This is a genomic window from Clostridium sp. AM54-37XD (assembly GCF_003478225.1).
GTDB lineage: Bacteria > Bacillota > Clostridia > Lachnospirales > Lachnospiraceae > Coprococcus > Coprococcus ammoniilyticus.
In genome coordinates this window covers 57,672-115,342 of the sequence record NZ_QUEV01000007.1, presented here as the reverse complement: position 1 = coordinate 115,342, position 57,671 = coordinate 57,672, and the positions used below count along the sequence as shown (strand labels likewise).

Here is a 57,671-nt window from a genome sequence, read left to right as displayed (position 1 = left end):
TTCCGAGGTAATTCTCCACAGTACCATTGCTGAGCGTACCTGTTTTTAATTCCTCCTCTGCCCACACATCCAGAAGTTGTCCGACTGTGAGATTTTCCGCTTTGGCAACAAATTTCTTTTTCTCATAATCATCCATTGCCTGACGGAGCAGCTTTTCAGTTTCACTTTTGCTTTCTGTTCCAACGCATTCTTTCTGAACAAGATTGCCGCTTGCGTCCTCTACATAGAAGCGGTAGTACCATTTCTTTCCTTTTTTTCTTACAGATCCTTTTGCCATAATCGTATGTCTCCTTTCGATATTAGACAATCGGAACTGATGAAATGCTTCGTGCGTGTAAGTATATCATAACTCCGGTTGTCTTACTATACCGATTCGGAATCTTCGTATAAGACTTCTGATAAAAGATTTGCAAGCCTTTGTTCTGCTGTTTTTGGTTTCTTGGAATAGAGCCTTACAACGTCTGCCATCTCATTAAAAGCATTGATGGTAGGAGTGATTTCCCTTAAGAACATAATCTCATTATATTCATCATTCGATTCAAACCCTATTGTTTTGGCAATATCCGTCTGACCAGCATTCCCCTTGAAGTTTTTGCAGGCGAACTGAAAGGAATCCAAAAACAGACCATATTGTTTTAACATCAGCAGTAATAAATCTTTTGAAAAAGCATCTTCTTCTTTGGTAAGGGCAAGCGGTAACTGTTCCAGAATATCTCCCATCGCATCACGAATCTGTAACTCTCTCTTATCCGTAATGTCGGTTTCATATTCATCTGTTTCCCCTTTGAGCCATTCCACAGATACATGGAGTGCTTCCGAAAGACCTTCCAGCACCATTTTTTTCGTATTGTCAATCGAACCATTCTCATAACGCAGGATTGTAGAAGCGGTAACCCCCATCTTTTCTGCAACATAAGGCTGTGTCAGATTCAATTCCAGACGGCGCTGTTTTACTCTGCTGCCTATCAGCTTGCGTAGTTCTTTATCTTTCATGCTGACTGCCTCCTTTTTCGGTATGTATGAATTATAGCATTGTTTTTCCAAAATTGCAATATGCAATATAATATTTACTTTTAATATTTCGTAACGCTTGACAAAAAGATATGAAAAGGATATACTTACATCACAAGAATTGCATAATGCAATTTATAAGGAGGTGATTATATGACGCAAAGAAAAATTGCATTATCCATCGAAGAAGCTGCTGACTATACGGGAATCGGCAGAAACACCTTAAGACAGCTTGTAGAATGGAAGAAACTTCCAGTATTAAAGGTTGGTCGCAAAGTCCTGATTAAAACCGATATTCTGGAAATGTTTATGGAAGCGAATGAAGGTCGTGATTTGAGGGATAGAGGAAATGTAAAAGCCGTAACAAGAACTGCGGCAAATTAAAAAGGCGGCTTCCAAAGAAACCGCCAAAGGTTCTATCAGACCGAAGCCATGATATACCTACACGCAAGAAGATTATACCATGTGCTTCTTCTGATACGCAACCAAGAACTTATGTTTGCAAGAGAAAGGAGAATGTAATAATGGCAAAATCAACAAAAAGTTATGAAGAACGAATGCTTGAAATGGAAAAGAAAGAGCAGGAAAGCCTTGAAAAGGCGAAAAGATATGCAGCACAGAAGAAAGAACTTCTGAAGCGAAAGAAAGCCGAAGAAAGTAAAAAACGAACCCATAGGCTCTGTCAGGTTGGCGGTGCGGTGGAATCCGTTCTTGGTTCGCCTATTGAGGAAGAAGACATCCCAAAGCTGATTGGTTTTCTGAAAAAGCAGGAAGCCAACGGGAAATTTTTCTCAAAGGCAATGCAGAAAGAAACAAATACCGATATGGAGGAAGTGTAATGGCGGAGGGGATGAGGTTTTCATTCCCTTCATTGCTTTTTTATGAAGGGCGCACTTATGGACAACCAGAGGTCGTCCCAATAAGTTTGCCACAAGTGGCAACCGGTCTGCGCTCACGCTTGCCGGGCTCGTTCCGTCGGCGGGGCTTTCAGCCAGACCTGCTCATGCCGCAGGAGGCACTCTTCGCCAGAGGGGCGCATTCCATGCAGGCTGCTATGCGCAGGGCACTCTTACGCAGAGGGCGTTCCGGCAATGCTGCTTTTCCTAAAACCGAAAGCAATGTTGCCGGAAATCTATGCCGGATGTGCAGAAAGGAGGAATCCAGACATGGCGATTTTTCATTACACAGTCAAAATAGTCGGACGAAGTAAAGGGAAATCTGTTATCTCCGCTTCCGCATATCTCAATGGGGATGTGATGAAAAACGAGGAAACCGGGAGAATCAGTTATTACACTTCTAAAAAAGAAGTGGTCTACACTCGGCTGATGATGTGTGAAAACGCACCTCCTGAATGGCAGATAGTACCAGAAGAAAATATAAAACGCTTTCAAAAATCTGTCCGATACAAAAGATCAGAAGATAAAGAAGCTGCTTTAGAAAAATTTAAAATCACATTTCAGAAACAAAGGTTATGGAATGAGGTATTGAAGATTGAAAAAAATGCAGATGCCCAACTTGGCAGGTTATTTGAATTTGCCCTTCCCAAAGAATGGAACAGACAGGAACAAATTCAATATACAACTGACTATATTCAAAAAACTTTTGTAGATAGAGGAATGTGTGCTGATTGGAGTATCCACGATAAAGGGGATGGCAACCCCCATGTCCATCTGCTTCTGACTATGCGTCCTTTTAACCCGGATCATTCTTGGGGAAAGAAAGAAGTCAAGGATTGGGATTTTCTCAGAGATAAAAACGGAAATATCGTGATTGATGAATCCCATCCGAACTGGTGGCAGGATAAGAAAAACCCTGACCGTCATGGAATCCGTATCCCTGTATTAGACGAAAACGGAATTCAGAAGATGGGTGCAAGAAACCGCCTGCAATGGAAACGGGTGCTGACCGATGCTACCGGATGGAACAATCCAAAAAATTGTGAACTGTGGCGGAGTGAATGGGCAAAGGTGTGTAATGAACATCTTCCTTTGCATAATCAGGTCGATCACCGTTCTTATGAAAAACAGGGAAAACTCCAGATTCCTACCATCCATGAAGGCGCTGACGCAAGAAAGATTGAACAAAAGTTTCTTGCCGGGCAGGAAATAAAAGGTTCGTGGAAAGTAGCGGAAAATCAAATCATAAAACAACAAAACACGTTATTGCAAAAGATACTGGACACCTTTGGAAAAGTATCGGGTGCATTATCATTATGGAAGGAGCGATTAAATGACATTAGAAGAAAGCCGGGAAATTATACCCTTAATGGAATCCATGATTGGGCAAATCGAAGAACAGCAGACCTTAATGGCAGAAATGATTCTGGAAATGCAGAACCGGGACACCCAACTCTCTCTTATGCAGGAACAGAATCAGAAATTGCAAAAATTAAACAGCGAGTTATCCGAGCTGCTCAACATTTTGCCAAATACCGAGGAACTGCTTTCCAAGATGGAAGAACAGAAAACGAAGATAGAACTTTTGGAAAACGAAAATCAGCAATGGCAGAAATTGGTACAGAAACTGAACAGCGAAAACAGTTTATTACTGAAACAGAACACCGAATTGCTGAACTGGAACAGCAGATAGAGAAAGGACGTGATATAGATGAACGAATCCAGAGAATCAAAGAACGCCGAACAGTTGGAAGAACTTCTCCTCTTGACCGAGGAGATACAAGAAGAACTGGAACAGAAAGACCAGCTTATCGTGGAACTAAAGACGCAGCTCAACGAATCTCTGACCTTGAACGAGAAATTAAACAAAGAGAACAGAGCCGGGAATATTCAAGCATTAAAGAACGACTTGAAGCTAGCAGACAGAGCATTGCGGAACGAGAAAGAGAAGCTGCGAAGCGCAAACGTCACGATAGGGGAATGTCAAGATAAAATACGATGCTTAACACAACAACGGGATTATGCCCGGATACATCAGAAAATCGTAGAGATACCGGTAGAAAAGCCGGTGCTCTATGAAAAATGTGAAGCCTGTGACCGGACAGCCTATCAGAATGAAAAAGCGAAATACGAAACACAAAAAGAGCGACTTGCAGGACAGTATAAAGCAAAAACGGTAATATTCCAAACAACCTTGTTCCTTCTTGCATGGTATTCGCTGACAACCACTCTTTTTCAGGCAGTACAGTCAGATGTGTTCCTTTCCGATTGTAAATCATTCTTCCATGATGCAGCGTCATTCATACAAACTTTTATCGGATGGACGATTGCTGCCGGACATTCTGCGGCACAGATTAGTACCAAAATTCCAAATGCGTTTATAGCCGGAATCATATATTGGTTATTGCTGATATTGGTTGTCGGAATATGCGTAGCAGGAACAGGGATACTGGTGATACTGATAGAAATAAAGGTTATAGAATTATATAAGAAAAACTGTTGGGATTTTATTACTCTACTGATGATACTGACAAGTGCTGCTGTCATCATTTATTTTGGAGAAGCAATCAAAAAAGCACTGTCAGTAAATCTTCTATTGCTTTTTGTACTTTTGCAGGGCGCATATGTTGGACTTAGGTGTTATTTAGAATCGTACCTTGAGAAAAGAAACTATTAAGCATTTTTTACAAAGCTATGTACAAAATCATTCTAAAATTCCCATTCAATAATACGATTGAGAAAACCTCTCTGATACAGTATAATAAAGTGTCAGGGAGGTATCTCTATGAAGGAAAAAATACTAATCATTGAAGATGATTTTACGATACAAACACAGCTTAAAACTCTTTTGTCTGGGAATGGATATGAAGTATTTGCAGTTACGGATTTTTCCAAAACAATAGAGCAGTTAAAAGAAGCTGCGCCACATCTGGTTATTCTGGATATAAAACTTCCGGGGAATAACGGTTTTGAAATATGCTCGGGGATTCGCACCTTTTCAGATATTCCGATTGTATTTGTAACAAGCAGCAATACAGATATGGACGAACTGAACAGCATTATGCTGGGTGGAGATGCGTTTATCACAAAGCCTTATAATCCCGCTATTCTTCTTGCTAAAATTGCTGCATTGTTAAAGAAAGCCTACCGTTCCCCTCAAACAGAAATTTATATGTGGAGAGAAGCTACCCTGCATTTGGAGAGTAGCATGATAGAGTACAAAGGACAGAAAGCAGAATTGACAAAGAATGAATTGAAAATCCTCTACTACCTTTTTAAGAACTCCGGAAAAATCTGTTCCAGAAATGATATTGTGGATTTTCTTTGGGACAATCAGCTTTATGTTGATGATAACGCCCTAAGTGTCAATATTACCCGTATTCGCGACAAACTGGCAGCAATCGGACTTGTAGATTTCATTAAAACAAAACACAGGCAAGGATATACATTATGAGTGGAAAACAATATTTGAAAAATCAACTCCCCGTTATTTTAATCAATCTGCTGGGTATGCTTGTCCTTGCTTTGTTCCTGATTGCAAGCGATAATCCTATCCAAACAGTCCTGTTTATTTTTGCAGTCTGGTCGATTGTCCTTGTTTTATCTTTGCTGGCATTTTATTTCTCACGAAAAAAATATCTGAATAAATTGCTCAATATGACGGAGCAATTAGAAGAACGATATTTATTGCCGGAAATCATGCAAGTGCCGGAAAGGGCTGATGAACAGGTTTTTTACCAGATTATGAAAATGGCTGAAAAATCTATGTTGGAACGGATTGGCGAAGTACAGAGGGAACGCAGGGAATATAAAGAATACATTGAACAATGGATACACGAAGTAAAAACACCAATTACAGCGATGAAGCTGCTGTGTGAGAATAACCGTTCTCCCTTTTCCAGAGAGGTATTGGCAGAGTTAGAGAATATCAACCAATATACAGAACAGGCACTTTACTATGCCCGGAGTGAACACGCTGAAAAAGACTATTCTGTCCGTGAAGTCAATTTATGCGATGTTGTGCATAGTGCAATCGCAGATAATAAGTATCTTTTGCGTCAAAGCATATGTCAATTCAGATAGACGATATAGAAACAAAAGTTTATACCGATGAAAAATGGGTGCGGTTCATCTTAAATCAGATTATCGGTAATGCAATCAAATACCATGCAGAGCAGCCTATTTTGCACTTTGGGGCAACAAAAACGAATGACAAGATTGTGCTATCTATCAGCGATAATGGGATAGGTATTCCTAAAAGTGATTTACCCCGTATTTTTGAAAAAGGATTTACAGGTCAGAATGGGCGAACCGGGAAAAATTCTACTGGAATTGGCTTATATCTTTGCAAGCGTCTATGTGATAAACTGGGAATAGGGCTTACTGCTTATTCCGAAAACAGAGGAACAACGATTTCACTTATCTTTCAAATGAATGATTTTATTATCGGAGTGCAGGGCTGACAGGTTCTGCACTTCTTACATTTTTGTAAGAACTGTGTAAGAAAACTTGATACAAAAAATGAGATACTCCATTTACAATAAAGATATGGAACAGTTAAGGAGGTTTATCAGATGAATACGATTTTGAAACTGGAACATATCCAGAAATATTATGGCAATGAAGGGAATATTACCAAAGCCATTAAAGACATTAGCTTTTCTGTGGAAGCTGGGGAATTTCTCGGAATTATGGGTGCGTCCGGTTCTGGAAAGACAACGCTGCTCAACTGTATTTCTACGATTGATACCGTAAGTGCAGGGCATATTTTTTTAGATGGAACAGATATAACGGAAATCAAACCAAAATCCCTTGCCCGTTTTCGCAGGGAGAATTTAGGGTTTATATTTCAAGACTTCAATTTGCTGGACACATTGACGATTTCAGAAAATATTGCACTGGCATTAGCAATCAACAAAGTCCCTGCCGGGAGCGTAGAATCCCGCATTTTGGATATAGCCGGAAAGCTGAATATCAGCGATATTCTAAACAAATATCCTTATCAGGTATCCGGCGGACAAAAACAGCGTTGTGCTTGTGCAAGAGCAATTATCAACAACCCGAAGCTCTTACTGGCAGATGAGCCGACAGGGGCATTAGACAGCCATTCCTCACAAATGTTGCTGTCTACCATTCAAAGTATCAATGAACAGCTTAGGGCGACAATTCTTATGGTAACTCATGACGCTTTTACCGCCAGCTATGCCAACCGTATTCTTTTTTTGAAAGACGGAGAAATCTTTATGGAACTGCGCAAGGGCAACGACAGCAGAAGTGCTTTTTTTGATAAAATTCTGAATGTCCTTACCATGATCGGAGGGGGACAAAGCCATGTATGCTAAACTTGTTTTCAGAAATGCAAAACGGTCTGTAAAAGACTATCTGGTCTACATTGTCACAATGACAATCTGTGTTACCTTGTTTTATGCGTTCTTGTCTATTTCCAGTAGTTATTATAGCCCGGATATAGGCAGCGAGTATGATTTTACTCTGTTAAGTGACGGAATGAAAATTGCAATCTGCATGATAACATTGCTGTTGTTATTTTTGATACGGTTCGTCAATCATTATATGCTAAGACGGAAGCAAAAAGAGTTTGCTGTCCAGTCCATTATGGGAATGGAACAAAAAACTATTGGCAGGATTTTCTTTGCAGAAACACTGATTATGGGTATGTTTTCCATTTTGATTGGTATTTTTTGCGGTGTATTTTGCTCTCAATTCATTACCGCAATGCTCCTTACTGCTTATGGAGAGCCTTATGAAATCTCATGGACATTGTTCCCGGACACCGTTTTGCTGACAGTGATATTTTTTGTGGTAAGTTTTTTTGTGGTAGGAGTTTTCAATACACGCACAATCAAAAAAACAAAAATTATTGATATGCTTTCCGCAGAGAAAGAAAATGAGCCAGAATTGAAAAAGAGCCGATTCATTCCTGTCGTAGTAATTCTGTTTTTAATGTTTACTTTATGGGAATTGTTTTCAGGAATACAAAATGTCCGATTTTATTATGACTCCCGCTTTGTTTTCCCGGTGAAAATCATGTATTGGGGAAATATTTTGCTCCCTGTTGTTACATTAGGCTGGGCGGCATTATGGATGTTGAAAAAGAAAAAAATTGCTTTTCAAAAGTTGATTGATGGGCTGCTTATTTGTTCTGTATTGCACGCCTTTTTAGCAGCAAGCGTACCTGCTCTTACCAATCAATACTATTTGCCTTTACATGGTGGAATACTGAATCAATATCTGGTATTTGTATTGATTGATTTGCTCTTCTTTATTTGTGCATTGATTTATCTTGCCAGCAGCTTGATTGTAGCATGGAAAGTAAAATCGCCGGAACATAGATACAAGGGAGAAAACCTGTTCTTTTTCGGGCAAATTATATCAAAACTAAATACAACCAGCAAAACAATGACGCTGATTTGTATAACCCTTGTCCTTGCAATCTTCATGTTTATTGCCGCCCCTATTTTGACGGGCTGGGCTTCAGGTTATTTGGATATGCGCTCTATGTATGATGTGCAGGTATATTCAAGATATAATGACGTATATGAAGAAGAAAATCTGCCGCAAGACAGTTATGAAATCATTACTGAGTTTCTGACAGAACACAAAATAGATACAGTTTATGATTGCACGTTCAATCTATATCTGCCAGAGAAAGACGATTTTCACAACAGACAGAAATATGATTTTCCGATTGTAGCAATTTCTTTGAGTGATTATAACACTATACGGGAAATGCTGGGTTACGAACAGATTTCTCTGGAGGAAGATGAATTTACAACACAATGGAAAGCAATCGCCACCGAGGAAGAACGGGATAGCTTTTTGAAAGAACACACCAGCATTATGACAGACGCAGGAGAATTGACTCTTTCCGGGCAGTCCTATTATGAGGATCCGATTGGAGAAACAGCGTACAATTCCTATACAAATGTATTGTATGTACTTCCAGACAATATTTGTGAAAAGCTGTTGCCAGTAATAAAAAACCGATATATTACAACAACGGAAAATATCTCCTATGAAAATGCAAGGAAACTGGAAAAACTTTTTACAGAGAAATATCCCGAGCAGGCAGAAACCGGGGCTATTTATGGCGTGCGTTTTAGCACACTGCAAATCAATAGTTCCATAGCAAATAACTTTATTTTACAGACTGCAATGATTTATGGTGCTGTCGTACTGATGGTTATATGTCTTACCGTACTTTCTTTGCAACAACTCTTAGACGCAGGACAATATAAATATCGCTTCTCTGTACTCCGAAAATTGGGGGCGGAAGAAAAGCATATCGGAAAACTTATCTTGCAACAATTAAGTGTTTGGTTTGGGCTTCCAATTATCACAGCAATCATTGTAGCTGCTGTTGTAATAGCTTACTTTATCCAAACCATATCAGCAGAAATTTCAGCCTATATTGGGTTTAGTACATTGATGTTACAAATAGGGGCAACAATGGGGATTTTGGTAATTTTATTGATTTGTTACTTCATAAGTACATGGATTATTTTTAGGCGCTCTGTTAATCCATAGAAAATATGTAATTATTGCATTTCGCACATTCTTTAAAGAGGGATAGCACTCTTAATGAACACTATCCCTCTTTCACTTAATAAAGTTCTAATGAATCTTCTGCATCCACCCACATCTGTAAATTGCCCTCAAGATATAATCTTGCATATTCCAAAGGCTCATCCACAGCTAATGAAGTAAGTGCACATTCTGATCCATATGTGGTTTTTAAATCTTTTTCAGCTTCCCAGCAGTCAATGCGAAGCATATATCCAGCACTTGTGTAAACATCAATACTATCGTGATTTATGTTGTATTCTGCATAAATTGTTCTCATCGTATCTTATCTCCATTTTCTTTTGATAATCAGTTATAGAGTTAAATATCGAAAACATTTCAATCAGTTCACCATGTCGTTATTGTTATATGTTATACTGTGTTATGAAATTTTCTTTCCCTTAATTTTTCCCATATTAAGGTTCATGAAAGCTAATGGGAGAATGTAACACAAGGGAAAGAGTAAGGGGAAGTACACTTGCTACAAACTTAGTATTTTCAAGGGTTTGCGAAGAATTTGATAATCAAATATAACAGTTATTAAATTTCCTAAAATATGTGAAATATCAACTGGAATTTGTCTGTCTATACATAATCTGATATTTCAAATACACATTCAGAAGCTCCATTGACAATTGTATCAACAATAGTAACTGTTACACTCTTTTCAAAAACCTCAGAGAACAATCGCATATACCAACCAGCAGAACATTCACAATACTTTTTATTCATATTCTCAACTTTTTTAGGTATATTACAATAACATTTTTTGTATACAGCAATAATCTTTCCTTCAAAAATATGTAAGTTCCTTCCGCCAATATCTGCTTCATTCAGAAGATTCAAAAATTCTGCTATATCGTTAGATTTAGCGTATAATTTTTTTGCTATTTTTATAGCATTGGTTGACAAGCAGCACCCACCACATTTTCGCATAGTATCAGTCATATATATCTTCATACTCTCAGTAGTATTTAAAAGCTCATTAATATATCTTGCCTGCTTAAGCGGTGTTGCATTTTCATCAATAATTCCAATCTCCGAACAAACCGCAAATGCATTTTCAGAATCCATATTATCTACTATTCTTTTGGCCTTATTCATATCATATCCTCGCAAGAATTTAACTAATTATTCTAAAATCTACTGTTCTTTTGATTTCACCGGCATCCAAATTTCGCAATAATAATTCTCATCCTGATTTCCTTTCGGATAATCACAAGGTGCGGTGTAGTATTCTATATTATACATTCCTGCAATTTCATAATCACTATTCCCAGGAAGCCATTCCTTAAAAATCTCTGTATTCACTTTTTGTAACGCTTCCGGCATAGATCCTTTACATGGAAATACTGCCCATGTATTTTCAGGAATAACTACCGTTTCAAATTCTTCCGGTATGTCTTTTGAAGGAATATAATCATCAGCAATCATGTACTTGAAGAATCCTTCCGGTGCTCCATCATCTAAACAGATTCCATACATACCACAAATATACTTACCGTTTCCCTTTTCATAATGCTCTGTCCAAAATTGTGGGCATTCTTTATACCCTTCTTCATTTTTAATAATTTTGGCACTTCCGACAACAGTAAATGCCGGTTTTTTAACAATTTTACATTCCATTTCAAATCCACCTTTCATAGATACATGTATTTTTAGAGGAAGGTAGTTTTTGAGTTCACCGTCTCCGGACTTCGCCTGTGCAGGCGTAATACCGTGAAATCTGGTGAAGGCTTTCGTAAAGCTGTCTGGAGAATCATAGCCATATTTCATTGCTACATCTATAACCTTAACACCATCTGTTTGCAAATCTCTGCCGGCAAGTGATAATCTTCTATTTCTTATATATTCGGATACCGTAATTCCACAAAGAATCGAAAACCCTTTTTGAAAATAAAATGGCGAAAGATTAATCTTTGCAGCAATTTTTTCCAGAGTAAGTTCATCTGTAAGATGTCCTTCAATATATTTGATTGATGAAGTGATATCTTCCAACCAGCTCATGCTATTTACTCCTTCCTACAAAACACATCTTATCTCCAAAGCATATTTTTGTCCCGACATATTTTGCTCTCTTTTGTCCAATTACACAACTATCGCAGATATAATCACAAGGCATTCCTTTACATAAACAATTAGTAAAAATCAAATTCGTCTCTCGGTTAAACACACCAGCTTACTGGAATTTGTCACTCCATCAAACTGGAATTTAGCGATTTCTTTTTCCTGTATTCTCTGTCCCTCGGATTTCCTCATGATAGAAATAATCTACAATCACCGGATGTCCCTGCGGGACTCTGCCATAAGGCATTTCATTATCCACAAAGGGACAATCATACTTCTTAGCCATTTCCTCAGCTTTTACTTCAAGTGCTTCAAAGTAGCTGCGGTTATGCTTGTTATAGATCTCGTCGTAAAGTGGTACAAGATCAAGATATTTTCCGGCGATATAATCCATAATTGTCTTTTTGAAACCGCCTCGAAGATTTAGATTTTCGAGCCAGAACAGATCGCACTGATCCTTTACCCGCTCAAAGATTGCTTCAAAATTCGTGATACCGGGGAATACCGGAGATACGAAACAGACTGTACGGATACCTGCTTCATATACCTGCTTCATAGCAGCGATACGGCGCTCAATGCTAGAAGCAGAGTCCATATCGTTCTTGAAATTTTCATCTAGTGTGTTGATCGACCATGAAACGGTTACACGTCCAAGCTTCTTCAACAGATCAATATCCCGTACCACAAGATCCGACTTTGTGCAGATCAGAATATCTGCGTCACTGCCGATCAGCTGCTCCAGAAGTTTTCTGGTATTCCCGAATTGCTCCTCTTGTGGATTGTAGCCATCTGTCACAGAACCGATGACCACCCGCTGTCCGGCATATTTCTTCGGATTTTTAATTTCCGGCCAATGCTTCACATCAAGGAAAGTGCCCCATTCCTCCTTGTGCCCGGTAAAGCGCTTCATAAAAGAAGCATAGCAATACTTGCAGGCATGTGTACAGCCTGCATAGGGATTGACCGAGTAACCGCCTACCGGCAGACTAGACTTAGTCATGATGTTCTTTGTTTCCACCTCACGAATGAGGATTCCATTTATTACTTCTTCCATGATTTCTGTTCCTCTAACACTTTATTAAATTCTTCCGGCATTTCCTGAATCATATTTTCATCCCCTATGATAGGGACAAGGTCTTCCTTCATAAACACCGGAATGCCGAGCTTATGTGCTTGGTCCGCCAGAGACCATGCCCATTCCGGTTCCGTATGAATCTTCCTGCTCTGAGCTCCGGTCATGGTGCCGACAACGATCCAATTGATTCCGGAAAGGTCAACTGTGCCGGGATCATCGAATAACGGCTCAAAGGTAACATGGTAATGTTTTGCTCTGACGTTTTTCCGAAGAGCGTCGATACGCCACAGTTCTGCTTTCCTCGTCACCGTAACGCCAAACCACGCATTTTCCAGATCGGTATCAAAATCCAGCAAATCAGGTCGCTTGGTAAGGAACAGGAACTGATGCTGTGGATTTTCACGGATCTTTGCAAATACCTCGTCTCTCCATTCCGGCTTCCATCCGGAGAGATCGCTCATGCCGGTAAGAAGAAAGTTCTGCGGACGTTTCTTTTCCATCATCTTGAGCTTACCTGGAAAGAATTCAGGGTCAGCGAAGTCATCAATCATATGCCAGCGTTTCACGTTGTTGCGGGCATAGCAATATGTACACCCCACTATGCAGCCAATGACGATATTCATGTTCTGAATCTGATCTTTGATACAAATACTCATGACTTCTGCCACTCCTCAAGATTCTTTCTGATGCGGTCGAGGCATTCCTCAAACCGGATAATTTCTTCCTCTGAAAAACCTTTGTAGTAAATACTGCCCATCTCATCAGATACAGAATCGTACTCGCCCTTCAAGGCATGTGCTTTCTCAGTCAGAAACAGGAGTGTTTTCCTTTTGTCCGTTTCAGACTGAACACGGCTTATCAGCCCTTGATTTTCCATTCTTTCCAGCATCGTAGTAAGAGATGTTATCGCTAATCCGCATTTAGTCGAGAGTGACCTGATTGAGATACCATCCTCCTGCCACAGTACATAAAGAATACGCCCCTGGGCTCCATTAAACGCATCAATATTCTTTTCACTGAGAATCTTCTCGAAAATCCGGTCTCCAAGCTGTTTTATTTTGGTGACAAGAAATCCTCCATTCATTTCCATACAAAAGCTCCTATATAGTAGTTTATTAAAATAACATACTATATAGGAGCTTTATTGTCAACAGTTTATATGTCTTAATAGGTAAATTCCATTTTTTTCAATTCTCCAAACTGAAATTTGTGGGTGAGATTGAATATCTCTTTAATACTCAATTCCTTTTCGTCTTTACGCAAATGATGACTGCTACAATAATCATTGGAATCATACTGATAATACCAATATATGCTGGACCTAGAATTGCCATATTGGAATATTCAGGTTTTACCAGATATGCAAAGATGGTAAATGCATTGATAGCACCATGCATAAGGGATGGCAACCAAATGGTTTCTGTCTTTTCATATACATAATCAAGTAAAATACCCATCATAATAGTAGAGATACAGAATACGATTGGCCCAAGTACCGGTGCGCCGATATATTCTTTTCCATACTCATAACCGGCAAAAATCATGATCGGCCAGTGCCAAGCACCCCAGATTGCACCACCCACAATACGGCCTTTGGTGTCACCAACTTTTTCTTCAAATACGGATACAGTGCACCTCGCCAACCAACCTCTTCGCCTAATGCGACAAACATATTCAGAAATGGTGCAATTGTCACAGCTTGAACAGACGTAATCAGCAGATACATTGGTATCGTGATACCCTGTGCCTCGAACTGTTCCAACGCTCCCGCTTCCTCTAAAAGACCTCTTAACGTCATAAATTCAGAGTCAAATGTATCCGGGAAAATCACAAAAAACAAGACCCCTCCAAGGATACTTAATAACGCCGGCATCCAAAGGGCAAAGAATACATAACGAAGTTTCCCTTTTAAATGTGGTACCCATCCCATACCTTTTAGCGGGATTCTGGCTACCAGTACACCAAGGAACGGCATAAACATGGTAATCATCACTATAACAGTAAACACTATCTGATTTCCATTATTACTAAAAACACTTGCTATCATTTCTAAAATCCAAGCTAGTCCAAATGCGACTGCCATGTATATCACAAATTGTTTCTTACTCAAATTAATTGTTTCCATTATGCATCCACCTCTTTTCTATATACTTCCAAACTCCAAATTTTCCTCCTACAACTAGGACAAGTTAACTTTCTCATCTTTGGATTATGATTTGCCAACAGAGTTTCCATTTTCCTTGGTTGAAATCTGGTATGGCATTCCGGACAAATATACTCTATCCGTTTGTACCAATAGTTTGCTAAAAAGACAGCACAAATAGTATACACTGCCGTAGTTACAAAAAATGGTATCCAAATTCCTTGTAATATACCAATAACAAAAGTTACAATTCCTGTGATTTCTACAGGAATTCCTACGATCAGCATTTTTTTGTACATTTTCTTTCGCTTTTCTTTTTCCTCCATAATCGATGATATGTCATGAATTGTTTTTTGCGACCCATCCTTGAAAGAAGCCAAAGAACTTCTTATGCCTTTAATATTTTCTAATTGTTTCGTTTTTTTCTTGACATCCGCCTGAATATTTTTTTCTTGCTCATCAAGCAAAAGTTCGATTACCTTTTTTGACTCATCAGATTCCAATATTTCAGCAATATCTTTTATAGAGATATCCAAATCTCTTAAAAAGCAAATCGTTTCCAATGTGGCAACATCCTCTTCGGAGAACAGTCTTCGTCCCCCTTCCGTCAAATCTGTTGGCACCAAAATACCTCTTTCATCATAGTATTGAATCGTTCTTACTGAAACGTTGCACTTCTTTGCAAGCTCTCCTGTTGTGTATAATGACATATCCTGCCTCCTTTCAAGGTCCATATTAGTACATAACGTAGCGTGACAAGCAATATATCACGCTACGTTATTTTTTATTTTTTACGCAAATAATTAATTTCTCATATCAACCAGACAGTGAGAGAAATTCAAATTTGTCTATCTTTTATCCTTATATGCATATTCAAAGTTTATTGGTGGTGCAGTCACTGATACATACACAAATTTCTCATTACCATCATTCAATAAACCATGAACATCTTTATCTGCAAATCTTACAACATCCCCAGCAGTAAACACTTTTTCTTGTTCATCTGCAAGTAATAGTTTACCCGTTCCTTTTGTTGCATACCAAATTTGTTCTGACGCATCATGTGTATGTCTTGGTTGGCAAGCACCTATTTCAAGATGAACCTCTGTAATTGTCACCCTTTCACTTGATGAATTTTCAGGATTTAATAGTTGTCTTGAAACAACTCCTGGATTTGATAATTCAACTATCTTCTCTTTACTTATGAATTCCATACTATACCTCCACAACTCCCGATTTGATAAAATAAGATTATATCCACCATTCTGGTGTTAAATCGCCAAGCGTTACTATTCGCTCATTTTCATAATCCATCATTATCTCAATTTTTCGATATTCTTCTGGCATTAGCTGTGTCATAAATTCCCTGCAAGCTCCGCAAGGTGGAATGGCTTTTCCATCTCCATCAATAGCAATTACTCGTTTAATAGCATCCTCACCATTTGTAATCATATTGAAGATAGCATTTCTTTCGGCACATACGCCCAAAGTACACGCTGTATCTACGCACACCCCAACATAAATTTTACCCGATATAGATTCTACCGCAGCAGCAACTCCTCCTGCTTCAATAATTTTCGAAACATCTCGTGGTTTTAATACCTGTTTTGCTGCATCGTATAACTCTTCCCATTTATTATCCATAAATTTCAGTTCTCCCTTATAACTTTCGCTTTATCTTTCTACTCAACTACACGCCAACTTCTTTAAAATATTAACATAATATTTAAGCTCATTCAAGGAACTCAAATAAACACACAAGTGGAATACCTCAAATTAAGTTTGTTTATTTGAAATTGCAATATAACTGCATATAGAAATCAGGAAACTTATACAGTACAAAACAACCGCTCCAAAACTAAACAATACTTCTCCCAAATAAGTTAGTCCTGGCATAAATCCATATCCAGGAAGATTATTATAGTAAATCATCAGTCCTATGGATATAAGCAGCGGAATTAGTTCTGCCGAAAACAATATTCGCCAAAGTTTTTTTTTTCTTGCGAATGGTTATCACAAATAATATTATAGGAAATCACAATAATAACAATTTTTTCAAAGAGTATTTTCATCAATTCCGGAAATACTAATACCGAAAATATATCGGAAAATGTATTGGAGGTTTTTATCATGAGACATTTTATCTTATCGTGTGAATCGACAACGGATCTGCCATATTCTTATCTGAATGAACGGGAAATTGCGGTCATTCCTTATACTTACGTTATTCATGAACATGTATACGAGGATAACATGGAACGAAATCCGGATCTGATGCCGAAGTATTATAAGATGTTGGAAAAAGGGCTGCTGCCTACAACCTCCCAGATCAACGAAGCTTCCTATTATGATTTCTTTGAAGAACTGATACAGAAGGGGGATGTGCTTCATATCACATTCAGCTCCGCCTTAAGCGGATCGGCAAATAATGCCTATCGTGCGGCGGCAGCAATAAAAAAGAACTATCCGGAAAAACAGATACAGATCATTGATTCTCTCTGCGGTGCAGGGGGATATGGATTATTAACAGACTACGTTGCCGATATGCGGGATGAAGGTCTTTCATTGGCAGCAGCTGCCGACTGGATCATGAAGCATCGTACCTGTATCCATCACCAGTTTTTTACAACCGATCTCACCTTTCTGCACCATAGCGGGCGGATCAGCGGCACTGCTTCCCATATCGCATCGATCCTGAACATTCATCCTCTGATCCGGCTGGATCAGAACGGAATGGCAGATGCCTATACAAAAGTCCGTGGCAAGAAGCGCGCCGTAAGAGAGGTGATCTCTGAGATGGAATACTACGCAGAAAACGGGACAGACTACAATGGAAAATGCTTCATCTCCCATGCTGCCTGCCCCGAGCTTGCCTATCTGTTAAAGAACTCCGTCCTACAGACATTTCCGAATGTCACTCATCCGGTACGCATCTTAAATGCCGGTACAATTACCGCATCCCACTGCGGTCCCGGCGCTGCCGGACTGTTCTTTCTCGGACGCGAACGCCCGTATTAATTTAATATTCATCCGGTACAAGTACCTTTTCAATCTCTGCGATATAGTATCTGTGATAATCCTTATCCGGATATACCTTTGCTCCTTCCTCAGGATCAGCAAAGGTAGCAGGATCAATATCTCCTTCGCACATTTTTCTGCAAATGAGTGTAATGCCTGCCTCCTTGATAACCGGAACATCACCACAGAAATCAAGGGTGATCCCTGCTCCTGCAAATTTATCCGCTACATCCTTACCGGATGTTCTTCCGCAATAAGTCAGTGCCTTTCTGTACTCTTCCGGAAGCACACAAACGGAAAATTCCTTCTGTTCATCGATAAACTGCTTTGTATATCTCTGTGGGCGGATATAAATCGTTATAACAGGCTTTGACCAGAATTCACCAAAGGAACCCCAGCTTACTGTCATCGTATTTGCCTTCTCATGATCTCCTGCAGTTACAAGGGCCCACTTTTTGTTGATCATTTCGATCAGATTTCCTTTTAATTCCTCTGCATTGATTTCTTTCATCTTGATAATACCTCACTTTTCTGATTACTCAGTTCCTGAAGTGTTTACTGTAACAGAAATACATCCTGATACAATAATGAGGCACTGATCATTCTCAATGCCTCATTGCAAAATCGTATGGTACACTGGTATTACCAGCTGGTTTTTGGCTCATTATACCATCCGCTTTTGTTTTGTCAACCAACAGCTTTTCAGAAACAAATCGTTTTTTATTACTTTTTAACACAGGTTTTATAATATATGAAATTATTTTCAACCTTATGCTTTTCTTTTTTTATTTTTTTTATTTTATTCAGATATCAAATACTATAACTTTATTTTTATTTTTTTATAGTGATCGGTCTGTTTTATCCTGTGATCGATCTGTTTTCAGATCAAACACACCCTGTCCATATCGTTTAAACTGCATCATCATCTCATGTGTCAGACTCAGATGTTCTCCATAGTCCGGGATCTGCTCGCGCTCTACCCATTCGCCGCTTGCAAGTTCTTCATGATCGATGGTCAGTTCCGGTTCATGCTCATCTGACTTTTTTCTGTCTGCCTGACAGAAGAATCCCATCAGCAGATTGCTGTCAAATCCCCACGGCTGTGATTTGTAATACCGGATATTCTTAACCGGTATTCCGACTTCCTCCATCACTTCACGCCGAACCGTTTCCTCTACCGTCTCACCTATTTCCGTAAAGCCGGCGATCAGGCGTATCGTTTATACTCTCTTGCAGCGTAAGTTGTAAGAATGATACGATTACCATCTGTCACTCCGACAATTACTGCCGGTGCGATCGTTGGGAAGATCAGATGTCCGCAGGACGGACAACGGAGCATCCGTTCTTTCTCATCCGGGAGCACAGGCGTTCCGCAGGCTCCACAATAGCGGTTCATCGAATACCACAGATGCAGATGCCATCCGGTTGCCGCCGCAAGCACTTCTTCCTTTGGCTTGCAGCTTCTGGTCTTATACATGCTCCGGTATTCATAACCCAGAATCTCCAGACGCTCTCCCCAATTTACATCAGTTGCTCCATTCGCTGATCTTTCAACATAATAAGGCTCTGTTGTCCGGACAAGATCCTGCGGCCGATACAGAAAATACTGTCTGTCATCGATCACAAACAGGTAGGTCAGATTATCCTGCCATGATGCATCCTGCGTGACCGTATCATTTATTCCTATATAGCTTTTATATTCCGAGACAGTGAGCCAGACCAGCTCATGCTCATCCTCTACCTTTTTGGCAAGGATCAGTTTCTCGGAAAATGCAAGGATCACATCATCATTCTTCGGCGGTTTTCGATATGCATATTCATTATGAAACCGTTTTGGTTCTATATCCTGTATCATCTTCCTATACCAGACAGGCTGTCTGATACGATATGAAAACATCTGTATTATCAGTGCTTTTATATGCGGATCAGCCAGCCTGTTTCTTTCTTTTTGAATTTATACCATGAATCATTTCTGTCGACACTGTCGTTTCGATTCATATATGGACACAGCTTTGCGTCTCTGTTATTACTTCTTTAACTGAGCCAGACGTTCTTCAACCTGGGCTTTCATTTCTGTATATTTTGCAAGCTTGGCTTTTTCTTCTTCTACCTTGGCAACCGGTGCTTTATCTACAAATTTAGGATTTGCAAGCATACCGGATGCACGCTTGATCTCACCGGCCAGACGACCGGATTCTTTCTCCAGACGCTCGATCTCTTTGTCGATATCAACCAGCTCTGCAAGCGGAATATAGAGTGCGGCATCATGTATCAGGTAGATACTGCATTCTCATCAATACCATTCTTGCTATCCTGAATGAATACCTCACTTGCATATCCAAGTGTTGCAAAGAAATTCTTTGATGCTTCAAATATATCACGGATCTCACTCTTAGCAGATACAACATATACAGTTGCTTTCTTGCTTGGCGGTACATTCATACCGGTACGCAGATTACGAATCGCACGAACCGCAGCCTTGATCGTATCAACTGCATTTTCATCCTGCTTGAAGTTCCACTCCTCTTTATATACAGGCCAGTCAGAGATCATGATAGATTCTTCCTCATCCTGAATATTACAGAAAATCTCCTCCGTGATAAACGGCATATATGGATGTAATAATTTCAATGCCCGGATCAGAACGGTCTTTAATGTCCAGAGGGCTGCTGCCTTTGTCTCGTCTGCATCATTGTAAAGTCTTGGCTTAACCATTTCGATATACCAGTCACAGAATTCTTCCCATATGAAGTCATATACCTTGGAAACTGCGATACCCAACTCGTATTTCTCCATGTTATCTGTCATCTCAACTGCCAGATCATTGACCTTGGATAAGATCCAACGGTCAGCGATCGTAAGATCAGATAATTTTACATTTGAGAAATCAGCCTTTTCCATATTCATCATAATGAATCTGGATGCATTCCAGATCTTATTTGCAAAGTTTCTGGAATTCTCTACACGCTCCCAATAGAAACGCATATCATTTCCCGGTGCATTACCTGTGATCAGTGTCAGACGAAGGGCATCTGCACCATATTTATCAATAACCTCAAGCGGATCGATACCGTTTCCAAGAGACTTACTCATCTTCCGGCCCTGATCGTCACGAACCAGTCCGTGGATCAGAACATGCTTAAATGGGCTCTTTCCTGTCTGCTCCAGTGCGGAGAATACCATACGGATAACCCAGAAGAAGATGATATCGTATCCGGTTACAAGTACGTCTGTCGGATAGAAATATTCATATTCCGGTGTCTTCTTTGGCCATCCAAGTGTTGAGAATGGCCAGAGTGCGGATGAGAACCATGTATCCAGTGTATCTTCATCCTGTGTCAGATGTGTGCATCCACATTTCGGACATACCGTCGGAACTTCTCTGGAAACGATCGTCTCATGACACTCATCACAGTAATAAGCCGGGATTCTATGTCCCCACCAAAGCTGACGGGAGATACACCAGTCACGGATATTTTCAAGCCAGTGGATGTATGTCTTATCAAACTGCTCCGGTACAAATTCCAGCTCATCTGTCTTGATCAGATCAAGAGCTGCCTGTCCCATTTCCTTCATACGGACAAACCACTGTGGCTTGATCATTGGCTCTACCGTTGTCTTACATCTGTCATGTGTTCCTACGTTATGTGTGTGTGGTACAACCTTTACAAGAAGACCTTCTTTTTCCAGATCTGCTACCATTGCTTTTCTGGCTTCATAACGATCCATGCCTGCGTATTTGCCGCCCTTCTCGTTGATTGTAGCATCATCATTTAAGATATTGATTTCTTCCAGATTGTGTCTCTTACCTACTTCGAAGTCGTTCGGATCATGTGCCGGTGTAATCTTTACACAGCCTGTTCCGAATTCCATATCAACATATTCATCTGCGATAACAGGAATCTCTCTGTCTGTTAAAGGAAGCTTCAGCATCTTACCGATGATATCCTTATAACGCTCATCCTTTGGATTTACAGCAACCGCTGTATCACCAAGCAGGGTTTCCGGTCTGGTCGTTGCAATCTCTACATATCTTCCTTCTTCTCCAACGATCGGATAATTGATATGCCAGAAATGTCCTTCCTGCTCTACATGCTCTACCTCTGCGTCCGAAATGGATGTCTTACATACAGGACACCAGTTGATGATCCTGGAACCTTTGTAGATATATCCCTTTTCATAGAGATTAACAAATACTTCCTTAACTGCTTCTGAACATCCCTCGTCCATTGTAAAACGCTCTCTGTCCCAGTCAGCAGATGAACCCAGCTTCTTTAACTGATTTACGATTCTTCCGCCGTATTCTTCTTTCCATTTCCAGGCATGCTGTAAAAAAGCCTCTCTGCCGATCTCCTTCTTATCAATGCCTTCTGCCTTTAATTTCTCTGTTACCTTTACCTCTGTAGCGATCGCTGCATGGTCTGTACCCGGCTGCCATAATGCACTGTAACCCTGCATTCTCTTGAAACGAATGAGGATATCCTGCATCGTATTGTCCAGGGCATGACCCATATGAAGCTGTCCGGTTACATTTGGAGGCGGCATAACGATCGTAAATGGTTTCTTACTGCGATCTACCTCTGCATGAAAATATTTCTTATCTTCCCATTTTCTGTACAGCCTGTCTTCTATGTCGGCCGGATTGTATGTCTTTTCCAGTTCTTTCATCTGTTCCATCCTTTCTGTTTTTATAGCATCTTTAGTGGAGCGTTTTTCCTTTACAGAATCAATCTTCTTACATAGAAAAAGCCCTTTGAAACATCTCTGTTCCAAAGGGCGTATCTTACGCGTTACCACCTTAATTTATCACTCATCTTATTCTGTAACGGGAACGACCCGGCACATCCTACTGAACATTTCGGATGTGCTGCTCCAAAGCTACCTTCCCACAAATTTCCTCGAAAGACCTTTCAGCCTGTGGATCTTCCTCTCTGGCAGTTCTTTTATGGTACTCCTCTTTTTCCTTGCATTTATGCTGTTAAACTAAATCTCATAGTACAACAGAAGTCTTTCCAGTGTCAAGCGGTTTTAAACGTAATCTTGCTATTTTTCATACATCAATACTCTTTCCCACGGCATAAGTGTCGCTCCATCATCCTCCGGGAAACATGCGCTCATCTGATCCGATATCACCTTTAACTTTTTCCGTATTCTTTCATAGCTAAAGAATCCATTATCATTCTGCTGATCCGTCATGGCATATTCAAACACTCTCGCACGGTCTTCATTTGGAAAGCTTTTTGAGTAGGTGTCAATAAATGCAATCTCTGACGCATCACCGGATGAAAATGCTACATAGGTATTGTCATAGCTATTTTCATTTGCAATATAATCGTAATCATAATCGAATCCAGCCGGGTTGCACTCCGACCAAATTCCTTCATCAAACCAACAGCCGGTGTAATTCATATGGTTCTCGATCGCATGAAAGATCTCATGGTGGATCGTGCTGATATAGGCAGATTGATCATTGATATCAATAACCAGAAATGTGTCATTCTCCAGAGTATTCTGAACACCGGCAGCAGTTGTAAGTGCCGTTTCATCTGTTCCTATGATTGCTCCTGCCAGATAGATCTTTAATATGCTTCCATATCCATCATCCAGATTTTTCAACATCCGATCCGGATATTTCTTCAACTCATTCTTCAATACTTCCAGTGACTGCGCGGTCAGAAGTGCATTGTCTGACGCCTCATACCGGTAGATATCCTTGCTGCACTCCGTCACTTCATCCAATATATGTACCTCTACACCATTTTGATCTCCGATATCCTTTGCCTGCTGCCGCAGCTCCTGCTTCAGCTCATCGGACGGATGATCCAGATAACTCCATGGATAACGGTAGACTCTGGAATCACCGGAAATGCTGCGCGCATCGTTCAGATCCCATATGTATACTTCCGGTGTGAGTCCACTCGTTGAAAATGCAAAGAAGTTGTATGTATCTATATAAGTACCTTGATCGATATAAATATAATTTGTTTCATCAAATGGGAATGTTACTGCAAGTCTGCTTTCACATTTACCGGTATCCACATTAAAGATCCGGAACTGCAGCTTCTGTGTATTTGTCTCCTTCGACTGACTGGAACAGCCATACATCGCAAGACCATGTTCTACATCACAGCCAACCTGAAAATCACCTGTATTATCCGGAATCAGAATGCCCGGTTCTTCCCCGGACGTTTCTCCATACACCTGATAGACCTGACCATCCGCATATACCGATGCGTAGTATTTATCCCCACTTCCTTCAAATTGTACGATATCATAATCACCGGTTTCTTTTACATCCGTTCCGGTCACACTATAACATCTGACCTCCACACGTTCTGCCGTATTATCATATGCCGACACCACCAGATACTCCGGTTCTTCCGCATATCCAAGCAGCGTTGTATCTTTTCCTTCTCCTGAATATGCCGGACACACCTCTGCCTCTTCCCCTGACCGCAGATCATATTCATAGATCTGTCCATCCTCTGCATTTGTATAGAAGAAGCCGGTAAGATCCTTTGACATCAGATAACTGTCCGGTGTCCCCTTTTCGATTGGCATAACAGTCTCCTGATCCAACAATGCTCCATACCGGATCAGCTCTTTGTTGCCTTTATCATAGAGAATCACCTCATCGGTTCCATTTGAAAAAACATCTGACGCATATATATCCTTCGGGCAGCTTACAACCGCTTTCTGCCTGAGATCCGCCAGATCATATAGTGCCAGATAACCGTCTTCTCCTACGCCATACTGGATTCCAAGGGCATTCCCAAAAGCAAACATCTTATTGATGTAAATATTATCTTCCTCTACTTTCATATCCAGTTGATACAGATTCGTATGTCCGGATACCTTTGCCTGCTTGTAGTATTCTCCCGAGATGATCGACTTCCACTCTTCTTCTGTGGTCGTTTCTTCGGTTGTCGTCTGTGAGCCATCTGCCCTGTCAGTTTTTTCTTCTGTCAGATACCCGGAAGTTGTTCCCCCATTCTTATCCCCACCTGTCACCTGACAGCCTGCTATCTGTCCAAGTGTCATGCTGATAACCAGCACTCCTGCCAGCCATCTGCCAATACCTTTCCTATAATTCTTTCTCATATATGCGCCCCATTTCTATGCCATTATAATACCCCTAATTTATTTCCACTTTTTAACAGAATATCATATATTAATTTCCCTGTAACTAATAAAAACCATCAAAATGATGGTTTTTAAGCACTGTTTCGCCATCATTTTAATGGTTTTATATGTTGATCAATTATTCAAAGCATTATCCCAGGATCACTGCCTGCCCGGAGCTTAACCGTATACGGTTGCCATTTAAGCATACGTCATTCTTATTATCTAACAAAACATGAAGCTTCGGCTGCTCATTTGCAGTCAGCAGATCAACCGTGATATCTTCTCTACTGTAATTCGTTATAATGTAAACGGTCTGGTCTTCCGTCTTTCTTGCATATGCAAATATTCCATCCTTCTCCACAAACATTGGAACGACCTTGCCATAGGTAAATACTTCTTTGTAGTCCTCGGACTTACGAAGTGCGATCAGCTTCTGGTAATAGTACCATACTGAATCTTCCCTGCCAAGCTGTTCTTTTACATTGATCTCTTTATAATTTGGATTTACAAAGAGCCATGGTGTTCCGGTTGTAAATCCTGCCTGTGCAGAATCATCCCACTGCATTGGTGTTCTGGCATTATCCCTGCTGTTCTCATAGCAGGCTTCCATCGCTTCTTCTACCGTGCAGCCAGCATCGATTGCAACTGCATATTCATTCTTTGTACTAATATCATTGTAATCATCGATTGAAGCCATATGACAGTTACGCATACCGATCTCTTGTCCCTGATAAATAAACGGAATACCACGCAGCATAACACTGATCGTTCCCAGCAATTTGATTCCGTCTTCATTCTGAAGGTAATCCGGCAGATAACGGCTCGCACCTCTTGGCTCATCGTGATTCTCTATAATATTTGCAAGGAAGCCGACATCTTCACATTCCTTCTGTGCATGGAAGATCACCTTTTTCAGATCATCAAATCCGACCTTCTTCGCATCGTACCAGCCATGATCGCCAAAGGTCATCTCATGCGCTGAGAAATCAAACATCGTTGAAAAATGTCCGTCGTCACCGATAAATTCTTCCAGCTCATCCTTCTTCATATTGAATACTTCAGCAACTGTAAACGCATCGTACTTTTCAAATGTATGCTTCTTCAGATCCTCTAACAGTTCACCAACGCCATCGACGCCCTCAACCATATGGAAGATTCCTGTCATTCCATCCGGTCCGTCCGGCTCATAATCCGGAAAACTCAGATCTTTCTTGATATTGATGATCGCATCGATACGGAAACCCGCAACGCCCTTATCCAGCCACCAGTTGATCATGGTATATAATTCATTTAATACCTCAGGATTGTTCCAGTTCAGATCCGGCTGTTCCTTTGCAAACATATGAAGATAATAATAGTCCGTTCCTTCTACTTTCTCCCATGCGCTTCCACCAAAATAAGACCGGTAATTGCTTGGCGGATTGCCGTCTTTTCCCTTACGGAAATAAAAATAATCGCCATATTTACCCGCCGGATCTTTTAATGCTTTCTGGAACCATTCATGCTGGTCAGAACAGTGATTAATAACAAGATCCATAATGATATACATATCCCGCTTCTTCGCTTCTGCTAACAGCTCATCGAATTCTTCCATCGTTCCAAAGATCTCATCGATCTTATAATAATCTGAAATATCATAACCCTGATCGACAAATGGAGACTGATAGATTGGAGATAACCAGATAATATCGATTCCCAGACTTTTCAGATAATCCAAATGATCGATCACGCCACGAAGATCACCGATTCCATCTCCATTTGTATCCTGAAAACTCTTTGGATATATCTGATATGCTACTTTACCATGCCACCATTTTCTTTTCATTATAAAAACCTCCTGTGTTCCTTTTATACTGTCTGTATCTGTTCCACCATCGGATACAGATACTCGTTCTTTTTACACTTTAATTACAGTATACGGAATACATAGAGGTTTTCTATCTTTAAATTGACTATTTTATTGTACTATTTTGACTTTTTGCGATATTCAGAAGGTGTCATGTCCTTCTCCTTTTTAAAGCGTCTGATAAAATATCCGATATTGTCAAATCCACAGGCAGATGCAATATCTATGATCTTATCCTCTGTCTCTGCAAGTGCCGTTGCCGCTTTCTCCACACGGATCATATTGATATATTCTGTGATCGTCTTCCCGATATTCTTCTTAAAATATCGGCAAAAATACTGTTCATTCATATTGACCAGCTCCGCCAGTTCGGACAAGCGGATCGGTGAACCGTAATGCTCCCCGATATACTGCAGCACCTTTTTCAGATTCTCTACCGTTCCGGATTCTTCCCTGTCTTCCCTGACCTGTCTTGTAAACAGGTCATACTTATATGCAACTGCGATCAACTCTAACATCTTTGCCTTGATATTCAAATAGAGCATATTTTTCTGTAGATTCTGTTTCGGTTCTACTGCCACGTTCTCACGCATTATTGAAGAATCCGTATGCTGCCCTTTCTTCGTACCATGTTCTTTCATCTGCCTGAGCATCTGTTCAATCTCTTTATAACAGGCACTCAATTCCTCAAATGCCGCATCCCCGTTCTGGCACAGAACCGGCATCCGAAGCTTTCCTTCTGCAAGCGGGCCAAGCACCTTCGCCTCCGCCGCATCATACCGTTCAAAGCACAGGATATCAACAGGGAACACAACCGCACTTTCTATACCATCCTTTTCCAGGATCAGTGCATGCAGTTCTTCCGGATGGATGCACATAAATGCCGGTGCATGAACCTGATACTCTTTTGTATTTATCCATACCGGGAAATCACCTTTTTGAAAATAGATCCATTCCATTTCCTCATGCCAATGCGGAACCACATGCCACTCATTTTCTCCGTTCCATTCGTACAAAGCAACCGGATACTGCACCGTTCCATGTGTTCTATTCTCTTTTAACGATGTATTTGCCATTTCCTGCTTTTTCATGCTTTGGTCCTTTCTTATTTTTATGCTGGACATCTTCTATATTTCATTATACACTTTTCCTACATGGGGACAAATGGTTTTATATCGTACATCGCATTTATTTTCTTATAATTTTCCCCATATTACCCAATGATCAATTTTTAACAAGAGAAAAAAGAATGGACATACTCCCACCAATATCAAATATCAAACGAAACCATCCAGTCTCACTGCCTGATGCCACTCTGTTTCCAAAAAGCATCGGCATTCCGGCAGCAGGAATTCTGTCTGCCTCTGTATACACTTGCGAGATCGATCGTACACCAAGATTTATTTTCCTTGGAATCGGTATCGTACTGATCATAATTGCCGTTATATTACTGATACGCTATATAAAACAGGTGACCGCATTTAAGAAATACAAACCTGCATGGGAAAAACACAAAAGCATTTATGATGATTTTGCCATAGAACTGAATCACTGGTATGATTCCGGACTTCCGCCAAAGAGCTGTGACGGCGATACCTCCTACGCCCTCCGTCTGCAAAGAGAACGACTGGGTCGCAAAGGAATCCGCATGATCCACTACACGGCACCTGCCAAAGAGACTCCCGGAACCACATATTTTCAAGAAACACCGCATGGTATACCGTTGACCTGATGAATGAACATATCACCAGACGACTGCGGTTTGAGAATTCATCCGGCATCATATATGACCGGGATTCCGATGATACGATGTATGAATCTGTTGTCCACACACCAAATGAAGCCGAGCTTCATCATATGATAATGACCTGCCCGAACTGCGGTGCTGTCAACCCGGTTGCTGCCCTGACACAGTGCTGTCCATACTGCAGTACCGTTTTCCAGATAAAGGATCTGTTCCCACGTGTCACGAATACCTATTTTATCCGAAATAATGCTTCCATGAAAAATGTAAACAAACGAGGCTCCACCATATGGATCACTATGCTGGTTGTATTTCTATTTACTTTTATTTCCTTTCTTTCAGACCGGGAGAATCCGATTCCTGCCAGCCTGATCATGTCCTATTTTGTCACACTGATCTTCGGCGGCATCACCGGACTTATGCTTTCATCCGTTCTTTTGATCATTAAGCAGTTCAATCGTGACGGTCGAAAACGTATTCCATTCTGGTCTTATGTGACAGCAAAGGGAAAGATCTCACGAGCATTTGCGCCTTATGAGCCTGTTTTTTCTTTTGAGAAATTTGAGGCAGATCATCGCCCTGATCCGCATGACCGTTCTGGCAGATCACCCAGAAAACCTTGCTTTCTATCGTGGTTCTTCTTTTGATCCATATTTTCAGGATATCATCGAGATAACCTACATGCAGGCTTTAACTGTCAATGATATCCACATGGAGGGAAGTGAGCTGTGCCTGAATCTTCGTACCTAGTGGATCAATTACAGTGAACATGATGGCGCCATAAACCGTCGGGGCGACTGTATCGACGTATCCCTCCGACGTAATACCGCCTACATGGAACCGCCCGGTTTCTCCATTACTTCCGTCCACTGCCCTGCCTGTGGCGCAAGCTTCGATTCCGTACGCCAGCGCAGCTGCCCTTACTGTGGCAACGAATATCATATGGAGAATGCAGGCTTTGTCATTGGAAAGCTGGAGCTTATTTAGAAATGATCTCTTGCTGTTATATACAATAATTCCCACCTGTAAAGACTCATGATGTTTTCTACAAACTGCACATGCTGATTCGTAAATGCGGGTGCTTGTCTGAGCCCGAAGGGCGAGTTGGCACAGGAGCATTTACGGATCAGGCATATACAGTGAGCAGAAAATATCATGAGTCTTTACAAGGGGATTCGTATTATATAGCAGCCGATGTCTGAAAATCTTCGGCTTTTTGTCATTATGCCGTTACTCGCCAAGGATGTGGCGGGCTACATAGATACCACTGGCGGAGGCATGGGATAAGGAATGCGTCACGCCACTGCCATCTCCGATCACATATAAACCCTTATGACAGCTTTCCAGATTCTCATCCAACTCCACTTCCATATTGTAGAACTTGACCTCTACACCATATAACAAAGTATCATCATTGGCTGTTCCCGGTGCTACCTTATCCAGTGCATAGATCATTTCCATGATTCCATCTAAGATACGCTTTGGAAGGACAAGACTCAGATCACCCGGTGTTGCCGTTAAGGTCGGTGTTACCAGCCCTTCTTCAATACGCTTCACGGTACTTCTTCTTCCACGGACCAGATCGCCAAACCGCTGTACAATGACACCACCGCCCAGCATGTTTGATAATCTTGCGATACTTTCACCATATCCGTTACTGTCCTTAAATGGCTCTGAGAAATGCTTGGAAACCAGAAGTGCAAAGTTTGTATTCTCTGTCTTCTTCTCATCACCCTCATAGCTGTGTCCGTTTACAGTGATGATACCATTCGTATTCTCATTTACCACAATTCCATTTGGATTCATACAGAAGGTTCTGACATTATCTTCGAATTTTTCTGTACGATATACAATCTTGCTTTCATATAATTCATCCGTCAGATGTGAGAAGATAACTGCCGGAAGCTCCACACGGACTCCGATATCGACACGGTTGGATTTTGTAGGAATCTCAAGCTCCTTACATACCTTTTCCATCCATTTGCTTCCGCTTCGTCCAACGGATACGATACATTTCTCACAGTCGAATTCACCCTTATCACAGATGATACGATAACCACCATCAATGACCTGTACTGTATCAACCGGTGTATCAAAATAAAAGTCCATATGATCCTTCATCTGATCATACAAATTCTGAAGAACAACATAGTTGATATCAGTTCCCAGATGGCGAACCGACGCATCTAAAAGCTTCAGCTTGTTCTGAAGACATAGCTTCTTGAACTTCGTTCCGGCGGTTGAATAAAGCTTTGTTCCCTCGCCGCCTTTTTCCATGTTGATCTCATCTACATACTTCATCAGGTCAACAGCTTTCTGCTTACCGATATATTCATACAGTGTTCCACCGAAATCATTTGTGATATTGTATTTTCCATCTGAGAATGCACCTGCTCCGCCAAATCCACACATGATTGAGCAATGCTTACAGTTAATACAATTCTTGATCTTATCGCCATCGATCGGACATTTTCTCTTTTTTAAAGTATATCCTTCCTCGAATACAGCGATCTTACACTCCGGTTTTTTCTTCATCAGTTCATATGCCGCAAAGATTCCTCCCGGTCCTGCACCGATAATAATCACATCATACTTCATACACAACCTTACCTTTCATTTATCAGACAAGCTGATCCCTGAATTCGTCTTTTAATTCCGACAGGATCGTATCCATACGTCTGTCATAATCTTCAATATGTCCATGAAGTCGGTTATAAACCGCTTTCTGGACTTTATTGTAGATTGGAAGCTCCCGCACATCTTCTTTAGAATCGCCGACTTCACTCATCAGATCCTCTAAGAAGTTCGCAGGAAGTCCTCGCTTTTTAATCTCTTTTTCAAGTGTCGCGGTATCCACCGTAACTGCCAGCACACAGAAATATTCGATCAGGGATTCCTCGTTCTTATTTAACGAATATGCCTTAATAAAACAGCTCTTTGCTTCATCAAGCTGAAGATTTCCGGCCAGAGCAACTGCTTTATTATGATATACATTTCCGAGGAATTCATCCTCCTGTTTTTCTTTTTCCAGATAGCAGATGACCTCATCATAGATCGCACCCGCTTTTATATAATGCTTGTACCGCAGATATCCATCCGCCCGCAGTTTCTCGACTTCGTATGATTTTAACGTACGAAGCTTCTGGCATTCCGCCATAAACTGCCGTACTTCTTCACTGCTGTAATATCCGCCATACACAAGAATCTCCACCATGATATCCTGAACAAATGCATGCTTGTCAAGTAATGTATCGATCTTATCCGCAAGCTCTGTGAGATCAAGCTCTCTTCTGATCCATGCCGACAATCTCGCCGTCACATCTTCTTCCCCAACCAGCACCATATTATTATACAGGTAGTAACACAATTCCTCGTAGGAATATACAGATACCTTGGTATTCAGGAACGTATATGGATTCTGTGCAGTTTTTGTATTACATACAATTATTTTTCCCATTTCAGGTCAAATTCCTTCCTATATATCTTATTTGTGGTCGGGAACATCGTTCCAAATCCTTCATCCCTGATAACAACCGCTCCCTTTTCCGCACTGTAGAATTCCGCTTCCAGTGAGATCTTGGTTGTCTTCGGCGGACGCTTCGGCAGTCCGTGGATCTCGATATGCTCCTTATCATAATCTCCTGTCAATATGTTGCGATAGATCAGCTCCACCTGATTTGATTCGTCCGGAAAGATATATAATTTTCCCTTTGTGTGGAACCATTCCTGTCCTCCTCTGGTGATCGGCACAAATGTCTTGCTGTCATCATTTAAACTGATACCTATATCAAAGCCAACTGTATATTCCGACCGGATCAGATAACGATCAAGCACCTTGCTGTGCCGATCGCCAAATGCCCGGTAGCAGGCTCCCTTTGTATAGATATTCTGACCGACAAATACCCGTCTTCCCTGACAGAGGATCGTCGCCGACTCCTTCAGCCAGTTATCCGCAAAGCCAATTCCGGTCAGGAACACCGAGGACACATAAGTCTCTGCCAGAAGCTCCTGACAGATCGCTGCGAACTGCTCATCCAGCTCCTCATCGTCCTTCTTAAACGCTGAAAATGTCAAGCGGTCTTTCAGGTTTTGATGAAATACATCCACAATCTCCGGTGATTTGTTATGCGTAATATCGAATCTGTAATAATCAAGCCCGCTGCTGTTAAAATCAAACAACACCACACTGTTATTTCTTAACGACTCCGGCTGATTAAAGATGTAATAAATTCCACTGTCTATATGGCTTGTGATCTCAAACTGTTCATCACTTAAATGAAGCGCTCCCTGTAACTCCTGCACTGCCTTAATGATATGAATATCGGCATCTGCGATCGTTACTACCAACCGCCTGATCTCATAGCTTTCAAACTGTTTTGTAAATTCCCGGATATGAAGCAGCAGCATTTTGACCAGAAGGTCTTTTGCTTTATAACTTGTTCCATAGATCTCCGTGTCCTCGTTGATGATCGTCTTCTGGTAAATACGATCAACCATCACGCCATCTTCCTTGAACCGTTTCCCTGCAGCCACCGCTCCGACACTCCAACCGGATTCATCCTTTGCTCCGGTTCCGTCTTTATATTTATCTGTATAAAACATAATATTGGGAAGCAGATATGTATCTTTGGAATCACTGTGACAGATTGATTCCGGTACTCCTTCATCCAGCTTATAATAACTTAACTGTGTATACTCCGGACTCAGATCCAATCCCAGATATAATGGATGTTCCGTCATGTTATCTCCTCCTGTTTCTGCTGTCTTATAACAATATCAGATTCTCCTCAAAGAAATGTGTGTTATTCAGATAGGTATCCATCGCCTGGATCAGCTCCTGATCATTTCTTGTCTCCTGACTGATCAGCATACTGTTGATCAGCTCAAATCGATTACTGTTCTTCTTATGACATGTTGTATTCTTTAAAATATCACTCTCAACGATGGATGAATTACCGCTCTCCGCACCATCAATGGAATATAACAGCGTCTCTCCGTGGAACACAACAAATTCCTTGATATAAATTCCCGGTATGATCTCATTCATTCGCTCCGATTTGTAATGTGCCATACTGTTGCTTTCCTGTCCGAAGCTGTAGCTTACCCAGATCTGTCTGCCGCTCTCACCCTTAAAGATCAGATAGGTCTTAAACTTCATATCATCCGGCAACGTTACAAAGGATGCAAATTCTTTAAAGAACGGCAGGATCTTACTGCTGTCTATAAAATGACGAACTGTATTCCGGATCCATTCCTTCTGTTCTGCCGAGAACCGTCCACCGCAACCTGCAAAATAAGAGAGCAGCGCCATCTCTGAAATCTCATCTGTAATGTTCTTCTTCGCCACCTCTTTATACAGACATTCCATGATATCCGCAGGATCTTCAGATCCTTGATAATATACTGGTATGCACAGAACCGTAAAAAAGCCTTGACTACCATGCCCCTGCTTCTGCCTGCGTAATAAAGCGCAAAGATATCAAAGATTGCCTCTGTATAAGCATCCGCAAACATCATCTGTGCCAAGATATTCTCTGCAAGCATATCAATATCACGATAATTTGTGTTAACTGCCTTAAACAGCTCTGCCATTTCCTCTAACGAGCCATTATAGTTATTGATCAGGAATGCCAGAACCTTCTGTGTCGCATATCCTCTCCGATACAGATACACACAGATAGATAATAATACCCTGTCATCATCATACCTCTTATCGGATATTCCGAATTCTGCGATCCGTATCAGTTCATCCACATCCACATCTACATATCCAAACCGATGGATTCCGTTAAATGCCTGCTCATACATCCGTAAAGAAATGTAATATGTAATGATCCGGGAAGCGTCCTCCACTTCCACATAATCCAGATCAATTCGTGACAGATATTTATATAAAATGTCCGCATCATAATTCTCATGATAATACTCAACCATATGGCGGAGTGCTCTCTGCCGGATCAGATAACTGATATTCGGACAGTTAGAGATATCACGAGCCAGGTTGATCTCGGATGCATCCTTATATGAAAAGCTGTCTATATCGTTATACTCAAATAATAACAGACGATAATCCTTCGGATTATACTCTTTACAGATATCCAGATAATTTTCTTCTCCGACAACCGGCTCAAGCCGGTATGGTACCGTATTGATATATCTGCAGCCCCGACTGTCAAGTAATGTAATGATAGCGGATTCTGACACGATCTCTACATAAGCTTCTCCGTCAATCACATCCACCTGTTCACTCTTTTCCAGTTCCTCATGTGTTACAACCACTGATACAATATTCTTATTCCGACAGGTCAGCTTCTGCTTGAATATGATATTAATTAACTTTGATGCAAATTCCGGTTTCACACTCTCCGGCTCCAGAAATTCTTCATAGATAACCGTCAGATCATCACTCACTTCTCCATCAATGATCTTCTTCTCCATGAAGTTCTCGATTGCCGGAATATACTCATGGAACACATTCATGTTCTGTGCCTTATTCATTATGACATTTGCATAGAGATATGCCAGTTCTTCATCATCTAACGTATTCTTGTAATTGAAATAACGGAGAATGGATTCCGGTATCGGCTGATACGTCTTCTTATCCATGCTCTTTAAGAAGCCCTCATACAAACCAACATATTTAATTCCTGCATTTGCCGCATCCTGATAATATACATGATACTCTTTATCACATTTTTTAAATCTGAGAAGAATTTCACATATCGTATCCAGTGTCATACGGTCATGCTTTGCTGCATAGATATTCTCCAGCATCTTGAATGCGTGAATATCAAAGAGCTTCATTCTTGCAGCCGTCTTTACGAATTCCATAATGACATCTTCGGATACAAATTCATGCCGCATACCCCATCGGATAGCTGAGATCTCAAGCGGTGCGATCCGTTTCATCATAAGCGGCTGCTTATTGAACATATCACATATTTCAAAGTAAATAACCGGGCTGTTTACACCCTCATTATATAATTTCCGGATATCCTCATAAAGGTTCCATTTATCCTCTGTATAACTGTAATCCACAAATAACAGCAGCCAGAAATAGAACAGCTTGTCCTTCTCCTGTTCCAGTCGTCCGCGGACAAGTCTTGCCGTGCTATCGATCATGTCCTTATCCTTTGTCAAAAGTGATTTCAGATAACTGTAATAACACTTCTCCATGCTGCCTGCTTCGTTCAGATCGGCATCTGCATCGATACGGACAAATTCCTGCTTTACATATTCTGTCTTGCCCTCTAACAGCTTCATATGAAGCAGTCCCAGCCGATAGATGTTATCCTCCGGTCTGTATTTGACCAGTGTTTCCAGTGCCTCTGTCGAACGTTTCGTGTAATCAGCAAGTGACATCTTATCCGTACGGAAATCAATGTATGCTTTTGCCAGTGCCTCATGACCTTTCTTGATCATGAAATTCACATGACGGTTCTTCGGCTCGGTTCTCTGAACCTCCGGCTTCTTGATGCTGACTTTCACGCTGATGTTCTGCAGGGTATTATTAAAATGGATATAACCTGCCGATACCCCTTCCGGAATCTTCGTCGGATCGATCAGGAAGTTCAGCTCATAATTATTTCCAGTGAAATCCTGACCTGTGATCCGGGTTGCTTCCGGGATCAGGAAATCGCTGTCTGATGTAATATAGGTATGGGTATAACCCAGGTGTTCTTATTTACGGAGATCGTTGCACGAACCAGCTCATCCGGCATCTCGATCAACAGCTCACGCTGCTTTGCTGTCAGTGTAAGCACACGTTTCTTATGGGTATATACAAGGAATTCTTCCATTGCCTGATTGATGGATAACGATTTCTTCAGGCTCTCATAGACTCCCTTAATGATCGCGTCATCCCCTAAAAAGGTACGCACGAATTCCGGGCTGTCAAAGATCTGAACTGCTACATCCCAGTGCTCCTCTGCGAAGGTCGCGAACTGGAACAGATCCTCAATCCGTTTGTCTTCTACCAGAACATAAGGCGGAACAACCTCTACGCTGTACGGGATCTTATATTCTCCACCATCCGTTATGATGTTGATATGTCCTTTAAAGCTCTTGCCTTCTTCGATTCCGCGGGCATCAAAAGAAAAGGCAACCGTATTCCGTCTGCCTACAAATGTATGACTCTTGAAATCGAACAGGTATCTGCTGTCATATACCATCAATTTGATCGGTACATCATTCTTTGACACCACCTTAAAGGTTCCCTGAAATATGGAGCCGGCTTCCACAGCCAGTTCCAGCTTTGCAATGGAAATATCAATATCCGGTCTTTCTACATTGAATTCTCCTCTGGCGTACTGTTCTACGATCCCTTTCATCTGGTTCTCCTTGCTTTCGTAATCATTTTATTAAAACTCATGTATTTTTCTTGTAATTAAATCCCCGAATCGGTATAATTATATAAAAACATATATTTTGATTATAGCAAAATAAATAGTTTTTTGAAACATTATATATGGAAAAAGAGGAATTTTTTATGGGAAAAAGTACATCACATCTTTCTGGAAGCAATCTGCTCTCCCAGAATGAATCTGTAAGATTTGACCTGAACATGAATCCGCTCGGGGTTCCGGATTCTGTCAAAAATGTCATTCTTAACAGCATCGAAGATCTGAAGCGTTACCCGGATGGCTCATATACAAGATTAAAGGAAAGTATCGCAGGCTATTCAGGTGCGGATCCGGACGATATCATTGTCGGAAGCTGCTCATATGAATTTATCAAACTCCTGATCGAATTCAACAGTCCAAAGCATGCTGTTCTTCTTTCACCGGGAGCACACAACTATGAGAAGGTCCTGAAAATGAACGGCTGTGATATCACATACTATCAGTTATCCGAAGAAGAAAACTACGAACTGGATATTGCGGATTTCATCTCTACGTTAAATGAATCCATTGATATGGTATTTATCTCGAATCCAAACGGAACAACATCACAGGTCATCGACCGCGAATCTCTGGAATTCATCGCAAAGATCTGTACAGGAAATGATATTGCACTGGTCGTTGACGAGGAGTATATGGATTTCGTTCAGGATAAGGATGATTGCACCGCTATTCCGCTGGTTAAGGAATATGACAATCTCTACGTTCTCAGAAATACAAGCAAATTCTTTGCAGTACCCGGACTTCGATTAGCCTATGCAATTACATCAAATCCGGTATTTAAAAAGACAATGTCGATCACAGGATTTCCTTATGCGATCAATACACTTGCAGAGGCAGCCGGCATCGATATGTTCAAGGATGCTTCTTATATAAGCAAAACCCAGACACTGATGAAGACGGAACGGAATCTGGTCTATTCTGCACTGGCAAGCCGCAAGACGATCAAGCTCTATAAGCCGGATGCGAATTTTATTCTGGTCAAATTACTGAAAAAAGACATTTCCGCACAGACGGTTGTGGATCATTGTCAGAGTAAGGGATTGTATATCAGAAGCTGTGCAGATATCACAGGACTGGATAATTCTTATATCCGCTTCTGCTTCATGAATCCGGAACAGAATGATCTGGTCGTAAATACAATTTTAGAGATCGTATAACAACTATATATGTTATTTAAATGAAAGGGTGGTACATACATATGAAACATGACGCAATGAAATTAACATCTTCTTACAACAATCAGTTATACATCAAAGTGATGAACGGTCACTTTGCTACAAACCATTCTCATATCAACCAGTACATTGATATGACAACCCTGAAAGTCAGAGGCACTATGGCTGCTGCCGCTGCCAAATCCATGGGAACCGAATATGTAGCATCAACTATCGTTGATACGATCGTCTGCATGGATGGTACTGAAGTGATCGGTGCTTATCTGGCAGAAACCTTAAGCCAGAACGGTATCACTTCCATGAACCAGCACAAGTCCATCTACGTTGTTACACCTGAGGTTCACAGCTCCGGTCAGTTGATCTTCCGTGACAACCTCCAGCCAATGATCGAAGGCAAGCATGTGCTTCTTCTGATCGCATCTGCTACAACCGGTAAAACGATCAAAAAGAGTCTGGAGTGTATCAAATACTACGGTGGTTCTATCGCAGGTATCTCTGCTATCTTCTCTGTTGCGACAGAGGTTGACGGCTATCCGGTACATGCACTGTTTACCGAAAAGGATCTCCCTGATTACAAGACTTATCCTCATGATCAGTGTCCAATGTGTCAGGCCGGAAACCGAATTGAGGCCATCGTCAACAGCTACGGCTATTCCGAATTATAAACATTTGAAACAGACAGAGACGACCGGGTTAAATAACCCGGTCGTCTCTGTCTGTGTAATGTTCCTGCAGTTTTCACTGCTTTATTTTATACACGTTCTATATAGCTTTCATATGGTTCAAGCATATCACGGAATATTCCGCCTTTTCCAATTGCTCCGGTAAAATTGCAGTTTCTACAACGGTTACACCAGCAAAATCACTATATCCAAGCGGTATCATTTCTCCAAATCGAAGATTATTGCTAGGGAAATGCTGATTAATTCAAACAATTTCCAGTGATTTTTATTATAATATAGGTATCTTGATAAAAGGCTGTGATACCTATGAATAACCAATACATTAACTGATATGTAATATTCAAACCGCAAAAAGAAAACAAAGCGTGAAGAATTTCTTAATGCTATGGATGAAATAATTCCATGGTCATACTGGGGCGAAATGATTCGTCCCCACTACTTTAATAATACGCATGGCCGCAAGCCTATTGGCATTGAGGTCATGCTTCGCATGTATCTCATGCAGATTTGGTTCAATCTGTCTGATGAAGGAATCGAGGATTCCATTTATGACAGTTATGCTATGCGTACTTTTATGCACATAGATTTTAATGAACAACAGGTTCCTGATGCAACAACGCTTCTGAAGTTTCGCCATATGCTTGAGAAAAACAAAATAGGTGAGAAAATCTTTGCTGATGTGCTCAGCACATTTGACTTATGGTCTCAAGAATATTTATAATAATTCATATGTATTCTGATATATATATGATGCATATGTTAACTATCACATTTTACTGAACAGGAGATTTTTAATGAGTGTAAATAAAAATTCAAAATACCATTCTTTATCAAAAGAAGTTTATGAACAGATAATAGGCGATCGTGAGCACGGCAAGATAAACCCATATGCATGCAAGGACTCTGACATTATAAGGCGTCAGCCAAACCATGATGCCCCACATCTGTGGAGACCGGCATTTGTCATGGATGTGGAAAAGATACTTCACAACAACTATTACAATCGCTATTCTGATAAGACACAAGTTATCTCATGCTACAAGAACGATGATATATCAAGACGTGCACTTCACGTCCAGCTTGTATCCAGAATTGCAAGGACTATCGGAATGACTCTTGGACTCAATCTTGATCTCATAGAGGCGATCTCCCTTGGACATGACATCGGACATACTCCATTTGGTCATGCCGGAGAGCGTTATCTGAATGAGATCTACAACGAGCATACCGGAAGGCTCTTCAACCACAACATTCATAGCGCCAGAGTCCTTGACAAACTTATATTCCGAAATATCAGCCTCCAGGTGCTTGATGGTGTTATATGCCACAACGGTGAAATGGAACAGCAATGCTATACCCCTAAGACTTTTTACGCAGACGATCCATGGGGAGAATTTGACAGGTCGGTGGAGGACTGCTACACAGATCCTTCTGCAAATAAAAAACAGATTCCAGGTACACTTGAAGGCTGTATCATGAGGATCAGCGATATCATAGCCTACCTCGGAAAAGACAGGCAGGATGCAATAAAGATCGGTCTCATTCCAAATGATAATCCTTTCTCTGCAGGCAGCCTTGGATCCTCCAACGCCCAGATAATTCACAATATGACTGTCAATATCATAGAAAACAGCTACGGAAAACCTTATATAAGCATGGATTCGGATGTATATGAGACATTCTCCAAAGCCAAGACTGAGAATTACCAGAACATATATAACAATGACAGCCTCAACGCAATGTATAATGACAACATAAAGCCAATATCTATTGTATATACGAAGAATTACTGAAACAGGCTAAGAGCAAAGACACTGATTCCATACTGTATAAACACCATGTCAACTACATAAAAGATGCAAATCAGTATAGCAATTATTTTGGCAAAAAAGAATTCATCGACAATTATCTCAGTCAGGATCCAAACGAAATCGTAGTAGACTTCATCGCCAGCATGACCGACGACTATTTCATAGATCTGTATGAATACCTTTTCCCAAATGGGCCATACAAGGTCGACTATGTCGGATACTTTGACAACATCTGATCATAATTGTCAAAACAAATACCTCCTGGGCTGATCGTTATATTCCATCATCCGCCTGGGAGGTATTATCAGACAGAGAGCAGGACGACATATAATCGTCCTGCTTCTGCACCATGGTTTTAAAATTACTCGTTTATTTCCCAATATCCGCTCCGACTTGAGCCAACTCTTTTTATAACACCATCACTCTGCAATTTTGATATATAGCGCTTAATTGTCGCAATGGAAACCCCTATCTGTTCTTGCATTTCATTTTGTGTAACTTTATTATTCATCCGGATTAATATCATAATCATCTCTTCGATATTACCTGAAGTTTTCGCTCTGTTTAGTATCAACTCATTGGTATCAGTTTCAGTATCATTGGTATCAACTTTAGTGTCATTGGTATCAACCTCACCCTCTTGATACATTTTAAGTGGAACTGTCAGTTTAAAAACATCTCCCTCTTCAAAATCGGGTTCACCGCCCGAATATATTTTTGTATACTTATACAAATTACGAACTCCTGAACCTAATGAATCTGCATAGCCAATATTAACAAAGAAATTTGCCAACACCGGATTTTTGGGATACGGTGTGAAATTTTGAGGCTCTATCCGTCCTACTCGTTGCGCCCTGTTCCAATTCTCCGTATATATCTTGTCCGGTTCGACCACAAGTTTCGCCGGAAATGCCGTACTAAACTCACGATGTACAAGAATATTGCTCACAATTTCACGTGCAATCGCATTTCTAACACTTACACTAACATTATCAATCAGGAAAAACTTATCATTTATGTGTGTTCGATTCTGATGTATGGCCAGTACAATAAGAAGAAGCAATCCACGAACGATTGCTTTCCTTTATAATCTCATTCTTTACCTATAATATTCCGCTCCGGTCTCGACTTCGTACAGTGACAGTCGTCCGCCGCTTTCTCTGTGTCCCGCCCCGGAATCTATACTGATCAAGTTTCGGTCCCGGCGAATTTTGTATGAGCCGTCATAATTCAGGCGCATCACGGGAACGTGCCCGACCAACACCGTTCGGTCAAATGCTTTCCGGTCTGCTGTGGGTATGTAGTGAATATCGTTTGATACCAAATGCTTGAACAAATCTGAACGCGCACTGCTCTCGATCGTCTTAACAACATTGATACTGCCGTCTGGTTCTCTGACGATATAATCCGCCTGAAACCCGGAATGTGTCATGAGCAGTTGTCCATCCTTGCCCTCCTTCGCGCCGTCAATCGTGAGATATAACGGCAGGCTCTGTATATACTCAGCAAGAGCTTCTGTTTCAGATGGATTGAGGCGATTTACCTCCTCTACCGTGTCCGTGCTGCCAAATGCCCGCCATGTAAAATCCGACAATTCTCTGCGAATATACTGAAGGCAGAACAGCTCATGATTGCCCATGGTGAGAAATACGTGTCCCGGATGGCTTTCTGCCATCTGTTTGATCTCATACAAGAGCTTTAGCGAATGCTTTCCACGATCGAGCACATCGCCATTTATGTATATCCTGTCTACAGCTGCATCAAATGAAACGTCTGCAAGTAACTTATGAAAATTCTTGGAACCACCATGAATATCCGATATGACAAACGTCCTCATACTCATACATCATCGCTCCCTTCAACATGATTTCCGCAAGATCTATTCCTAATTCTTTCCCGACTTCACGCTTTACACCTTCGATTGAAGACTCACCTTCAAGGGCAGAGCCACCTGTCCTCACTATCTTCTCCTCCGTCAATCTCTGCGCTGCCTGAACCATCCGAATTCTTTAAACGTTTCTTATAATGGACTATCCCTACCGGTTTATCACCCTCAAGCGCAAGTTGTTCTCTCCAATCGAATTCCTCTGCTTTTTTCTTATTAACATCCTCTTCATCGTCCGTCTCTGATTCAGGAGCATAATAATACATATTTTTTCTTGACCAAGTCACCCGCATAGTGACATCATCTTCCTGTTCAGCTTTCTCTGCCGGAACTAAGCGAAAAGTGTCTCTTTTTTGATCTGACCAGATTGTTCGAACGATCAAGCCTGTCGCATATAACTCCGCCATAAGTATAATAACAAAAATGAATACACCCATACTTACCGTAAAGACTTTACTCCATACCGACAATCTTGAAAATGCCACACCAAATGTTTTAAACGGATAGTCCGTTACATAAAGCATATTAAAGCTATCCGGATACCTTTTGTACATCATATCGAACAGTAACAACTCTGTAACCTTGATATTACACGGAATTATCACAATAAAAGCAAACAAAAATGACCACAGGCTTTCATGCCCGGATGTAAAGCCAACCATTCCAATCATAACAAAAAACAGCAATACTCCAATTCCGCCATCGATCAGATCCCGTTGAGCAGCTCCCGTATAAAGGAAATACCCACTGTTTACACCCAATATTAATAACTTAATTATATCAAACGCCATAATCATCACCCCATCAATCCGACATAAAATATGATCAAGCTCCAAAATCCTATATGCCCTATAATCTGGAGAAATACTATCAATGTACACACAAGCAAAGCGCCGACTGCATGGATTCCCCTTTGAGCCAGAAGTTCATGCCTTGTATCACTGTCACGAAACAGTCGGCCAAAATAACTCAGTCCATAGGAAATGTGATTTGCATGCATCATTGCATCTAACACTTGGATACAATCCTCATGTAAAAATGACGGAAAGAAATGTACCGCGCACCTTATAAGAATGCCAAACAACATTCCGCTGACAATCCAATAGAGAATTGTATTTTCCGTGTGAAGCAACACTCCTGACAAAATCGAAGCAATCAAGAAGTCACAATATGCGCCGGCCAGCCTGATGTGCATCCTTCGGATTGCATAATATTTCCCGATAACCACAGAGTCATCTATCAGGTACCAATCGCCATGCAGCAACGAACCATTTAAAAATCCCTTATAAATGACACGGGCTCCGAACAACCTGCCGACAGCACCATGACACAAATCCCTCGGAAACCCTTCTAAGAGGAATACAACCACAGTACATAACATCATAAGTAAAAATCCACCAAGTTCCCATTCCATGTCATTTGCAGCAGCCGAAATCAACGCCCGAGGCAACAAGGTTGCTCCAAAGGAAAATAACATTACACCCAACAGGGATAACACGACTGTCCATAACATCGGATGAGCCGACTTACTGTATGTTCTCCACTGCTCTTTATAAGCCTTTTTTGCTTCTGTAAGAGCCTCCTCACATACGAGCTCCGTTACATATTCTCCGGTCTCGTCCACCTCTGTCTTTACGTGACCTGTCACACCCTTTTCTTTATCTATGCTCTCCTGAATCGTAGCGGCAAACTCCAATATTTCATGTTCTCTTATGTCCTCTTTCTCGATATATGATTCTTTCCACAAGCTGTTGCAGATATCAGAAGAACATCTGTCCACAATCGGATCGTTGTTTCCGGTCATACTAAACAGGAGACGTGCCTCATCCTGATTCAGTTCCCTCTCTTTACCCAGGAATTCATTGTGTAGCACTACCTTTCTACCACCTTCTGATATCTCGGGAGTGACCCAGCTGGCAATACAGCCATATTCTCCGTCTACATCTAATAATCTCATACGTCATCACCCCCCTAGTCTTCCTGGTCTGGATTCAGATAATTATACACGTAATTTCTATAATATCGCGTTTCCGTTTCACCTGTTAATTCTGCAAGAAATTCAAAACTTCTCTTGTCATCATCATTTTCATAGCCAAGAAGAGGATCTCCATTCAGATAACGTATATATGCAGCGCAATTATCAAACTTCCAAAAAGCGCGTTGCGTGTCTGTAAGTGTTATATAGATATCACAAAGTTCCTGCTGATAAATGTGATACACCTGATGAATCACCGCCTGGCAAGCTGTTTCAGAATCAGACAGACATTCTGTGCTGATATACACCGTGGATTGATCCGCATTATATTCATACTTCCCATACTCATCCTCGTAAGAATCATCGCTGAATACAAATTGCATCTTACTGCCAAGTCCCTGATCATTTGCATAGGCGTAAGCTACAGCCTGTAAAGTTGCCTCCTTCTCCGCATCGGAAATCGTCGACCAAATGCTGTCATCAATATTCTTGATGGTTTCGATATTATTATCCAGAGAATACTCATCTCCATATACATATGTTGGCTCATAGGCATCATCGGCTACAGCATCATAGCCGACTTTTTCATAATATGTGCTCTTGATCTCCGCGTCATCCATACACTTCACAGAGATTGGCATAAAAATGCAAGCTGTAACAGCCGCCAGGTAGGCTCCCAGCCAAGCGATCTGCAATCCCGGAACATTACCTCTTCCATCTACCTTTAAATCTCCATTGCTTGATTCATTTTTCTTCCGTCTAAATACAGCCAAACCCATACCAACAATCGCTACACACACCGCTATCGTCAGTATCAATCGGAATCTGTCTGATGACAGATAATCCATAAATGTCCAAGCGACATAAGCTCCAAGTCCGGCAAGTACATTCACACAGATATATTGCCACTTCCTGTCACGCCATGTAATCAGAATCCCGACTGCACAACTAATCAGCAGGCAGACTGCAAGACAAACCACCGACTCATCAAAGGCTGCTATCCGAATGAACTTTGGCAGGAAATGTAGCAGATCATATCCAAGCACCGCCGCAAGTAAGATATGCTCGACGATGTAACCTAATGCTGTACTTGTAAACGGCGATTTGTCCTCCGACACGGTATTTGAATCGTTTACATCATTTGTTGTTTCATTACTCATTGACATGATGTTCATCTCCCTTGTAAATTTCGATAAGTCTTTGTATCAGAAACTCCTTGCAAATATAGCCACGTCATGACTAATCAACTGCAAGCAGATTTCACGCGCATTCTCTTTTTCGCATCCCACCTCATACGATAAAGAGAATCTGTTTTTTGCTTTCACTGCTGCCTCAACCTCACAGGATTTTGCGAGCGAAGATATAAACATGCAGCCCTGTTTCTTCCTAATATCTTCTGCCATGTCCGTCAAGCAATCTCGAAATTCCTCATCGAATTCCGTAAGGAGCTCATGGTATACGAAGAACTTCTCTTGCTGTAAATCATCCTTCTTATCCAACACAGTTCTGAAAACAAATCTCAGGTCATACCATCTTGTATAAGTCCGATTTAATTCAAATCCACCAATTACCTTATATTCGTTCCAAGCAATATTATCGGATGCAATACGAATATGTACCGTTTCCCCACCAACATCCTTTAATGTATTAAACTGTCGAAGAAACTCCGCATATGGTTTCATTTTCAGAATCTCTGCCTGTGTCTTGCTTTCGTTTCCAAACATACGACCACCTCCTGTGATTTGAAGCTATAAAATATATCCTTGCTATCCGGCAAAATGTCGCATGAGTTCAATCAGAATTTTCATCGGTATAGCATACGTCTACAACATCCCCTATATTTTGCATGTACGAAACCCATGAATAAGTCGCGTATTCCTTTGCCGCCGCTTCAATGGGTTGCGATTCATATGCTTCATAGCTTGACTTGCCGCCTATCACATACGATTCATCATTCTTTATCCATGACTCCACATCTTTAAAACACCATAAGGACTTCTGCGACTCTGTCAGCGTTTGTGAATAAAGTTCCATCATGTCGTGCTCATATGCATGGTAGACTTCCTCAGCAATCACCATGAAAACCTCATCATTATCGTAATCAAGAAGTCCATCTTTTATCGTTACCTTTCTATTATTCGAGTCATACTGAGCCCTAACCTCGTAATACAGAGAGCTGGGAAGATTATCCGAAAACTCAAGGGACACGGTTTTTACGCCAAGATACTTACATTCACAATCAAAGATTGCTTGCACTGTTTCTTTTTTCTGCTCAGTAGTAAGACTTTGCCACTCATCATTATCGTAAATCTGTTTGATTGTATCAAAGTTTTTTTCAATACCGTGATTTTCATAGTAATTTGTCGCCGCATAATCAAAATCAGCATTGCTTCCCATTGATTGATTCATTTGATTGCAATAGATTTCATACAATTTCATCCAATCTGTGTGACCCACTGCAAGCGGAATCAGGATTGCACAAACTCCACAGGCAATACAAGCATTCCGTCTAATAAGATCCCTGACGCGAATTCTTCGCGCCATCGCCAATCTTTGCCTGCTCACAGTCCTTGCTTCGGTATGTCTAAGGCAAATCCTTACGATTCCAACACCGGAGCAAATAGCAGCCGCAACCATTATCGCAATCAGAGTAGCGACAGAATAACAGCCAAGTTGAAAAATTACATATAGCCCACAGCCTGCCGCTATATTACAGACCACATTACCACAAGTCCTTCGAGCAGAAAATGTAACTGCTACTCCAATCGAACAGACTAATACCATGCAACCAAACAGCCAGACAGGTGAATCATCATACAGCGATGACGGCACGCTGGTGAATAGTGAAAGCCAGAAAAAATACCAAAATCCAACAAATCCGCCCACCAAAATATGCAATATTACATATAAAGATTTGCTGAGCGTTGACTTATCTTTCAGTCTTACTTTCTTTATGTACAGCATCATTCATTCCTCCAATCCTCACTCATATCACTCGTCTTCCTCCGACATCTGATATCCCGGAGCAATCACAAAATGCTTCCTGTCGATTCCATTGTCATCGTTGCATCTGAAATAATAAACGTCGACAAACCAAGAATCTTCAAACTCTCTGACATAGACAGAACACAGATTACCCACGCCATAATCAAAAGTCAGGCTGTCAATCTCTAAGAGTTCCGTCTCACAGTTATCCAATGCCGGATAGCTATCCTTGTCGATGGTAGGATTTTTGTATATAACTCTCTCGATTGTCCGCAAGCTGTCCAACATGAATCAGTCCTTTCCCATTCTCATGAATCTTTCTCTTTGTTATCGTTCAACCAAGACAGGAGCTCTCTCCTTTTAACAAAATCCGCCACCAACCTGAACTCAATTCCGACCACACCATACTTCTTTTCTTCTTCCTCAGAGTAATATGCCAGCATATCCCGGTAATCAGCTGCGGCACGATCATCCGACTCATACCCACACTTGGACAACGGAAGATTCTCATATAATTCCTTAAACGAAGGAAATCTGTGAATCTTCAAAACCTCAACCAAAAGCTTCTGATCCGGCTCACCAACCATAAAGAAATGTATTGCATCTCCTTCCCTGATCTGCGAACGCTTTTCATCGAAGAGCCTCAGTTCGATTGTCTTTTTCCCGGATTGAATCTTGCGAAACGGTTCCTTATTCAACTTCATTTCAAAGAGCTTCGGCCTTGCCGCTCTTTCTTCTTCCGTTTCTGACGCCCTTATCTTTTCCCATGTATAATCAAACGCCTCGGAGATTTGATTTGATACGGCTTTATCGGCAAGGGAAAAGCTATTAAAAAGACACCCAGGATCCTGCGGCAGTTCATACGGTATATCACACTTTTCCGGATTCAAGACGTATACGATTGCGTCAATCAGTTCGCCCTCGCAGTAGGCATTAACCGGTTTCTTTATGTATATATCCGGAACTCTTGCAAATTTATCGAGTGCTTCCTCTGCTGCCGCATCAATCTCCCATACAGACATGGTAACCGCATGCTTCTCGCTTTCCTCGATTGTGATGACAGACCGAAAAGCATATCGGAACCCACGAAGTGTACCGTCTCCGATAAGGTTTTGGTATTGTTTGTCTGTACTCAAGTACATATACTCTGACATATCCGGATCATACACACATACGTATTTCATACTGCTTCACCCTCCTCATAATAGACATCTGTATCTACTGCCACTCTTTATGACAATGGACTGATTTATGCTGTGCGCCTCCATGAATATATCATTCAAATGGTGCTTTCAACAGCATCTCATACAGCTTGGCTCTATCAGCCTTTGTTTGTTCTGATTCTTCTGTATCTTCCGACATATCGCTAACCTCATCAGTAGCCCGACACGGAAGCGGCAGATCAAAATTCTGTTCATATTTCCTCTTCAGCATATTCTTTTCATTGTCGTTAAGAAGCGAAGCAAAATCAGTAAACAGCTTAACATACAAATCCAATATGCCATCGTAAGAACCAATGCAGTCAAGAATCTCGTCAACGGATGCTCTTACAGCAGGCATATCATCCAAATAATCCTCTATTGCGAAATCCTTACCGTCCGAATGCATAAATGACTCCGCAATCACTTCGGCCAATGTTGCCTCTTCGTTGCTTCTACGCACACACAACCGCCGGAAATCCTGCTCCAGGATTTCCATACGAACCAAGTCCTGCCAGTGTCCGTGACTCCACAGTGACTCATGATCTCGCCCACATTCCTTAAGCCCAGCCTTTTCATAGCAATGTTTAGCCCGTGAATTCTCCGAGTTGAGCGTCAGTCCCACTCGGTGACAGTTCAACTCATCGAAACAATATTCAAGCATCAGCTTGATTGTCTCCGTGCCATACCCTTTGTTCCAATGCTCTGACTCCCCAATGAGGATGCCGAGAAAAGCGTTTCTGTTATGCTGCTTAATTGTGGCGTTCCCCAGCAACAGTCCATCCTTATCCGTGATATTGAATATAAAGCCGCGCTCGCTTTTCGCCCATTTCTCTTCCTCTTCGTAGCCGGCGACCGCATTATTCTTGCCGATAAAGCAATTGAAGTCAGGATTGTTTACCCATTCCGTATACTTTAAAATCGCCTCAGTGTCACGCCTGAATGTACATAAATCAACGTGCTCGCCACGCAATCTTACCACACTACTACTACACATAGTAATCACCCTCCTTTGTCATTTCCCGCACCAACTATGGTGTCATGTCGAATTCCTACTTCCGCCTACTCATTCTCTTAAATGGCACCAAACAGCCCAAGCACATGTTGTTTTTCTGCCAGGTTATTTATAATCTCAAGCGAATCCTCTCCGCATACCCTTGCGATTCTGATCTCCAAAGGCTTGAAATTGCTCATCAGCAACAAGTATGTCTTCCCCGCATCCTCCACTTTGCCGATCCAGATGAATTCCTTCTCGTCCTCCAGCTAGATGATCTCTCCGTTTTCGATCATGTCTTCACATCCTCCCTTATCTCCGCCGCCGGCACTCATTTGAGCCGGCGACTTGCATTTACCTAATCCAATTTAGCCGACTTTATAGCTTCCATAAAGGTATCAAAATTTGCGTCTTCATGATAGTCCAGCAAATGAATCAAGGTTGCTTTCATCAACATTGCCACATTCTCCCTGTCCTCCGGGATGACATGGTTCTCAACAGCAACACTAATCATCTCCTCGACAATGCTTGCCATTTCCGCAATCTGGCTTCCGAGGTTGCTACCGTCAAGCTCGACCTCAATTTTTGTTGCTTCCTTGTTGTCAGCATCATAATGAATATCACATAACATAACCAATTCCTCCCTCTACTCGTTAAGTCCGAAAATCTTTGCAAAGCTCTCTATATCTGTCCCTTCCCGATTGCTCATCAAGCTAATCAGTACATCCTTAAATGTTGTAGATGTCTCCTCCCGGTCCCCCGGCATGCAATGCTTAATAACCACAATGTTAAGAATGCCGTCGATGAGACTTGCAATGTCAGCCAATTCATCGGCAAAATCCTTCCCGTAAAAATCGGCATCAACCTTTGTTGCATCGAGATCTTTGCTGTCATAATGAATATCACAAACCATAAGCGTGTGTCCTCCTTTGAATTGTTTTCTATTATGTATATCTGCAAGCTTTCCGATTTTGTCGCATGTGCAGACAAATCTTTCGCTTAAACCTACAATATCACAACTTCATCGCTGGTTTTTTTAGGGGAATACTTATGTATTTCTCCGTCATCGTCCTTCAGCGCGCGCACGTTATTATCTTTTTACAAATTATGGGGTTGGGCAACACCCCTACGGAGTCTAGCGTCTCGTAAGGATGCCGCTCTTCTAAACCCATTCTTACTACCAATGGTCTCTTCAAGCTTTATGCCGCATACAACTTATCCCAGATCCAAGCATCGACGCCGACATCTGCATTTGATGTAAATACATCATCCGTTGCAAAAATTACATGTCCACATCCTTCAAAGCTGATAAAAGTATGGAAAGATTTCTCACCCTTCTCACTCTTTTCATCCTTCTCACTCTGATCGTCATCCTTCTGTTTAAATGACTCTCCGTCCATCTGACTCCCACTAACATGATAATTCTTGTCCATAACGCGTCCTCCTTTGAATTGTTTTCTATTATGCATATCTACAAGCCTTCCGATTTTGTCGCATGTGCGGACAAATCTTTTGCCTAAGCCTACAATATCACAGCTTCAGCGATAATTTTTTTTGGGGAAAAGCACACTTATAAACTCTATGACTTCTCACTGTCACCACTGTCATCGTCCTTCAGCTCATGCTTGTTCTTCCTACTATTAGCATTCTTTCCTTTGCTATTGCTTTTCTTGTGAATCTGCTCCCTTTTCTTTTCTATACGTTTGTCCAACTCTATCTCAGCAATCCGCCTGTCGATAGCCTTTTCCATTTCTTCAACGGTCTTTGGTGTTTCTATGTGTCCGTCCCTGAACCTGATAAAACGATTTCCTTTTTCATCCTGCATGACTCCGTTGAAATTCAACCGCTTCATCTTCTGATCATTTTCTAAACGCTCTTCCTCTTCCAACTGTGCAATTTTGCGGTCAATCTCAGCTATCATCCTGTCAATATCTTCAGGCGGAATAATAGGTGTACCTTTCTTTTCTCTGCCATTCATCTCGTCCTTGTTCAAATCGACAACTGACAGTTCCATTTCACCCGGTTCACATCCAAATGGCAGAACCTCGTCAGATTTCGACTTACCGTTTTCCTCCGCCATCTTTTTTTCCATCAACTCACGTTTCTGTTTGTTAACAATCTCCTGAAAATCTATCGGATTCAAAGTCTGTCTCTCCCTCTCACAGACATTGACATGCTGCGTCGGCGACACCGGATACGCAGATATATCCGGTAAATATCCGACAAATGGGCGAGCCCGTTCAAGAAGCAGCAAGACCTCCCCCTTGTCCTTATTCAGATACCTCAAGTGATCCATTGACATCAACGGGTGTTTTGCACCGGTCAGTTCATCGGAATACAAGCCGCACATAGCCGATATTCTTTGCAGCAGCATAATGTCAGTCGAATACAAATACACCAGATTTGCGCAGTTTCCAAAGATAATCGATGCCCCTTTATTCTCATACAAAAGTCTCAACTGATCCATGCTCTGACAAACAATCAGCCAGCGAATATTACGGCTTCTGCCGGCTGTAATCTTCCCGGACATATTGTTTATCGCTGCAAGGTTACCGAATTCATCAAGTATGAAGTTGATTCTCCTCGGCAATCTGCCGTCATACTCCTCTTCCGCTATATCAATCAATCTCTCATACATCTGATCTATGGTCGCAGAAATAAGCTTGTTGTATACGCTGCCCTCGTCCTTGGTGATGATAAATACCGCGCACTTCTTCTCCACGAGGTCTCTCACATCAAACGTACTGTTTGCGGTTGCGTCGATAATATCCTCGTTCAAAACGAACGGTGTAAGACAAGATGTATATACCGAATATAAACCACCCTGTGTGTCACTCGGAGCGTTAATCGCAGGAGCCGCCAGCTTGTATGACGGCGCATCCTTAGCACCCGGGCGATTATAGTACTCTTTTATGTACTTCGATCTCCCATATTTCCCATCGCCTTGTATGTGAAGGTCATACAGATGATTGATGGTACACTCCTTTTCAGGGAGCAACTCTGCCTGAAGTAAGGATAATCCCGTCATATATGAAGCAGCAGTGAGATCCCAGAACCTGTCTTTCTCGCTCTTACGATCAGAAAACATTGTCTCACTAAATGCCTGAAACATCTCTGCCGCTCTTGATGTATTTCCTTCCTTATAGATCTTAGATGGATATTCAAGCGGGTTATACCTATCTCCACGAAGAGGTCTTCTGTAGTCAAGCACAATGACCTCATATCCTTTCTTCTCAAGTTCTCTGTACATGTATCTGTTAATCTCACCTTTCGGATCGTGAATAACCAGGTTCTCATTTTTCCGTATGCAGGAAAGAGTATACGGCATCAGGATCTTACGAGTTTTGCCGCTGCCCGAAGCACCCACAACAAATGTTGAAGCCTCCGAATCGTCTACATATGCAGTCCTTCCGGTGCTGATAATCGGCACGCCGGCTCCCATAACATCGCCCGACTCAAAATTCACCTCTGTATATCTGTCCTTGATTTCCTCTTCCGATTCAAAACGGACTTCCTCCGTAACATGTGTCGCATTGACCATTATCTTCCACCTCCACTAATACAAAATCCAACGCTGTTCCCCTCAGATACCTTGATATCCGGAAGTGCGCTGCTGATTGCCCTTTCAAAACATTCCACATCTACATTTCCGATTCCGACCAGAAACAGTTCATACTGAATCCGCTTGGCAATCAGTTCCAATGAACTATATCCGTCGAACTCCGTCTGCTCCCGCCACTCTGACAGTGCCGCCTTGAATTTCTTCTTGTAGGTATCCGGAAGTGAGATATCCACGTCCGCAAGTTTCTTCCACACATAATCAACTGACATCTCCAAATCCGGATGATCGAACTCAACCCTTACCATGTGAAGTATACGGTTCAGCGACATCTCCAGCTTCTCTTTCTCCGTAAACTCCGGCAACACGTGGAATATAAAGTGCATGTTATCCCTGTTCTGTTCTACAAACTCAAGCAGAGTACCAAAGTACGGATTGGTAAACAAATCCCTGCCCTCAAAACGTGAGAATGACAACAAAAATGTGCCATAAAAATTATTCTGCGTTGAAGCCGCCACACGTGGCGACGAGAAAAACAGATTGTACTCGCGCGGTGAATCATCACATGGAAAATCCAGTTCAAGGAAAGTACTCAATCCCCGAATATCATAGATATGATTCTCATCTATAATCCGGCTGTATACTTTCCCGTACTCCGTTGTGCCTGCACCGGACGGACTCACCAGCAGCAAATTTGGAACAAGCTGCTTGCAATATGAAGCATCCGATCTGGCAATCGTCTGAATCTGATACAAGGCAGTCTTTGCCTTCGCGTCAATATTTAACTTTTCAATATTTTTTTCAATGGATTCTTGTACTTTGTTCATAAAAAATGCGCCTCCTTCGTCATCTTGTTTTTTATAATGTTTCGTAATTAAAAATCTTTATCTTGTTATTCCAACCAGTACAAATCCGTCTGTGTATCCCCACATTGCTTATCAAGCTGATGGGCTTCTACAATCGAATAAATACACCTCCCGATTCCATACAACCAGGCAAATGCAAGCACAGCGCTAAGTCCCAGCACAAGGAATAAGAGACACACGATGGTTCCCCACAGCGGATTCATCAGCAGACTGGTAAACTGCCCGGAAAAATATGTCTTCAGCACCCCGCCGATCAATTTAAACAGTACACTTCCCGCATAAAACGTGCCCACAAAGTAAAACGGAAGCAACAACATTTCCCAACATACAGAATCAGACCTGTACGCCCAAACAAGCGCAACAATAACTCCGATTCCAGCTGCAACTAATATACGAATAACCTCTCGCTTCATCATGTGTCTCATCCTCCTATCTCATGTCCAGATATCCTTCAACGCCATTGCATAACTTCACAAAGGCAACGCCTACGGGTATCGCCGTTAAGTTCTCAGGCTTCAATCTGGTATCACGGCTTTGCCTTACCGTCACATTTTTATTGTGCGTCGTAGGCGATAAAAATGACCTGCTGTTTCCTGTGCTGATATCACTGTAAAGTCGGTCATACTCACCGAAGTAGTATTCAGAGATTGCTCTTGCGCTGCCATATGCCGCATGGTTAAATGCCACAACCGAACATACACGGTTTGTCAGCCCCATGTTGTCCGCGTATTGCGTAATGTCTGCTCCGCTCAATATGAGTCGGACATTTCGGAAGTTGTCCCTGATAATCGGTGCATCTACATACACATCATCCAAAACCAGTGTGAAGTTCTGACCTTCCTCTGCTTTTTCCTGAACGATGGCCAGACATTGCTTTGTGATGGCCGACTGACTTCCATAGACAGCCTTGACAACTACCCGTCCATTTCGCAGTCCCGAATCAACAGAAGTTCCATTGGCATTCCCATGGCTGCGTGTCAATCGTTCTATCCTACACATGCCACGGACGGAGCTGGCCGCCATATGCCTGTCATATCTGCTGAGAAGATCCATCGCACGCTCTCTCTGTCCTCGGACGGAAAGCAATTTCTCCTGCCAGCCAATACCCAGCCAATCGATCTGACTTAAACTTGCAAGCGTAAGCGGTTTTCCAAGCACCTCACAAACCTCAAGCGCAAAAGAAAAGAAGAAGGAAAGGTCATCATCTTTTTCGTTTTCAGTCAGAAGAGATATCATCTGTGCCTTTGTCATTCCCTCATAAATGTTATCGTGCCAGTTTTCAGCGTTAATACCATAATGCCGCAGTCTCTCAACTGTCATGTACGGATTTCCATTATGCAACATTACCGTGCACCCCGGGAAAGCACGGACGATGCCTGTAAGGAACACGCTTCGTTCCTCATCCGTGCCGCCGGAAATCAAAATAGAATCACGGCTCACCCCGCTCAAAAACTCACGCATAGGTATTCTGTTCCTTACAGGAAACGTCTGCCTCTTATTTAAGCCTGAAACATGTTTCGACAAATACATCTCATTACTAGCAAATAACGTTGATAACAGGTTTGCCACTTCAACCACCTCTCAATCAATCTGAAACAGATATGTTATACCGTCTGCATTTTTCACATAACATTGACCTAAGCCAAGCCGATTGAAGTCTGCATCCTCTATGATGTAACCTTCTCTGCGCTCGCTCATACAGCCGCCTGGAGAGAGCACCATATACTCCGATATAGTTTTGCCGAAGTCTTCCTTAATGTAATTCCTCGTGGTCGGATCGTTTGCTCTGAAATACAGCTTATTACACATACCGGCAAGCATCGCAATCGCATCGTGTTCCCCGTATATTGATTTGAGCTGCTCAATACTTTGAAGTCCGACGATGACCATCAATCCTTTGGCACGCCCGAGATTCACAGCCTGTGCGATATCTGTCTTCCCCATCGTCACGAGCTCATCACATATAAGTATGGTTTTTCCGACATTGTTGTTCTGGGAAAGTACTTCCTTCAGCATAAGATTTACCAGGGAACCATAAATCGGAACCTGGGATGCCTTATACGCCATATCATAGTTAATAAACAGCGCCTTCTTATCCTTCGCTCTTACAAACTCCCGAATCGAGAAATCCCCGTCATCGGCAAAAACATCAATCAAGGTCTGCAAAGCGGTCGTGACCAGTTCTCCAAAGACACCTAACGCCTGGAGATTGTCGCCGTTTCCTCTGTTGCCAAGAATCATGTTTAATACCCCCGATTCTCCACAATCCTCGATCAAACGCATATAAGAATGTTCATCAAACTGCAGGAAGAAATCTCTTAATGCCCTGTTTGACCACTGTTTTCTCGCATGTAGGTTGTTCAAGCCCCGCTTGATATATGAAATGATTACGCAAAACATGAGTTCTCTCGCTCCTTGCACAAAGAACTGCTCCTTAGAGTCCTTCTTATCTGCAAAGAGGTGAGCTACAAATTCGCGTGTATTGAGCTCAATCATATTCATGTCATAGCCATCACTGAGGATATCCCGGAATATGCTCCACCTCACACTTCTATTTGAGTTCACTCCCTGTTCTATGACCAAATCACCGGGTTTCATCAAACTGTTGAAATCATTCTTTGCCTGGATGATGATCATGGAATAGTCTTCTATCATGTTGTACCGCAGATCCTTGATCATCTTGGAAAGGCAATAGCTCTTTCCGGAACCTGTTGCGCCTATCAGAGCTGTACCTTTCACCAGATGATCGGCGGTAAACTCCATATTCGCGAATCCGGTAGGTCCTGTATCAGCAATTCCAATCCCCGGAATCTTAATAAGCGGATCGTCGTATGTAGGCGGCTCTTGCAGACCACTTGTACCTAAAATTCTCCTCACACTTTGTCCATACATCATTATCACCTCCACATTGCATATCCATTACTCATATTCTTGCCGACATTACTTTCATGTGAATATTCAGCATTTGAAGCTAACTTGGAATATTCACGATTCTGCTCATTCCCATTCGACTGGCTGTAGCTGTTTTCTGCTCCCTTATAGCATGGATTTGACAACTCGTGCGCTTCCGGAGCATGAGGTGGGTTGTTCCCAAATGAGTGCATCTCATGTGTTTCCGGATCATAGTAACCGTTGGTAACCGAGTGATAACCGTTCTGTTCATTGACATTTCCCATGTTATGCGCCGCTAAATGATCCTCATGTGTCAGAAATTGGATATTATCGGCTGACGAAGCATATTCAGGATATTGTGAGACCGATTTCATATGCTGCCCCTCGTAGCCGGATACCCGTCCTTTTTCCATAAGTTCTCTCTGCTGTTCACTATTCCAGTTCACGGTACCCTTTCCCTGACAAACAAGCGTCTTTTCTCTACTCCATGCATCTCTCACAGCTTTCTGACGATCTCTGATCAACTGAAGCTTTTCTTCTCTTGTCATAGGAACACCCCCTAATCAAGAGCCGAAAGTTCATCGGCAAGAAAATCCACCAATGAATCCCACTCAAGCTGAACTGTGTAGCCATTTTCATGATCAAGCAGAGCAATCTTGCCATCTGCTGTAACAACAATCGGATCTCCGAATGACATAGCTCCAATTTCCAGCCACCGTGAAGATGCCGCGCTTCCATC

58 protein-coding genes, 4 pseudogenes and 1 other annotated feature (2 of these 63 cut by a window edge) are annotated in these 57,671 nt (G+C 41.5%); of the genes and pseudogenes, 16 read left to right on the top strand and 46 right to left on the bottom strand.

Annotation, left to right across the window (positions count from 1 at the left end):
- Both DXA07_RS08350 and DXA07_RS08345 read right to left on the bottom strand, forming a co-directional pair.
- Positions 1-277, bottom strand: the 5' end (the start) of a protein-coding gene (locus DXA07_RS08350; protein ID WP_008400148.1) for a tyrosine-type recombinase/integrase. The gene continues 1,019 nt to the left of window position 1, outside the view; only the first 277 of its 1,296 coding nucleotides appear in the window; its start codon is at positions 275-277; its stop codon lies off the left edge, out of view.
- Positions 278-363: 86 nt separating this feature from the next.
- Positions 364-993 (bottom strand): helix-turn-helix transcriptional regulator, encoded by a 630-nt coding sequence (locus DXA07_RS08345; RefSeq protein WP_008402208.1) that lies wholly within the window; start codon positions 991-993, stop codon positions 364-366.
- A 171-nt stretch (positions 994-1,164) separates the two neighbouring features.
- Here DXA07_RS08345 and DXA07_RS08340 point away from each other — a divergent pair, with 171 nt between their 5' ends.
- From DXA07_RS08340 to DXA07_RS08300, 9 genes and pseudogenes are all read left to right on the top strand, one after another.
- Positions 1,165-1,395, top strand: coding sequence for a helix-turn-helix domain-containing protein (locus DXA07_RS08340; RefSeq protein WP_004843519.1), 231 nt, complete (start codon positions 1,165-1,167; stop codon positions 1,393-1,395).
- Positions 1,396-1,535: 140 nt separating this feature from the next.
- On the top strand, positions 1,536-1,850 hold the full coding sequence (locus tag DXA07_RS08335) for a hypothetical protein (protein WP_005337289.1): 315 nt from the start codon (positions 1,536-1,538) through the stop codon (positions 1,848-1,850).
- Positions 1,850-2,208: pseudogene (locus tag DXA07_RS14105) on the top strand (hypothetical protein). Before DXA07_RS08335 ends, DXA07_RS14105 begins: the two are co-directional and overlap by 1 nt.
- Positions 2,178-3,899: a MobA/MobL family protein gene (locus tag DXA07_RS08325; protein WP_055289267.1), complete on the top strand. Its 1,722-nt coding sequence runs from the start codon at positions 2,178-2,180 to the stop codon at positions 3,897-3,899. The pseudogene DXA07_RS14105 and the gene DXA07_RS08325 overlap by 31 nt, the downstream one beginning before the upstream one ends.
- On the top strand, positions 3,838-4,584 hold the full coding sequence (locus DXA07_RS08320) for a DUF6040 family protein (RefSeq protein WP_118484248.1): 747 nt from the start codon (positions 3,838-3,840) through the stop codon (positions 4,582-4,584). The genes DXA07_RS08325 and DXA07_RS08320 overlap by 62 nt, the downstream gene beginning before the upstream one ends.
- Positions 4,585-4,692: 108 nt before the next feature.
- Entirely contained in the window at positions 4,693-5,361 is a 669-nt protein-coding gene (locus DXA07_RS08315; protein ID WP_006858428.1) for a response regulator transcription factor, read from the top strand.
- Positions 5,358-6,370, top strand: a pseudogene (locus DXA07_RS08310) (sensor histidine kinase). Before DXA07_RS08315 ends, DXA07_RS08310 begins: the two are co-directional and overlap by 4 nt.
- 111 nt (positions 6,371-6,481) lie before the next feature.
- Positions 6,482-7,249: an ABC transporter ATP-binding protein gene (locus tag DXA07_RS08305; RefSeq protein ID WP_006858430.1), complete on the top strand. Its 768-nt coding sequence runs from the start codon at positions 6,482-6,484 to the stop codon at positions 7,247-7,249.
- Positions 7,239-9,452 (top strand): FtsX-like permease family protein, encoded by a 2,214-nt coding sequence (locus DXA07_RS08300; protein WP_006858431.1) that lies wholly within the window; start codon positions 7,239-7,241, stop codon positions 9,450-9,452. The genes DXA07_RS08305 and DXA07_RS08300 overlap by 11 nt, the downstream gene beginning before the upstream one ends.
- Positions 9,453-9,528: 76 nt before the next feature.
- Here the strand turns inward: DXA07_RS08300 and DXA07_RS08295 are convergent, their stop codons facing one another.
- From DXA07_RS08295 to DXA07_RS08250, 11 genes are all read right to left on the bottom strand, one after another.
- The gene (locus tag DXA07_RS08295) at positions 9,529-9,768 is read right to left on the bottom strand and encodes a DUF6061 family protein (protein WP_006858432.1); all 240 of its coding nucleotides are present in this window, start codon (positions 9,766-9,768) and stop codon (positions 9,529-9,531) included.
- Positions 9,769-10,073: 305 nt separating this feature from the next.
- The gene (locus tag DXA07_RS08290) at positions 10,074-10,592 is read right to left on the bottom strand and encodes a DUF6144 family protein (protein WP_117822034.1); all 519 of its coding nucleotides are present in this window, start codon (positions 10,590-10,592) and stop codon (positions 10,074-10,076) included.
- A 39-nt stretch (positions 10,593-10,631) separates the two neighbouring features.
- Positions 10,632-11,495 (bottom strand): AraC family transcriptional regulator, encoded by an 864-nt coding sequence (locus DXA07_RS08285; RefSeq protein WP_117551434.1) that lies wholly within the window; start codon positions 11,493-11,495, stop codon positions 10,632-10,634.
- Positions 11,496-11,700: 205 nt separating this feature from the next.
- Entirely contained in the window at positions 11,701-12,609 is a 909-nt protein-coding gene (locus tag DXA07_RS08280) for a radical SAM mobile pair protein B (RefSeq protein ID WP_117822035.1), read from the bottom strand.
- A complete protein-coding gene (locus DXA07_RS08275; RefSeq protein WP_117822036.1) occupies positions 12,597-13,286 on the bottom strand; it encodes a radical SAM mobile pair protein A in 690 nt (229 codons plus the stop codon). Before DXA07_RS08275 ends, DXA07_RS08280 begins: the two co-directional genes overlap by 13 nt.
- Positions 13,283-13,720, bottom strand: a complete 438-nt coding sequence (locus tag DXA07_RS08270; protein WP_007884694.1) for a radical SAM mobile pair system MarR family transcriptional regulator — start codon at positions 13,718-13,720, stop codon at positions 13,283-13,285. Before DXA07_RS08270 ends, DXA07_RS08275 begins: the two co-directional genes overlap by 4 nt.
- 148 nt (positions 13,721-13,868) lie before the next feature.
- A complete protein-coding gene (locus tag DXA07_RS08265; RefSeq protein WP_182429582.1) occupies positions 13,869-14,273 on the bottom strand; it encodes a CPBP family intramembrane glutamic endopeptidase in 405 nt (134 codons plus the stop codon).
- Complete coding sequence (locus DXA07_RS13065; RefSeq protein WP_182429580.1) at positions 14,171-14,755, bottom strand: hypothetical protein; 585 nt, start codon at positions 14,753-14,755, stop codon at positions 14,171-14,173. Before DXA07_RS13065 ends, DXA07_RS08265 begins: the two co-directional genes overlap by 103 nt.
- Positions 14,755-15,483 (bottom strand): MerR family transcriptional regulator, encoded by a 729-nt coding sequence (locus DXA07_RS08260; protein ID WP_182427511.1) that lies wholly within the window; start codon positions 15,481-15,483, stop codon positions 14,755-14,757. The genes DXA07_RS13065 and DXA07_RS08260 overlap by 1 nt, the downstream gene beginning before the upstream one ends.
- Before the next feature lie 138 nt (positions 15,484-15,621).
- Positions 15,622-15,987 carry a cupin domain-containing protein gene (locus DXA07_RS08255; protein WP_117807240.1) on the bottom strand — a complete coding sequence of 122 codons (366 nt, stop codon included), beginning with the start codon at positions 15,985-15,987 and terminating at the stop codon, positions 15,622-15,624.
- 37 nt (positions 15,988-16,024) lie between these two features.
- On the bottom strand, positions 16,025-16,417 hold the full coding sequence (locus DXA07_RS08250) for a cytidine deaminase (RefSeq protein ID WP_021944626.1): 393 nt from the start codon (positions 16,415-16,417) through the stop codon (positions 16,025-16,027).
- 486 nt (positions 16,418-16,903) lie between these two features.
- On the opposite strand from DXA07_RS08250, the gene DXA07_RS08245 reads away from it, so the two are divergent.
- A complete protein-coding gene (locus tag DXA07_RS08245; protein WP_118484242.1) occupies positions 16,904-17,791 on the top strand; it encodes a DegV family protein in 888 nt (295 codons plus the stop codon).
- A 1-nt stretch (position 17,792) separates the two neighbouring features.
- Here the strand turns inward: DXA07_RS08245 and DXA07_RS08240 are convergent, their stop codons facing one another.
- From DXA07_RS08240 to DXA07_RS08215, 7 genes and pseudogenes are all read right to left on the bottom strand, one after another.
- The gene (locus DXA07_RS08240; protein WP_021944623.1) at positions 17,793-18,302 is read right to left on the bottom strand and encodes a flavin reductase family protein; all 510 of its coding nucleotides are present in this window, start codon (positions 18,300-18,302) and stop codon (positions 17,793-17,795) included.
- A gap of 328 nt (positions 18,303-18,630) precedes the next feature.
- A complete protein-coding gene (locus tag DXA07_RS14100) occupies positions 18,631-18,942 on the bottom strand; it encodes a hypothetical protein (RefSeq protein WP_348980799.1) in 312 nt (103 codons plus the stop codon).
- 56 nt (positions 18,943-18,998) lie between these two features.
- Positions 18,999-19,646: an NADH pyrophosphatase zinc ribbon domain-containing protein gene (locus DXA07_RS14095; RefSeq protein ID WP_348980798.1), complete on the bottom strand. Its 648-nt coding sequence runs from the start codon at positions 19,644-19,646 to the stop codon at positions 18,999-19,001.
- Between the two features lie 171 nt (positions 19,647-19,817).
- A pseudogene (locus DXA07_RS08230) lies at positions 19,818-22,459 on the bottom strand (valine--tRNA ligase).
- A 101-nt stretch (positions 22,460-22,560) separates the two neighbouring features.
- Positions 22,561-22,765: a binding site (T-box leader), on the bottom strand.
- Positions 22,766-22,834: 69 nt separating this feature from the next.
- Complete coding sequence (locus DXA07_RS08225; protein ID WP_118484240.1) at positions 22,835-24,892, bottom strand: hypothetical protein; 2,058 nt, start codon at positions 24,890-24,892, stop codon at positions 22,835-22,837.
- A gap of 172 nt (positions 24,893-25,064) precedes the next feature.
- Positions 25,065-26,741, bottom strand: a complete 1,677-nt coding sequence (locus DXA07_RS08220) for an alpha-glucosidase (RefSeq protein ID WP_118484239.1) — start codon at positions 26,739-26,741, stop codon at positions 25,065-25,067.
- Positions 26,742-26,881: 140 nt separating this feature from the next.
- The gene (locus DXA07_RS08215) at positions 26,882-27,853 is read right to left on the bottom strand and encodes an AraC family transcriptional regulator (RefSeq protein ID WP_243013890.1); all 972 of its coding nucleotides are present in this window, start codon (positions 27,851-27,853) and stop codon (positions 26,882-26,884) included.
- 158 nt (positions 27,854-28,011) lie between these two features.
- On the opposite strand from DXA07_RS08215, the gene DXA07_RS08210 reads away from it, so the two are divergent.
- Both DXA07_RS08210 and DXA07_RS08205 read left to right on the top strand, forming a co-directional pair.
- Complete coding sequence (locus tag DXA07_RS08210; RefSeq protein WP_118484235.1) at positions 28,012-28,494, top strand: hypothetical protein; 483 nt, start codon at positions 28,012-28,014, stop codon at positions 28,492-28,494.
- Positions 28,494-29,153 (top strand): hypothetical protein, encoded by a 660-nt coding sequence (locus DXA07_RS08205; RefSeq protein WP_118484233.1) that lies wholly within the window; start codon positions 28,494-28,496, stop codon positions 29,151-29,153. Before DXA07_RS08210 ends, DXA07_RS08205 begins: the two co-directional genes overlap by 1 nt.
- Positions 29,154-29,196: 43 nt before the next feature.
- On the opposite strand, the gene DXA07_RS12935 is transcribed toward DXA07_RS08205, so the two are convergent.
- The 5 genes and pseudogenes from DXA07_RS12935 to DXA07_RS08180 form a co-directional block, all read right to left on the bottom strand.
- Complete coding sequence (locus tag DXA07_RS12935) at positions 29,197-29,376, bottom strand: hypothetical protein (protein ID WP_147352508.1); 180 nt, start codon at positions 29,374-29,376, stop codon at positions 29,197-29,199.
- 360 nt (positions 29,377-29,736) lie between these two features.
- Positions 29,737-31,104, bottom strand: coding sequence for an FAD-dependent protein (locus DXA07_RS08195; protein ID WP_118484229.1), 1,368 nt, complete (start codon positions 31,102-31,104; stop codon positions 29,737-29,739).
- A 22-nt stretch (positions 31,105-31,126) separates the two neighbouring features.
- Positions 31,127-31,963: a hypothetical protein gene (locus DXA07_RS08190; protein ID WP_118484227.1), complete on the bottom strand. Its 837-nt coding sequence runs from the start codon at positions 31,961-31,963 to the stop codon at positions 31,127-31,129.
- Positions 31,951-33,246 carry a DUF5716 family protein gene (locus DXA07_RS08185; RefSeq protein WP_118484225.1) on the bottom strand — a complete coding sequence of 432 codons (1,296 nt, stop codon included), beginning with the start codon at positions 33,244-33,246 and terminating at the stop codon, positions 31,951-31,953. The genes DXA07_RS08190 and DXA07_RS08185 overlap by 13 nt, the downstream gene beginning before the upstream one ends.
- Before the next feature lie 25 nt (positions 33,247-33,271).
- Positions 33,272-36,836, bottom strand: a pseudogene (locus DXA07_RS08180) (DUF5717 family protein).
- Between the two features lie 158 nt (positions 36,837-36,994).
- Here DXA07_RS08180 and DXA07_RS08175 point away from each other — a divergent pair.
- From DXA07_RS08175 to DXA07_RS08160, 4 genes are all read left to right on the top strand, one after another.
- The gene (locus DXA07_RS08175) at positions 36,995-38,065 is read left to right on the top strand and encodes a histidinol-phosphate transaminase (RefSeq protein ID WP_008402003.1); all 1,071 of its coding nucleotides are present in this window, start codon (positions 36,995-36,997) and stop codon (positions 38,063-38,065) included.
- A 41-nt stretch (positions 38,066-38,106) separates the two neighbouring features.
- Entirely contained in the window at positions 38,107-38,748 is a 642-nt protein-coding gene (locus DXA07_RS08170) for an orotate phosphoribosyltransferase (RefSeq protein ID WP_044945666.1), read from the top strand.
- 403 nt (positions 38,749-39,151) lie between these two features.
- Positions 39,152-39,487: a transposase gene (locus DXA07_RS08165; RefSeq protein ID WP_243013888.1), complete on the top strand. Its 336-nt coding sequence runs from the start codon at positions 39,152-39,154 to the stop codon at positions 39,485-39,487.
- A 73-nt stretch (positions 39,488-39,560) separates the two neighbouring features.
- Complete coding sequence (locus tag DXA07_RS08160) at positions 39,561-40,559, top strand: HD domain-containing protein (protein WP_243013886.1); 999 nt, start codon at positions 39,561-39,563, stop codon at positions 40,557-40,559.
- A gap of 379 nt (positions 40,560-40,938) precedes the next feature.
- Here the strand turns inward: DXA07_RS08160 and DXA07_RS08155 are convergent, their stop codons facing one another.
- From DXA07_RS08155 to DXA07_RS08055, 21 genes are all read right to left on the bottom strand, one after another.
- A complete protein-coding gene (locus tag DXA07_RS08155) occupies positions 40,939-41,526 on the bottom strand; it encodes a winged helix-turn-helix transcriptional regulator (RefSeq protein ID WP_243015435.1) in 588 nt (195 codons plus the stop codon).
- A gap of 150 nt (positions 41,527-41,676) precedes the next feature.
- The gene (locus DXA07_RS08150; protein WP_118484223.1) at positions 41,677-42,420 is read right to left on the bottom strand and encodes a metallophosphoesterase; all 744 of its coding nucleotides are present in this window, start codon (positions 42,418-42,420) and stop codon (positions 41,677-41,679) included.
- Between the two features lie 92 nt (positions 42,421-42,512).
- Positions 42,513-43,253: a hypothetical protein gene (locus DXA07_RS08140; protein WP_243013883.1), complete on the bottom strand. Its 741-nt coding sequence runs from the start codon at positions 43,251-43,253 to the stop codon at positions 42,513-42,515.
- Positions 43,254-43,258: 5 nt separating this feature from the next.
- Positions 43,259-44,419: a hypothetical protein gene (locus DXA07_RS08135; RefSeq protein ID WP_004854062.1), complete on the bottom strand. Its 1,161-nt coding sequence runs from the start codon at positions 44,417-44,419 to the stop codon at positions 43,259-43,261.
- Positions 44,420-44,433: 14 nt separating this feature from the next.
- Positions 44,434-45,603: a hypothetical protein gene (locus DXA07_RS08130; RefSeq protein ID WP_118484219.1), complete on the bottom strand. Its 1,170-nt coding sequence runs from the start codon at positions 45,601-45,603 to the stop codon at positions 44,434-44,436.
- A gap of 39 nt (positions 45,604-45,642) precedes the next feature.
- Positions 45,643-46,161 carry a hypothetical protein gene (locus DXA07_RS08125; RefSeq protein WP_004854058.1) on the bottom strand — a complete coding sequence of 173 codons (519 nt, stop codon included), beginning with the start codon at positions 46,159-46,161 and terminating at the stop codon, positions 45,643-45,645.
- Between the two features lie 67 nt (positions 46,162-46,228).
- A complete protein-coding gene (locus DXA07_RS08120) occupies positions 46,229-47,404 on the bottom strand; it encodes a hypothetical protein (protein WP_147352507.1) in 1,176 nt (391 codons plus the stop codon).
- 24 nt (positions 47,405-47,428) lie between these two features.
- Complete coding sequence (locus DXA07_RS08115; protein ID WP_004854055.1) at positions 47,429-47,710, bottom strand: hypothetical protein; 282 nt, start codon at positions 47,708-47,710, stop codon at positions 47,429-47,431.
- A gap of 20 nt (positions 47,711-47,730) precedes the next feature.
- Positions 47,731-48,606, bottom strand: a complete 876-nt coding sequence (locus DXA07_RS08110) for an ASCH domain-containing protein (protein ID WP_004854052.1) — start codon at positions 48,604-48,606, stop codon at positions 47,731-47,733.
- Positions 48,607-48,697: 91 nt separating this feature from the next.
- Positions 48,698-49,618: a GNAT family protein gene (locus DXA07_RS08105; protein WP_004854051.1), complete on the bottom strand. Its 921-nt coding sequence runs from the start codon at positions 49,616-49,618 to the stop codon at positions 48,698-48,700.
- A gap of 77 nt (positions 49,619-49,695) precedes the next feature.
- Positions 49,696-49,821: a hypothetical protein gene (locus DXA07_RS13730; protein ID WP_275950341.1), complete on the bottom strand. Its 126-nt coding sequence runs from the start codon at positions 49,819-49,821 to the stop codon at positions 49,696-49,698.
- Positions 49,822-49,973: 152 nt separating this feature from the next.
- Positions 49,974-50,246 (bottom strand): hypothetical protein, encoded by a 273-nt coding sequence (locus DXA07_RS08100; protein WP_004854047.1) that lies wholly within the window; start codon positions 50,244-50,246, stop codon positions 49,974-49,976.
- Between the two features lie 15 nt (positions 50,247-50,261).
- Entirely contained in the window at positions 50,262-50,528 is a 267-nt protein-coding gene (locus tag DXA07_RS08095; RefSeq protein ID WP_118484215.1) for a hypothetical protein, read from the bottom strand.
- Positions 50,529-50,814: 286 nt separating this feature from the next.
- Complete coding sequence (locus DXA07_RS08090) at positions 50,815-51,048, bottom strand: hypothetical protein (protein WP_044998409.1); 234 nt, start codon at positions 51,046-51,048, stop codon at positions 50,815-50,817.
- 146 nt (positions 51,049-51,194) lie between these two features.
- Positions 51,195-53,156, bottom strand: coding sequence for a type IV secretory system conjugative DNA transfer family protein (locus DXA07_RS08085; RefSeq protein ID WP_118484213.1), 1,962 nt, complete (start codon positions 53,154-53,156; stop codon positions 51,195-51,197).
- A complete protein-coding gene (locus DXA07_RS08080) occupies positions 53,156-54,001 on the bottom strand; it encodes a hypothetical protein (protein ID WP_118484211.1) in 846 nt (281 codons plus the stop codon). The genes DXA07_RS08085 and DXA07_RS08080 overlap by 1 nt, the downstream gene beginning before the upstream one ends.
- 65 nt (positions 54,002-54,066) lie before the next feature.
- On the bottom strand, positions 54,067-54,456 hold the full coding sequence (locus DXA07_RS08075) for a hypothetical protein (RefSeq protein ID WP_118484209.1): 390 nt from the start codon (positions 54,454-54,456) through the stop codon (positions 54,067-54,069).
- A gap of 13 nt (positions 54,457-54,469) precedes the next feature.
- On the bottom strand, positions 54,470-55,501 hold the full coding sequence (locus DXA07_RS08070; RefSeq protein WP_118484207.1) for a hypothetical protein: 1,032 nt from the start codon (positions 55,499-55,501) through the stop codon (positions 54,470-54,472).
- 120 nt (positions 55,502-55,621) lie between these two features.
- Positions 55,622-56,935: a type IV secretion system DNA-binding domain-containing protein gene (locus DXA07_RS08065; RefSeq protein ID WP_118484205.1), complete on the bottom strand. Its 1,314-nt coding sequence runs from the start codon at positions 56,933-56,935 to the stop codon at positions 55,622-55,624.
- Between the two features lie 2 nt (positions 56,936-56,937).
- On the bottom strand, positions 56,938-57,480 hold the full coding sequence (locus DXA07_RS08060; protein ID WP_118484203.1) for a hypothetical protein: 543 nt from the start codon (positions 57,478-57,480) through the stop codon (positions 56,938-56,940).
- Between the two features lie 11 nt (positions 57,481-57,491).
- Positions 57,492-57,671 carry the 3' end of an SMI1/KNR4 family protein gene (locus DXA07_RS08055; protein WP_044998407.1) on the bottom strand. The gene runs 219 nt beyond the window's last position, so 180 of the gene's 399 nt are visible here — the last part of the coding sequence; its start codon lies off the right edge, out of view; it ends in the stop codon at positions 57,492-57,494.

Excerpts from the sequence above, each read along its gene's own strand:
- DXA07_RS08215 (WP_243013890.1), bottom strand. The coding sequence starts at position 27,853 with ATGAAAAAGCAGGAAATGGCAAATACATCGTTAAAAGAGAATAGAACA.
- DXA07_RS08105 (WP_004854051.1), bottom strand. The coding sequence starts at position 49,618 with ATGTGTAGTAGTAGTGTGGTAAGATTGCGTGGCGAGCACGTTGATTTA.
- DXA07_RS08300 (WP_006858431.1), top strand. The coding sequence starts at position 7,239 with ATGTATGCTAAACTTGTTTTCAGAAATGCAAAACGGTCTGTAAAAGAC.
- DXA07_RS08205 (WP_118484233.1), top strand. The coding sequence starts at position 28,494 with ATGAATGAACATATCACCAGACGACTGCGGTTTGAGAATTCATCCGGC.
- DXA07_RS08090 (WP_044998409.1), bottom strand. The coding sequence starts at position 51,048 with ATGGACAAGAATTATCATGTTAGTGGGAGTCAGATGGACGGAGAGTCA.
- DXA07_RS08345 (WP_008402208.1), bottom strand. The coding sequence starts at position 993 with ATGAAAGATAAAGAACTACGCAAGCTGATAGGCAGCAGAGTAAAACAG.
- DXA07_RS08295 (WP_006858432.1), bottom strand. The coding sequence starts at position 9,768 with ATGAGAACAATTTATGCAGAATACAACATAAATCACGATAGTATTGAT.
- DXA07_RS08085 (WP_118484213.1), bottom strand. The coding sequence starts at position 53,156 with ATGGTCAATGCGACACATGTTACGGAGGAAGTCCGTTTTGAATCGGAA.
- DXA07_RS08060 (WP_118484203.1), bottom strand. The coding sequence starts at position 57,480 with ATGACAAGAGAAGAAAAGCTTCAGTTGATCAGAGATCGTCAGAAAGCT.
- DXA07_RS08175 (WP_008402003.1), top strand. The coding sequence starts at position 36,995 with ATGGGAAAAAGTACATCACATCTTTCTGGAAGCAATCTGCTCTCCCAG.
- DXA07_RS08255 (WP_117807240.1), bottom strand. The coding sequence starts at position 15,987 with ATGGAATTCATAAGTAAAGAGAAGATAGTTGAATTATCAAATCCAGGA.
- DXA07_RS08095 (WP_118484215.1), bottom strand. The coding sequence starts at position 50,528 with ATGGTTTGTGATATTCATTATGACAGCAAAGATCTCGATGCAACAAAG.
- DXA07_RS08315 (WP_006858428.1), top strand. The coding sequence starts at position 4,693 with ATGAAGGAAAAAATACTAATCATTGAAGATGATTTTACGATACAAACA.
- DXA07_RS08115 (WP_004854055.1), bottom strand. The coding sequence starts at position 47,710 with ATGTTGGACAGCTTGCGGACAATCGAGAGAGTTATATACAAAAATCCT.
- DXA07_RS08195 (WP_118484229.1), bottom strand. The coding sequence starts at position 31,104 with ATGAAGTATGATGTGATTATTATCGGTGCAGGACCGGGAGGAATCTTT.
- DXA07_RS08125 (WP_004854058.1), bottom strand. The coding sequence starts at position 46,161 with ATGTTTGGAAACGAAAGCAAGACACAGGCAGAGATTCTGAAAATGAAA.
- DXA07_RS08220 (WP_118484239.1), bottom strand. The coding sequence starts at position 26,741 with ATGAAAAGAAAATGGTGGCATGGTAAAGTAGCATATCAGATATATCCA.
- DXA07_RS08270 (WP_007884694.1), bottom strand. The coding sequence starts at position 13,720 with ATGGAAATGAATGGAGGATTTCTTGTCACCAAAATAAAACAGCTTGGA.
- DXA07_RS08290 (WP_117822034.1), bottom strand. The coding sequence starts at position 10,592 with ATGAATAAGGCCAAAAGAATAGTAGATAATATGGATTCTGAAAATGCA.
- DXA07_RS08335 (WP_005337289.1), top strand. The coding sequence starts at position 1,536 with ATGGCAAAATCAACAAAAAGTTATGAAGAACGAATGCTTGAAATGGAA.
- DXA07_RS13065 (WP_182429580.1), bottom strand. The coding sequence starts at position 14,755 with ATGGAAACAATTAATTTGAGTAAGAAACAATTTGTGATATACATGGCA.
- DXA07_RS08100 (WP_004854047.1), bottom strand. The coding sequence starts at position 50,246 with ATGTTATGTGATATTCATTATGATGCTGACAACAAGGAAGCAACAAAA.
- DXA07_RS08305 (WP_006858430.1), top strand. The coding sequence starts at position 6,482 with ATGAATACGATTTTGAAACTGGAACATATCCAGAAATATTATGGCAAT.
- DXA07_RS08120 (WP_147352507.1), bottom strand. The coding sequence starts at position 47,404 with ATGATGCTGTACATAAAGAAAGTAAGACTGAAAGATAAGTCAACGCTC.
- DXA07_RS08285 (WP_117551434.1), bottom strand. The coding sequence starts at position 11,495 with ATGAGCTGGTTGGAAGATATCACTTCATCAATCAAATATATTGAAGGA.
- DXA07_RS08075 (WP_118484209.1), bottom strand. The coding sequence starts at position 54,456 with ATGATGAAGCGAGAGGTTATTCGTATATTAGTTGCAGCTGGAATCGGA.
- DXA07_RS08140 (WP_243013883.1), bottom strand. The coding sequence starts at position 43,253 with ATGGCGTTTGATATAATTAAGTTATTAATATTGGGTGTAAACAGTGGG.
- DXA07_RS08240 (WP_021944623.1), bottom strand. The coding sequence starts at position 18,302 with ATGAAAGAAATCAATGCAGAGGAATTAAAAGGAAATCTGATCGAAATG.
- DXA07_RS08245 (WP_118484242.1), top strand. The coding sequence starts at position 16,904 with ATGAGACATTTTATCTTATCGTGTGAATCGACAACGGATCTGCCATAT.
- DXA07_RS08275 (WP_117822036.1), bottom strand. The coding sequence starts at position 13,286 with ATGAGTATTTGTATCAAAGATCAGATTCAGAACATGAATATCGTCATT.
- DXA07_RS08280 (WP_117822035.1), bottom strand. The coding sequence starts at position 12,609 with ATGGAAGAAGTAATAAATGGAATCCTCATTCGTGAGGTGGAAACAAAG.
- DXA07_RS14095 (WP_348980798.1), bottom strand. The coding sequence starts at position 19,646 with ATGATACAGGATATAGAACCAAAACGGTTTCATAATGAATATGCATAT.
- DXA07_RS14100 (WP_348980799.1), bottom strand. The coding sequence starts at position 18,942 with ATGGAGGAAGTCGGAATACCGGTTAAGAATATCCGGTATTACAAATCA.
- DXA07_RS08130 (WP_118484219.1), bottom strand. The coding sequence starts at position 45,603 with ATGTCAATGAGTAATGAAACAACAAATGATGTAAACGATTCAAATACC.
- DXA07_RS08110 (WP_004854052.1), bottom strand. The coding sequence starts at position 48,606 with ATGAAATACGTATGTGTGTATGATCCGGATATGTCAGAGTATATGTAC.
- DXA07_RS08225 (WP_118484240.1), bottom strand. The coding sequence starts at position 24,892 with ATGAGAAAGAATTATAGGAAAGGTATTGGCAGATGGCTGGCAGGAGTG.
- DXA07_RS08190 (WP_118484227.1), bottom strand. The coding sequence starts at position 31,963 with ATGGGAAAAATAATTGTATGTAATACAAAAACTGCACAGAATCCATAT.
- DXA07_RS08135 (WP_004854062.1), bottom strand. The coding sequence starts at position 44,419 with ATGAGATTATTAGATGTAGACGGAGAATATGGCTGTATTGCCAGCTGG.
- DXA07_RS08185 (WP_118484225.1), bottom strand. The coding sequence starts at position 33,246 with ATGACGGAACATCCATTATATCTGGGATTGGATCTGAGTCCGGAGTAT.
- DXA07_RS08250 (WP_021944626.1), bottom strand. The coding sequence starts at position 16,417 with ATGGATAATAAATGGGAAGAGTTATACGATGCAGCAAAACAGGTATTA.
- DXA07_RS08165 (WP_243013888.1), top strand. The coding sequence starts at position 39,152 with ATGGATGAAATAATTCCATGGTCATACTGGGGCGAAATGATTCGTCCC.
- DXA07_RS08080 (WP_118484211.1), bottom strand. The coding sequence starts at position 54,001 with ATGAACAAAGTACAAGAATCCATTGAAAAAAATATTGAAAAGTTAAAT.
- DXA07_RS08160 (WP_243013886.1), top strand. The coding sequence starts at position 39,561 with ATGAGTGTAAATAAAAATTCAAAATACCATTCTTTATCAAAAGAAGTT.
- DXA07_RS08340 (WP_004843519.1), top strand. The coding sequence starts at position 1,165 with ATGACGCAAAGAAAAATTGCATTATCCATCGAAGAAGCTGCTGACTAT.
- DXA07_RS08150 (WP_118484223.1), bottom strand. The coding sequence starts at position 42,420 with ATGAGTATGAGGACGTTTGTCATATCGGATATTCATGGTGGTTCCAAG.
- DXA07_RS08325 (WP_055289267.1), top strand. The coding sequence starts at position 2,178 with ATGGCGATTTTTCATTACACAGTCAAAATAGTCGGACGAAGTAAAGGG.
- DXA07_RS08065 (WP_118484205.1), bottom strand. The coding sequence starts at position 56,935 with ATGATGTATGGACAAAGTGTGAGGAGAATTTTAGGTACAAGTGGTCTG.
- DXA07_RS08210 (WP_118484235.1), top strand. The coding sequence starts at position 28,012 with ATGGACATACTCCCACCAATATCAAATATCAAACGAAACCATCCAGTC.
- DXA07_RS08070 (WP_118484207.1), bottom strand. The coding sequence starts at position 55,501 with ATGCGTGAGTTTTTGAGCGGGGTGAGCCGTGATTCTATTTTGATTTCC.
- DXA07_RS08260 (WP_182427511.1), bottom strand. The coding sequence starts at position 15,483 with ATGTCATTATACACAACAGGAGAGCTTGCAAAGAAGTGCAACGTTTCA.
- DXA07_RS08170 (WP_044945666.1), top strand. The coding sequence starts at position 38,107 with ATGAAACATGACGCAATGAAATTAACATCTTCTTACAACAATCAGTTA.